Raw genomic sequence first — 56368 nt, 5'->3', positions numbered from 1 at the left:
ATCCTGGAGATCCGCCAGCTCCGTCGGGCAGACAAACGTGAAGTCCGCCGGATAGAAGAAGAACACGCTCCACTTGCCCTTGAGATCCGCCTTTGTGTACTGAACGAACTCGCCCTGACCGCCTTCCTTCTTCTGGAATGCGTCTACCTTAAAATCGCTGATTTCCTTGTTGATGAGTGACATTGAATATCCTCCTTTTGATAAAACCAATCGCTTTCGTTTCAAGCGATTGCGTATGTCCTTATGATGGGTTAATCATAGCACAGGGGATTTTACTTGTCAACAGAAATTTATACTTTTTAATAACTATTTTTGTTTAATAGTTTGATATGTCAAAAAATCCCGTATGCGTATCCAACGAAACACAAAAGAGGAACCACCATCACAGCAGTTCCTCTCATCTCAAAGCCTCATCTTGAAATCATCGTAACCGAATGCGCGTACAATCTCCCAATCTCCACTCGGAGGAACAGCGATAATGTTCGGTAGCGGCATGCCGTTGAACGTGTTGTTCTTGACCATCGTATAGATCGCCATATCACCAAAGATGACACGAGACCCAACAATAAGCGGCGCGTCAAACGAGTAAGTGCCGATCGTATCGCCCGCGAGGCAGGTCGGTCCCGTGAGCGTATACGTATGCGCCTTCTCCCCCGCTTCGCCCGCACCGATGACGGGCGGACGGTAGGGCATCTCGATCACATCGGGCATGTGGCAGGTAGCCGACGTATTGAGGATTACATTCCCGCCCGCCTGTACTTCGAGCACCTCGGCAACGAGGAAGCCTGCATTCAGCGCAACCGCCTCGCCCGGTTCGAGATAGACCGCCACGTCATATTTCTCCTGCACATGGCGAATCAATTTTTTGAGCAGTGCGATGTCATAGCCCTCGCGTGTGATGTGGTGCCCTCCGCCGAAGTTCAGCCACTTCATGCCGTGGAGGTATTTGCCAAATTTCTCCTCCACGGCTTCGAGCGTCAGAGCAAGCGCGTCTGCGCCCTGCTCGCAGAGTGTATGAAAGTGCAGGCCATCCAGCCCATCAAGCAAATCCTCGCGAAAATCCGCAATCTTCACACCGAGACGCGACCCCGGCGCGCAGGGATCGTAGATCGCATGCTCCTGCGTCGAGCGCTCGGGGTTGATGCGGATGCCGCAGGACACACCTGCCGCCCGTGCCTGCGCGCCGAAACGCTCCCACTGGGCGAACGAGTTGAAGATGATGTGATCGCAGATCGCGGCGAGGCGATGCAGCTCGTCTTCCTCATAGGCTGGCTTGAAGACGTGATTCTCCTTGCCCATTTCCTCCTGCGAGAGGCGTGCCTCATAGATGCCGCTCGCCGTCGTTCCCGCGAGATAGCGCCCGATCAGCGGATAGTAGTGATACATGGAAAAGCATTTCTGCGCAAGCAGCACCTTTGCGCCCGTGTCCTCCGCAACTTCGGCAAGAATACGCAGATTTTTCTCAAGCAGCTCCTCATAGACGAGATAGGAGGGCGTCGGTACCGCGTTCCACTCCGCGCGCCACTGCACAAACGTCCCCATCAGTCCACCAGCACCGGGTTATGACTCTCCTGCCACGGCAGCCCCCAGACGTTCAGCGCGTCCATGAACGGATCGGGATCGAACTCCTCGACGTTGAACACACCGGGACGGCGCCACTTGCCCGTCATCACCATCATCGCGCCGATCATCGCGGGCACGCCCGTCGTGTAGGCGACCGCCTGCGAGCCGACCTCGGCGTAGCATTTCTCATGGTCGCAGACATTGTAGAGGTAGTAATTCTTCTCCTTGCCGTCCTTCTTCCCGCGGAAGATGCAGCCGATGTTCGTCTTGCCCTTCGTCCGCGGACCGAGGCTCGCGGGATCGGGCAGCACTGCCTTGAGGAACTGCAGGGGGATGATCTTGTGCCCCTCGAAGTCGATCGGCTCGATCGAGGTCATGCCGACGTTCTCAAGACAGCGCAGATGCGTCAGATAGCTCTCGCCAAACGTCATAAAGAAGCGGATGCGTTTGATGCCCTTGATATTTTTTGCAAGGGATTCGAGTTCCTCGTGGTGCAGGAGGTACATATCCTTCTGCCCGACCTCGGCAAAGTCATAGACGCGTTTGATCTCCATCGGCTCCGTCTCGACCCACGCACCATTCTCCCAATAGCTGCCCTTCGCCGAAACTTCACGGATGTTGATCTCGGGGTTGAAGTTTGTCGCAAAGGGATAGCCGTGGTCGCCGCCGTTGCAGTCGAGGATGTCGATGTAGTTGATCTCGTCAAACTCGTGCTTCATCGCGTACGCGCTGAACACACCCGTTACGCCGGGATCGAAGCCCGAGCCGAGGAGTGCCGTCAGCCCTGCCTCACGGAAGCGATCGGCATACGCCCACTGCCAGCTGTACTCGAACTTCGCCGTGTCCTCCGGCTCATAGTTCGCCGTATCGACATAGTGCACGCCCGCCGCAAGGCACGCATCCATGATGTGCAGATCCTGATACGGGAGGGCGAGGTTGAGCACGACCTCCGGCCGAAACTCACGGATGAGTGCCGTGAGTGCGGGCACATCGTCCGCATCCACCGCAGCGGTCTGAATCTTCGTCTTTCCGCCGTCCAGCTTCGCCTTGAGCGCATCGCATTTTGACTTTGTGCGCGAGGCAATGAGGATCTCCTCGAACACCTCCGGATTCTGACAGCATTTATGCACGGCAACGCTCGCAACGCCGCCCGCACCAATAATCATCGCTTTTCCCATAACAACGCCTCCTTATAGATACTCCTATCATACAACAGGACGGGGGGCACTGCAAGAAATATCACCTCTGAAATAATCCTTCCGCATATATCGTCTTTTCTTTTGTTACATTCTATGACAGAGCGATCGAATTGTGCTATAATAATTCCTGTGTATACAATAATTTAGGAAGCTCTGCAATATAACGAAAGGAACCATCAACCATGGCTGTTCACGTCATCAACGAGTCGCGCCGCTGCCTCCAGTGCAAGAAGCCGCTCTGCCGTATCAAGGGCTGCCCCGTGCAGACCAATGTGCCGGAGATGATCCGCCTCTTCCTCGACGGCAAGATCAACGAGGCGGGCGCAATGCTCTACGACAACAACCCGATGAGCGTTTTCTGTTCGCTCGTCTGCGATCATGACGCACAGTGCGAGGGCAACTGCATTCAAGGGCGGCGCGGTGCACCGATCCAGATTTCGAGCATTGAGCACTACATATCGGACACCTATCTCGACAAACTCGTCCTCTCACGCAAGTCATACAACGGACACAATGTCGCCGTGATTGGCGCGGGACCCGCAGGTATTGTCGTTGCAGTCAAACTCGCACAGGAGGGCTACGGCGTCACGATCTTCGAGCGGATGCAGCGCATTGGCGGAATGCTGCGCTACGGCATTCCGGATTTCCGTCTGCCGCCCTCGACGCTCGACCGCTATGAGGAGAAGCTCTACACCCTCGGCATCCACATCCGCCCAAACACGACGATCGGCGGCGCACTCACGGTGGACGATCTCTTCCGCGACGGCTACGAGACGATCTTCATGGGCACGGGCGCATGGCGTGCGAAGAGCCTCGGCATCCACGGCGAGACACTTGGCAACTGCCACTATGCCGTCAACTACCTCCAGAACCCGGATGTCTACCGTCTCGGTGACCGCGTCGCCGTCATCGGCTCGGGCAACTCCGCAATGGACGTAGCACGTACAGCAATTCGCAAGGGCAGCCGCTACGTCACGATCTACGCACGGCGCAACGGCATCTCAGCGAGCGAGCGCGAGCTTGAGTATGCACTGATGGATGGCTGCGAGATCCAGTATGGCAAGGGCATCCACTCCGTCACGCCCGAGGGGCCAATGCTTTATGACCGCGTTTTTGATGAGGATCAAAATCTGATCAGCGAGGGTGCCCCCTATCTTGTTCCCGCCGACAGCACTGTCATCGCGGCGAGCCAGGCGGCAAAGGACAAGATCGTCCGCTCCACAACGGGCATCACACTGAACAAAAAGGGGCTTGTCATCGTCGATGAGAACGGCATGACGGGACGCGACGGCGTATTCTCGGCGGGTGACGTCGTGCAGGGACCGTGGACTGTCGTCCATGCCGTCAGGGATGCAAAACACGTCGCCGAGGCAATGATTCGCTATATGGAGGAACACAGCGCAAAGTCCTGACATCGTCGGGCTTTGCCGACACAAGATAAGGAGACAGTTATGACCATGAGTGATCGCGAGATCACCGATCTCGTACGACAGATGGCGGCACCGCCGAAGCCCCCCACCTACGGGGAGGCAGAGGTGGAAGAGCTCGTGCGCATGCACGCGGGCGGTCGACACAGGATGCGCAGTGAGGCAGAGATCCTCGCGCGCTACAACCTCGGGCGCCAGCAGTACAAGCAGCTGAAATTCAGCCGTGAGAACAACCGTGAACAGCAGCAGATGCTCTACGCAGAACTCAAGGCGCTCGGCTGGGTGCTCGGCCGCAAGGAACGCGATGTCGTCATGGAGATCAATAAATGAAGCTGACTCTGAACAAAGACGAATTTATTGCGGCTGCAAAAAGTGCGAACCTGATCACAATCTCTACGGAGTTGACGATGGATCTTGACACGCCCGTCTCCATCTACTACAAACTTGTCGGAGACAAAAAAGGCTACATCATGGAGTCCGTCGACACGACTCAGCAACAGTTCGGACGCTACTCCTTCATCGGCGGCGAGCCGTTCGTGCGCGTGCAGGTATTCGCGGATAAGCTGCTCGTGAGCGAAAACGGCCTGATGAAGAGCATTGCGGGTGCCCCACATGAGACGATGAAGGCGTACGCCGCACGATTCACTCCTTCCGCTGCGGATGGAGAGGTGCTCCCCCTTGTCCACGGCGGACTTGCGGGCTACTTCACCTATGAGACAGCGGCGACCTTTGATCGCGTACGCGGCGTAGAACTCGATGATGAGCAGCTGCTTGGGCAGTTCATGATGTGCCGCTATCTCGTCGTCTACGATGCCCTCAAAAACAGCGCTCAGCTCCACTACCTTGCCGATATCCGCACAGGTGAGGATACAGGCGAACTCTATGATGCCATTGTGGAGCGTCTTGCCATGATACGTGCACGCCTTGCCGCACCGTTCACACCACCGGCAGCAGAGCCCGCAAAACGCAAAACACCAGTCGACTTTATGGCGCGTTACAAAACGGCACCGAAAGATTTCCTGAACGTGATCGACACGATCAAGGAGCATATCTATGCGGGCGACATTTTTCAGGCGGTGCCGTCCTTCCGCTTTTGTGAGAAGATCACGCGCCCTGCATTTCTCTTCTATCGCCGTCTGCGGCAAGTCAATCCCTCGCCCTATATGTTCTACTACAACTTTGGCGAGGTAAAGCTCGTCGGGGCCTCCCCCGAAATGCTCATTAAGGTCTCCGGCAAGACCGTCTACACCTACCCCATCGCGGGCACGCGCAAACGCGGCAAAAACGATGAGGAAGATGCACGCCTCGCCGCTGACCTGCGCTCCGACGAAAAGGAGTGTGCCGAGCATGCCATGCTTGTCGACCTCGCGCGCAACGATCTCGGTCGGATCAGTGTTCCCGGCACGGTTCGCGTGCCGAAACTCATGGAGGTCGAACGCTTCTCCCATGTCTCACATATGGTGAGCAGCGTAGTCGGTGAGATTGCCCCCACCTACACGCCGATGGATGTTCTGCGCGCCACCTTCCCTGCCGGAACGGTCAGCGGCGCCCCGAAGCTGCGTGCGATGGAGATCATTCACGAGCAGGAGAAAGAAAACCGCGGCTTTTACGCCGGAACCGTCGGCTATATGGACTTTCGCGGCAATATGGACATGTGCATCACCCTGCGTACCATGTGCATCGAAAATGACGACACGGCAGTCATCCAGTCGGGCGCGGGCATTGTCAAGGACTCCGTGCCTGAGAAAGAGTACCTCGAAATCCTGCAAAAGGCAAAGGCGCTCTTCGAGGTCGTAGAAGAGGTGGAGAACAATGCTGCTTTTGCTTGACAACTACGATTCCTTTACCTACAACGTCTATCAACTTCTCACAAATATTGGCGCAGAGGTCGAAGTCGTTCGCAACGATGCAATGACCGTTGATGAAATTCGTGCGAAAGGGTATAAGGGGATCGTGATCTCCCCCGGACCGGGACTCCCAAAGGACGCGGGCATTACAGAGGATGTCATCCGCGAACTTGGTACAGAAACACCGATTCTCGGCATCTGCCTCGGTCATCAGGCGATCGGCGAGGTATTCGGCGGCAAGATTGTCCGCGCACATGAGATCGTTCACGGCAAAGCCGCCCCGATCCGTCACCATGGAACAGGAATCTATCGAAACATTCATGCGGGTACGCAGGTTGCGCGCTATCACTCCCTCATCATCGAGCGCGAGAGCCTGCCCGATGTGCTCGAAATCACGAGTGACCTCGGCGACGGCACGATCATGGGCGTACGACACAAGGAACTGCCAATCGAGGGCATCCAGTTTCACCCCGAGTCCATACTGACCCGCGAGGGGCGCACCATGATGGAGAACTATCTGACAGACATCGAGGCAATATGAGCGAAAAACGATATGACGACATCTTGTTGATCAGCGATCTGGATGGGACACTGATTCCGCGCTATGAGATGATCTCCGAGGAAAACGTGCGCGCCATCAATGCATTTACCGCCGCAGGCGGTGCCTTTGCTGCCGCAACGGGACGCACACCGGGCTCCGCCCTCCCCTACCTCGACGGCATCACGGTCAATGCACCGAGCATCTTCTTCAACGGTGCAATGCTCAAGGATCTGTCGAAGAATCATGTGCTCGAGACACGCACGCTTGTCGGTGACCTCTGGCGCACCTTTGCTGCGCGTGTGCTCTACCAGTTCCCGCGCGCCTGCGTCGAAGTCTATACGGAAGAGCACTGCCATATCCTCAGCCCCGAGGCGAATGACGACCCGCGCCTCACGGATGAGTTCTACAATGTCAATCACACGAATCTGCAAACAGTCGAGCGTGAGACATGGCTGAAGTTTTTTATCTGTGATGCACCCATCAATCTTTCCTTTGTGGAGCGTCTGGCGCAGGAACTTGGCATCGATCAATGCTCCACCTCGTTCTACTCCGAGGAAAACTACCTCGAGTTCGTCCCGCCCGGCACAAGCAAGGGAGCGATGGCAGATGTATTGAAAGCGATGCCTGCCTACGCGGGACGGCGCATCATCGCCTGCGGTGACTATGAGAACGACGTCGAACTTCTGCGCATGGCAGATATCGGCATTGCCCCCGAGGACGCCTCAGAGGACGCAAAGGCGGCAGCAGATCGGATTGCTCCACCCTGCCGGGAACCGCTGATTCCGTGGATATTGAGAGAGATATTATAGACATACAAAAAGAGCGCTGCGATTGCAGCGCTCTTTTCTATGCAGTAAGCTGTCTTGAATCTCATTAATTAGAATGCGAACTCAACGCGGCCGAAGAGCTTGCTTGCGTCCTTGTCCACAGTGATATCCTTGCCCTTGAAGTACTCCGCCTTCGTCGTCACATTCTTGAAGGGCGTGTAGGTTGCACCAACAGCCCACCCCTTCTGGTCAGAGCCAAGGACGTTGTAGGTCGGTGCGAATGCGACGTTCTTGCCAAGGTGACGATAGGCAACGTATGCGCCCCACGAGCCCATATCAGACTTCTTTGCACCCTTGTAGTCGAGCTCAACGCTGCCTGCCTTGCGGTAGTAGTCAGCCTCCGCGTTCTGCGCATAGGACCCCTTGAGCGCAATGTTCTTGTCGAACTTGTAGCTGCCGCCGATCATCCAGACATTTGCATTATCCTTTTTAGCAGCCTTGGTATACCCATCCAAGCTCTTGAAATGCTCACTGTTGAAGTGATGATAGCCAACACCACCCGTCAGCTTGCCAAGCGTCGTGGAGAGCTCGATGCCCTGATAGTTCGCAGCAACATCACTGTCCGAGAACTTGGACATACGGCCTGCAGCGATCTTCGCCTTAACGACATTGCCGAACTTGACCATGCCGCCGGACAGGTAGTTATCGAAGACCATCGCATCATCCACGTCGGTGGTGTATGCAATACGACCAAGCGTAACGTTGAGCTTGCCATAGTTGCCCTCGGCATTCGCATAGTCCAGCTTCAGCTCACCCGAGCTGCCGGAGTCCGTCTTCATGTTGCTGTCTGCCGTGAAACGAGCCTTAACCTGCCAATGATCGTTGACCTCAGCCGTCGGGAAGAGGCGGAGACGGAGACGCTCCGTATTGGAGTTCTTCTGGTTCTCATGACGATCGCTGATGTAGTCATAGCGGAGATAGCCTGTCCACTTCACCATATCCGCATTCTTCTCGAGGTTCGAGACACGGACGCCAAGGTTGTTCAGCTCATCCGCAAACTCAGCAGCGAGGCGGTCGACGAGTGCGCGGTCCGATGCAGACATATCGCCCTTTGCCATCGCCTTGCCGACCATCTGTGCCATCTCGTAACGCGTGATGTTGCGGTCGCCACGATACGTGCCGTCGCCATAGCCCTCGACAACACCATCCGCAGCGAGCTGCGTTACAGCGTCGTACGCCCAATGATCACGAGGCACATCCGAGAACGGATTTGCCGCCGCGAACGTCGTGGACGCAGCACCGATCGTCAGCGCTGCTGCAAGAGCAGCTACCATTGTCTTCTTCATACTGTTTCCTCCTTTGCGGGAATCTCCCGCAATCAATGAAATACTGATCTGCATATAGGAGGACGGAGTATCCATGTTCCCTCACGAGCATCCTGCACGCAGATTCAACGTTTGTCATTATAGCATAATATCCTTCGTTTGAAAAGTAGAGTTATGTCGTATTCCAGGGTCGTTTCACGGAGTTAAAGTAGAATGAGAAAGTAGGTTGATGAGATGTTCTGGATGAAACATGCAGTTTATCATGTTTCCCTTGTTTCTAATTTTATAAAACGACCCTAATTTTTTCGTTTTTGCTATTGACAAATGTCACTACATAACAGGGGCGCTTGTAACGATTCATCTAATCAAAAGACAGGGGCAGTTGTACGAAGTTTTCTAGCTTCGTACAACTGCCCTTTTTTCAGTCTTTCCAATAGAACTCACACTCGTATCCGTCCGCCTTGAGCGACAATCCTGTCGCCCACGGTGGATCTTCTTCCATTATGGAAGATATATCTTCAAGCGTCCATAAAGGAGCCCCGACTTCATGCGTGCCCACATAAGCCCCGCTTACCAGACAAACAATCCGCAGATGGCGGCAGACAGCAGGGAGACCAGCAGTCCGGACAGTATCATGTAGGACACGTTGCGCGCGACGATCGTGTTGCGCTCGCTGTCAACGAGCCCCTTAAAGCAGCCGAGGATGATGCCGATCGTCCCGAGGTTGGCGAATGACGTAATGAACACGGTCATCACAGCCTGCATATGCGCGGGCCACGTCCGGACGACATCCTGGATCTGCAGCATGACGACAAACTCGTTCGTGATGAACTTCGTCCCCATGTACTGGGCAATCTGGAATGCCTCTGTCGGCGCAAGCCCAAGCAGCCACGCGAATGGAAACAGCACGACACCGAAGATGAGCTCGAGCGAGAGCGATGGGTGCAGAATGCCGAGGAGGAGGTCGACGCACTTGAGCAGTGCAACGATGGCGATGACGTTCGCGCAGATGATGAGCACGAGACGCCCTGCGCCGATGATCGACTCCGCAAGGTAGGAGAAGAACGGCTCGCGTCCGCCTCCCTCGTGGATTGTTGCAATCGTGTCCTCCTCCGGTGCAACCTTCACGGGATGGAGGAGCGAGGAGACGAGCAGCGCGTTGATGACATTCAGCGGGATTGCCGTGACGACATACTCCGCCGGCATCATCTTGACATAGACGGCGATGAGTGCCGCCGTCACGCAGCTCATCGACATGAGGCCGATGGTCAGCACGCGTTCCTTGCTCATCTTCATGAGCTGGAGTTTCGACACGGCGAGTGCCTCCGTGTTGCCGAGAAACATCATCTCGATGGCGAAGAACGACTCGAACTTCGGCGCGCGCGTGAGAAATGTGAGCAGTTTGCCAATCCAACGAATGACGAACGGCAAAATGCCGAAATACGTAAGGATGTCAAAAAGCGGCACAACGAAGAGGATCGGCAGCAGTGCCGCAGCGAAGAAGTTCATCTGCGGCACGTTGACCCAGTCGGGGAACACGAACGCGATGCCGACGTACGAGATGTTGATCAGCTCCGTGAATCCGGCCGCAGCGGCTGTAATCATCTCGCGCCCGATCTCGAACGAGGTCAGGAACCACGCGAGCATGAGGTTCAGCGTGAGCAGAGAGGCGACCGAACGCCACTGGATCTCCTTGCGGTTCCGCGAGGCGAGCACGCCGATTCCGAGGAACACGACAAGGCCGAGCAAGTTGACGAAGAAAAACATACGAACCCCCCATCGGAATTTATGCTTAGTACCGAACGACCTTGTCTTTCTCCACACGGGCATAGACGAGCGGACGGACGGGCGGCTCCTCTGTGCCGATGGTAATTGCCTCATGGTAGAGCTGTGCCGCGCTGTCGCCGCGCTGTGTGCTGTCCGTGTAGAGCGTCGCGATGACATCGTCTGCCTTCACTGCGTCGCCATATTTCTTGTGCAGGATGAGACCGGCGGCGAAATCAATCGGACTGTCCTTCGTCTCGCGCCCCGCACCGAGCACGACGCTCGCCTCGCCGATTTTCTCCGCGTCCATGGCCGTGATGTAGCCGTCTGCGTTCGCGCGGATCTCCACCTGCACGGCTGCCTGCGGGAATTTCGATGCGTCGCGCAGGACGGCATCATCACCGCCCTGTCGCCGCACCATCATGCAGAATGTCTCGAACGCCGACCCGTCTGCAATCGACTGCTCCGCCATGCGGCGGCACTCCTCAATCGTGCCCTTGCCGACGAGGTAGAGCATATTCTCCGCGAGCCGGAGCGACACCTCCGTCAGGTCATGCGGTCCCTTGCCGCGCAGCACGTCCATCGACTCCGCGACCTCGATGCTGTTGCCGATGCCGAGCCCGAGCGGCGTGTCCATGTCGGTAATCAGCGCGACGGTGCGCCGCCCTGCGCCCTCGCCGATGGCGACCATCGTCTGCGCAAGCGCGATGGCATCGTCGAGCGTCTTCATGAATGCGCCCGAGCCCGTCTTGACATCGAGCAGAATGCAGTCCGAGCCGGCGGCGAGCTTCTTGCTCATGATGGAGGACGCGATCAGCGGGATCGCGTCGACCGTCGCCGTCACGTCGCGCAGCGCGTAGAGTTTCTTGTCCGCCGGCGCGAGGTTGCCCGACTGCCCGATGACGGACACGCCGCACTCGTTCACGATGGAGAAGAATTTTTCGCGCGAAATCGCCGTCTCATAGCCGGGGATGGCCTCCAGTTTGTCCACGGTGCCGCCCGTGTGCCCAAGACCGCGACCGCTCATCTTCGCGACGCACCCACCGCAGGCGGCGACAATCGGGGCGCAGATGAGCGTCGTCTTGTCGCCGACGCCACCGGTGGAGTGCTTGTCCACCTTTTTGCCGGCAATCGCCGAGAGGTCGACGCGGTCACCCGAGTCCGCCATTGCAATCGTCAGCTCCGTCGTCTCCTGCGCCGTCATGCCGCTGAACCAGATTGCCATGAGCATGGCGGACATCTGATAGTCGGGAATCTCGCCCGCTACATAGCCTTCGACCATCCAGCGCAGCTCCTCGGCAGTGAGTGTGCCGCCATGCTTTTTCTTCGTAATCAGGTCATACATGCGCATGGGTTGATCCTCCTCAGTGCGCAAGAATGCGCGGCAGCAGGCTCTCGCCCTTCGTCGTCAGCCCCGTACCGAACATATCTGCCACCGTCGCGCCGATCATGGCGAAGGTCGGGTACGTCCCAAGGTTGACACCCTGACGGATCTGTGCGCCGTAGACGAGGAACGGCACGTACTCACGCGTGTGATCTGTGCCGGGTGCGCCGGGGTCGCAGCCGTGGTCGGCCGTAATCATCAGCACATCGTCCTCGCGCATATGCTCCATAAATGTTCCGAGCTGCACGTCGAACTCCGTTGTCGCGCGCGCATAGCCTGCGATGTCGCGCCTGTGCCCATACGTCATGTCGAAATCGACGAGGTTGACGAAGCACAGCCCCGTGAAGTCCTCCTGCTGAATGCGAAGTGTCTTTTCCATACCGTCGGCGTTGTTCTCGTTGACACCCGTGCTGCGTGTGACGCCGCGCCCCGCGAAGATGTCGCTGATCTTGCCGACGGCGATGACCTCATGCCCCTGCCGCACGAGCGCGTCCATCATCGTATCGCCCGTCGGGTCGAGGGAGAAGTCGTGACGATGCGCTGTGCGCTCGTAGTTCGGATAGCTGCCGACGTACGGCCGTGCAATGATGCGTCCGACACCGTGTTCGCCCTGCATGATTTTGCGTGCCGCACGGCAGTAGTCATAGAGACGCTCGACGGGGACGTCAGCCTCGTTCGCCGCGATCTGCAGCACACTGTCTGCCGACGTGTAGACGATGAGCCCGCCCGTCTCCTCCTGCTCGCGCCCGTAGTCGTGGATGACCTGCGTGCCGGAGTAGGGCTTGTTGCAGAGGATTTTCTTCCCGTCGCATGCCGCCGAGAGCTGCTCGAGGATCTCCGTCGGGAATCCGTTCGGATACGTCGGCATGGGCTGCTCGGATACGATGCCTGCGATCTCCCAGTGTCCGATCGTTGTGTCCTTGCCGCGCGAGAGCTCCCGCAGCCGTGCAAAAGTACCGATGGGGCTGTCTGCGGGCGTGCCGCAGCCGACGCCGTCGATGTTAAAGAGGCCGAGCTTTGTGAGGTTCGGCGCGTGCAGTTCCGGCGATGTCGTCAGCGATGCGAGCGTGTTGCAGCGCCCGTCGCCGAAGTCCGCTGCGTCCGGAGCACACCCGATGCCGAAGCTGTCGAGGACAATCAGAAATACGCGTTTGATACCAGCCATTGCTATCTCCTCCTATGATTAGGCGATCGACGCCTCCAGTGCAATCTCGATCATCTCGCTGAACGATGTCTGACGTTCCTCTGCCGTGGAAGGCGGCTCGTCGCTGACGAGGTGGTCGCTGACGGTAAAGAGTGCGAGCGCGCGTACGCCGAATTTCGCCGCGATGAGGTAGAGTGCCGCCGCCTCCATCTCCAGACCGAGGACGCCGTAGCTTGCGAGCTTTTGAATGTCGAGTTCGTCATCGTAGAAGCGATCCTGCGACATCACATTTCCGACGCGCACGGCGATGCCTTTGTCGACGGCAACCTGATATGCGGAGCGCAGCAGATCAAAGTTCGCAACCGGTGCAAAGTTGACCGCAGAACCGAAGATGTTGCGCGGCATGGAGGAGTCGGTCGTCGTTGCCTGCGCGATGAGAACATCGCGGATGTGGATGTCCTTGTGGCATGCGCCGCAGCTGCCGATGCGGATCAGCGTCTTGCAGCCGTACTCGCGGATGAGCTCGTTGACGTAGATGGAGATCGACGGCATCCCCATGCCCGTTCCCTGCACGGAGATGGGATGCCCCTTGTACGTGCCGGTGTAGCCGAGGATGTTGCGGATGTTCGTGTACTCTTTCGCACCCTCGAGGAAGTTCTCGGCGATGTACTTGGCGCGGAGCGGGTCACCCGGCAGGAGAATGCGCTCGGCGACTTCGCCCTTTGCAGCTGCAATGTGTGGGGTTGGCATAATGTGTACCTCTCTTTCATAAACTGTGAAGAACATTTATCGAAAACCGACATAGCGGTCTATGCCCTATACTCACTGCACCGCCTCAAAGATGAGCTGCAGGAGGAACAGCACGCCAAGGACGTAGGAGAGCGTGCCAAGCTCGCGCCGGCGGCCCGTAAACACCTTCATCATCGGGTGCGCGGCGAAGCCGAACGCCAATCCCGTCGAGATGCTGTTCGTCAGCGGGATGAGTACAATGATGAGGAACGCAGGGAACCACTCTGAGAAATCCTGAAAGTGGATGTTTTCGAGCTGCTGCATCATCAGGGCACCTGTGATGATGATGACCGGCGCAACAGCCGCCTGCGGAACGTAGGCGAGCAGCGGGATGAATACGAGCGTGAGCAGGAACAGTGCTCCGCCGACGAGCGCCGTCAGTCCGCTCCGCCCACCCTCTACAATGCCCGCCGCACTCTCTGCGGCAGCAACCGTCGGGCTCGTCCCGAGCACCGAGGACAGCACCGCTGTCAGCGACGAGGCGCGGAACGCGTTGCGGAACTTCTCCGTATCGGGCAGCAGTCCTTCGAGCAATCCAATGGACTCAAAGACGAGAATCATCGTCATCGAGAATACTGCAAGCCAGAACGAAATCGTCAGCACGGAGGAGAAATCCTCCGCAAAGAGCAGCGCACCGTACTCGCCGAGCCGCGTCATATCAATCTCAATCGTATTCGCGTGGACGAGGTCGAGCGCATTGGCGATGACCGTCACAATGAGGATGGCGATGAAAAAACCGCCCTTCACCCGCTGCTGGTAGAACAGCAGGCTCAACACGAGACCGAGGAGTGCGAGCTGCGCAGACGGATTTTGCAGATCACCGAGCGCGAGGATCGAGTTCTCGCCGGCACGGATCAGCTCCGCCTTCTCCAGTCCAATCTCCACGAGAAACAACCCGATGCCCGCCGTCACTGCGTATTTCAGCGATTTCGGCACAGCGTCCGCCAGAACCCTGCCCGCGCGCGTCACCGCCAACGCGAAGAAGATGAGCGCCGAGACGAGCGAGATGGCAAGCGCCTCCTGCCAACGGAACCCCATGTTCGTCACGACGGTATATGTGAAGAACGCATTGATCCCCATGCCGGGCGTCAAGATGATCGGCGCATCCGCCCAGAGTGCCATCAGCAGACAGCCGACCGCCGAGGCGAATATCGTCGCGAACACGCTCAGCTCCGCCGGGATCCCGCCATCCGCGAGAATCAGCGGGTTGACGATGATGATGTACGAGATGGCAAAGAATGATGTCAGCCCTGCCATCACTTCCACGCGTTTGCTCTGCACGCTGTCCGAACTCATACCGCATTCCCCTTTCTTTTTTGATTATAACAAACGCGCCAGACGAAAAAAAAGGACATATGACTTTTCAGCGCGCGTTTTTTTCGCTAAAATAGAAAAAAACTGTACTGAGAGGAGAGTCACCATGCGTTTGCCGTCGTTCCCAGAGATACCGCCACATCTGCTGCGCGTTGCGCGGCCGCTCACATTCCAGCCCGACGAGATCATCCGATGCAAGGGGACGCATGCCGACACGGTCTACATTCTCCTCGCGGGGCGCGTGCGCATCATCAATGAGTTCTCAAGCGGCGATCGGTATGTATTTGCCATCGCCGACCCGCCCACATTCCTCGGCGAGTACGAGGCACTTGCAGGTACGCCGTACTATGCCGCAACGTGTGAGGCGGAGACGGTGTGCGATCTGCTTGCTGTCAGCATCGATGCGTTCGCCGCGTGGCTCCAGCGCGACGCGGGAGCAGCGTTTGCCGTCGCCTGTATGATTGCGCGAAAATCTTGGCCTGTTTCGGACGAATACGGTCAGATCAAATACATGACGGTTCAATCGCGCCTCCTCGCCTACCTGCAAAAAAATCTGCCCGCATGCGATGTCGCCGTGCGATTTCCCATGCGTCGACAGGACATCGCCGATGCCATCGGCACGAGCCTAAAGACGGTCAACCGCAGCGTTGATCGCCTCCGTGCAGAGGGGCTTCTCTCCCTCGACCGCGGCAAGATTGCCCTCACCCCTGAGCAATGCGCCAAGGTGCGGGCGATGGATGAGCGCAAAAAAACGTGAGAGAACCACGATAAACCGAGCCATGGGACAAGAAGCAGAAACCGAAGAAAGCAAATCTTTCTCGCCCAAACAAAGAGAGATTCCAAACGTCGAATAAGACGAATGGAATCTCTTTTACATTTCGAATCGCTGCTCAGCTCCACGGGATCGTACTGACGATTGCCTGTACTGCCTCAACGGAGACGGGTTCTTCAAACGAGAGGGAAAAGGTATAGCCGCCGCGCGACCAGAGGGCGAGGCTGACATGCTTCTCCGTGCCCTTGACGCGAATGTACTGGCGTCCGACCTGTACCACCTGATTGACCTCGTAAACGGTATTATCGCCGCTGATGTCCGCGTCGCCCCTCGCCATGCGGAAGAGAATTTCCTTGCCCGCATCATTGCGATAGAAGATCTCTGCGAGGCTCTTGTCGATAACGATGATGTCCTTCTGCGCATAGCCGACGGGCAAAAGCGTCGGTGTGTAGACGGGCAGTCCCGCGACCGCCCACGCATCGCGCACGCTCGTGTACTCAACGAGAGGCGACGGCATCGCCTGCGCATTGCCGCCGATGAGGAGCACGACCGCCGTAAGCCCCGCAACTAGGATATGTTTCATTCCAGATGTTTTCACCGGAAACCTCCTATTTTTTCGTCTTTGTGTTCTTCTGAAATGTCGCCTTTTTCTGCTGTGCGACCGCGAGCATTTCCCGCGCGTTTGCAAGCGCCACCTCGGTGACATCGTCACCGGACGCCATGCGCGCGATCTCGCGCACGCGTTCGTCGGCAGAAAGCGCCTCCACCTGCGTCACGGTCGCATCCCCCTTGACGCTCTTCGCGATGTAGAGATGCTCGTCCGCCATGCACGCGATCTGCGGCAAGTGCGTGATGCAGAGCACCTGCTTGTAGTGCGCGACGAAGGCGATGCGCTCGGCGACCATCTGCGCGGTACGCCCACCGATGCCGGTATCGATCTCGTCGAACACCATGCTCGTCCCGCCCGTGTCCCGTGCGGCGACGATGGATTTGATCGCGAGTGCAATGCGCGAGAGCTCACCGCCCGAGGCGATCTTCTCGAGCGGTTTTTCCTCCTCCCCCACATTTGCCGAAAAGAGCATGGCGAGGCTGTCCGCACCACAGCTCGTATACTTCTCCTCGGGGGTAACGACGATGCGAAAGCGCGCCTTCTCCATGCCGAGCCCCTGCAGCTCGCGCACGATATCCTCAGAGAGCGCCATACCGACCTTCTGCCGGCGCTGCGTCAGAGCCCGCGCCATCGCTTTCATCTGTTTATACAGCGCGGCAATGTCTTTGTCCAACTGCGCCATATCCATATCGAAGCTATCGACGCTTTCCAGTTCTCGCCTGACAGAGGAAAGACGATCCAGTACGGCGGAAATCGTCCCACCGTACTTCTTTTTGAGGTGGTCGAGGACGTCCATGCGCGTCTGTATTCGATCCAGACGCGCAGGATCCGCGTCGATGCCGTCGAGGTAATCGCGCACCTCATAGGACGCCTCTTGCAGGGAAATATACGCCTCCTCGATCATTGTCTGCGCGTTCGCGAGTCCGTCGTCATAGCGTGCAATCTCATCAAGTGCATGCGTGACGCGTGCGAGTGCGGACAGGACGGCCAGCCCCTCCTCTGTATCCTCACTCAGCAGATCGCTTGCCTCGGCAGCGTTCTCAACCAGACGCTCCGCATGGGAAAGACGACGAATTTCTGCCTCAAGCTCCTCGTCCTCCCCCTCACACAGCTCTGCCTCGGCAATCTCCTTCTCCTGCCAGCGCAGCATATCCAGCCGCTCGCCGATATCTTCGATCTCCTCGGCGCGCTCTTCACGCAGACGCATCTTTTCCTTCCAGTCTGCATAAACCTCAGCATATGCCGTAAGACGTACGCGCAGATCACTGTCCCCGCCCTCGAGCAGGCTTCGCTGGGCATCCTCGCGCAGGAGGGCAAGGTTCTCGTTCTGCCCGTGAATATCCACGAGATGCGGGGCAAGCTTTTTGAGAAAGGTCAGCGTGACATGGCTGCCGTTGACGAGAATCGAGCCCTTGCCCGTGCGCGCGACCTTGCGCAGGATGATCAGCTCGTCCTCGCATTCGATCTCCTGCTCCGCGAGCAGGGAGCGCAGTCCCTCATCGCTTTCATCGAGTGAGAATACCGCCTCGACACGCAGGGCATCTGCACCACTGCGGATGGCATCGCTCGAGATGCGCTGTCCGAGGATTGCCCCAAGTGCATCGATCAGGATGGATTTGCCCGCGCCGGTCTCACCCGTGAGGATGTTGAGTCCGCCACCAAACTCGACAGTGACCTCCTCAAGCAATGCAAAATTCCATACACGCAGACTTTGCAGCATCACGTCCCCTCCCCTCAGCGAATGAATTCCTGAATACGCGTGACAAGTTCCTCTGCTGCATCCTTCGGTTTGACAAGCACGAAAATACTGTCATCACCCGCGACCGTCCCGATGACCTCCTGCCAGTCCGAGGCATCGAGCGCGGCAGCAACCGTCGCAGCAGCGCCTGGAATTGTCTTGACGTGGACGATATTCTCACTGAAGTCACAGCCGGTCACATTATCCTTAAAAAGGCGCTTCATCCGTCCCTCAGAGAAGCGCACACTCTCGTGCGGGGAGACGGCATAGCGATAGCGTCCACCGCCCGCAGGCACCTTGATGAGAAAGAGCTCCTTGATATCCCGCGAGATGGTCGCCTGTGTGACGCGCATATGACGTGAGCGCAGTGCCTCGGCGAGTGCCTCCTGCGTTTCGATGATCTCCTCACCGATGATCTTCTTGATGAGTTCGTGGCGCCGACTTTTCATGCCGCTCTCTCCTAGCAGTTTCTCCAAAGTTTGGTACGCAGTGTCTGATAGTAGTCCTTGTCCTCGAATTTGATAATGCCCGCGCGCACATCCGAGCATTTGACGGTGACGATATCATCCGGATGAACAGGCGTCGTTTCCTGCCCGTCCAGCGTAACGATAATACTCTGCCGCGTATCGACGAGATGGATGTGTACAACATCCTCCACGCGGATGATCAGTGGACGAATGTTGAGCGTGTGTGCGCAGATCGGGGTGAGCACGAGTCCCTTCACCATGGGGTTCATGATAGGGCCGCCCGCCGAAAGCGAGTATGCCGTGGAGCCGGTCGGCGTGGCGACGATGAAGCCGTCCGCCTTGCACTCGACGAGCGGCGTTTCATTCACCGTCAGCCCGAGCGAAATGATGCGCGCCGGATCGCCCTTCATCACGACAATGTCATTGATGGCATAGCCGAGGAAATGCTCTGTACCATCCGGTTTCGTCACATACCCCGCGAGAAAGCGCCGCCATTCGATACAATAGTCTCCTGCGCAGAGCTGCTGGAGCCGCGCCTCGAGCTCATTCTGCTCGATATCCGCCATAAAGCCGAGCGTTCCCATGTTGATGCCGCAGACGGGCACGGGATTCTCCGCATAGCGGCGGCAGATCCCGAGCAGTGTCCCGTCCCCTCCGAGACTGAGCGCAAAGTCTGCGGGCTGCCGCTCAATATCATCGACGCCGCAGTCCTCCATGCCGAACTCATCCGCTCGCATACGCGGCAGAAGGATGCGAGCCTCACACGCGGCAAAGAACGCGCGAATGCGCAATAGAATATCGCGCGTTTCCGGCTTGATCAGATTTGGAAAAACCGCAACCGTCATCAACTGTCAGCACCTCATCCATCCAGCGTACGATGCGCCTCTGTCACGATGACGTGCACAGATTTCTCATCCATCTGCCGCTGTCCATCCCCCCGTACTCTTAGATACAGGAGATATTCGATATTCCCCTTTGGTCCCTTGACCGGTGAAAACGTCAGCCCTGCGGGGGAAAAGTCCTGCTCCTCCGCCACACGAAGAACCTTGTGAATAACATCCTCATGCACCAGAGGATCGCGAACGACACCGTTCTTCCCGACACGTTCCTTGCCCGCCTCGAACTGCGGCTTGATCAGCGCAATCACCTCTCCGCGCTCGGAAAGCAATGTACGAACGACGGGAAGCACCTTGTCCAGCGAGATAAACGCCACATCAATCGACGCAAAGTCCAGCGGCACGCCGAACATCTCCGGCGTCACATTGCGGATATTCGTGCGCTCCATATTGACGACGCGTGCATCTGTCCGCAGCTTCCAGTCGAGCTGTCCATAGCCGACGTCGATTGCATAGACCTTTGCCGCACCGTTTTGGAGCATACAGTCCGTGAAGCCGCCCGTCGAGGCGCCGATGTCCGCTGCCGTCTTGCCCGCAAGCACGGCGCCAAAGACCGCCATCCCCTTCGCGAGCTTCAGACCACCGCGGCTGACATAGGGAAGATCCTCGCCCACGACGCGCAGCTTTGCACTCACCGGCACCATCGTGCCCGCCTTGTCGATGCGCTGCTCGTCCACCAGCACCTGTCCCGCCATGATGAGCCGCTTCGCACGCTCCCGACTGGGCGCAAATCCCTGCTCCATGAGCAGGACATCCAACCGCTCTTTCTTCAAGATATCCCCTACTGCTTCCGATTCACAAGATATGTCACAAGCGCACGCAGGAAGTCTGCCTCCGTGCCGAATCCGTCAAGGGCAGCGACTGCCTCCTCAACCGTATTGCGCGCCAGTTCCTGTGCCTCCGCGAGCGAGGTCAGCGACACATAGGTCGACTTGTGATTCTTCTCGTCACTGCCGACGGGCTTGCCAAGCTCCTCGGCGCTGCCGATGACATCGAGGATATCGTCCGTGATCTGGAACGCAAGTCCAAAGTGATCGGCATATGCCGTGAGCACCGCGAGCTGCTCCTCCGATGCCCCCGCGAGGATTGCTCCGCTGCGCAACGCCGCATGAAAGAGCGCACCCGTCTTGCCCATATGGACACGGCGCAGCTCCTCCATCGTAATCTGACAGTTCTCCGCCGCGAGGTCGAGCACCTGCCCGCCGACCATGCCCTCGGCGCCTGCCGCACGGCTGATCTCGTCCACCACGCGCAGAAGCGCCTCGGCAGGCACATCCTTCTGCCGCAGGATCACCGTGAACGCAAGCGTGAGAAGAGCGTCCCCCGCAAGAATCGCAATCCCCTCGCTAAACTTTACATGGTTCGTCGGCTTGCCACGCCGCAGATTGTCATTGTCCATCGCGGGCAGATCATCGTGGATGAGTGAGTAGGTATGAATCATCTCGAGCGCACATGCCACGGGCAGGAACTTCGTCCCGTCCGCACCGACGGCATCTGCTGCCGCCATCAGGAGGACGGGGCGCAGACGCTTCCCGCCCGCCATCAGACTGTACTCCATCGATGCGCGCAGCGTATCGTCCAGCACAGGTGTCTTCGCCATCTCCTCCGTTAGAGCGCGCTCGACGAGTGCCTGCCGTTTCTTCCAGAGTTCCTTCATCTCAGCCTCCGATCTGCAGCTTTTCTTCCGAAACACCGTTTGCCGTCTCCTTCACCAAGAGATCCATCGTCTCCTCGGCACGTTTAAGAGAGGTCATACAAACATCGGACAGCTTGATACCCTCCGAATACTTTGCCATGAGATCCGCGAGCGAGAGTTCGCCCGTCTCGATCTCCGCGACGATCTGCTCCAATGCACCAAGTGCCTCCTCGAACGCCATCTCTTTCTTACGCGCCATGCTGCTTCTCCTTTGCCTCAACCACGGCAGATATTTTTCCGTCCGCAAATGTAATATTCAGATGATCGCCGACCGCAAGCGCCTTTGATCGCGTTATCGTTTTTCCGTCCTTCTCCACTACGCTGAATCCACGATAGAGCATCTGCACAGGATTCAGGAGTTCCAACCGCTTCAGCACGAGTTCAAGACGATGCCGTGCGTTCGTGCGTTCCGTCTGCGCTGCACGATGCAGGCGCTCCACAGTGCGATCGGTACGCTGCATGGCGGATGCGAGCAGGAGTTTCGGATTCCGGCGCCACGGACGATCGATAAGTGCTTTGAGCTGCTCCCTGCGCTGTTCCATCCGGCGTCTGCGCCCCGCATGAAGGCGCACAAGAAGACCCGCCGCATACTGACGCAGTTCCGCCGCATCGGGTACGGCAAACTCTGCCGCCTGTGACGGCGTTGCCGCACGGCGATCGCTGACAAAGTCCGCAAGTGTCGTATCCGTCTCATGTCCGACAGCCGAGATCACAGGAATCTTCGAGTCGTAAATCGCGCGCACAACCGGCTCCTCGTTAAACGCCCAGAGATCCTCAGCCGAGCCGCCGCCGCGTCCCACGATGAGCACATCCACGGGATATTTCTCATTGAAGAACCGAATCGCCGCCGCGATCTGTCCCGCCGCCTCCGCCCCCTGCACGAGGACAGGATGGAGGATCAGCTGGACGCTCGGCCAGCGCCGCTTCGCTACATTGTGGATATCGCGCAGCACAGCGCCGGCAGACGAGGTGACGATCCCGAGTCGGCGCGGGAAGCGAGGAAGAGGCTGCTTATGTACTTCGTCAAAAAGCCCCTCGGCATACAGCTTCTCCTTGATCTGCTCGAAGGCAAGAGCAAGTGCCCCCGCCCCCTCCGGCGTCATCGAATTCACGTAGAGCTGATAGGCACCATCGCGCTCATATACGGACACGCTGCCGCCTGTGATAACCTGCATCCCATTCTCCGGGGTAAAGCGAAGATTGCGTGCGTAGCCGTTGAACATGACGCATTTCATGCTCGCGCCCGCGTCCTTAAGCGTAAAATAGCAGTGCCCCGAAGGGTAGCGTTTGAAATTGGAAACTTCGCCGCGTATGAGAATATCCGAGAGGATCGCCTCGCCCTCGAACAGTCCCTTGATATAGCGTGTCACATCGCTGACAGAGTGAACGGTCATAAAATGCCTTTCCACATTGATAAAAAAAGAACCATTGCACGAAACTCTCGCGCAACGGATTCTTTCTTTATCATTGATTGCTCAAACAGACTTTTGCATTGCAGCAAGGATCCCGTTTACATAGCGGCTCGCTTCATCCGAGCCGTATTTTTTTGCAAGCTCGACCGCCTCATTGATGGCAATAGGCGGATCAATGCGCTCCTCCTGATATCGCATCTCGTAGTACGCCATGCGAATGAGATTTCGATCCACGGCAGCCATGCGATGGAGTTTCCACTCCTTCGCGAGACGCGCAATCTCCTCATCAATCTCCGCGAGATGTGCACACGTCCCATGAACAAGCGCATGTGCATAGGACAGATCATTCTCCTTGATCCCCTCGACCTCATCGATCGCAAGATCACTCGCGCGCTCCGCCGAAGCCCCACCTTCACCGAACTCCAACTGAAACAGAGTCAGAAGCGCGGCTTCCCGCGCATGCCTTCGACTCATGGCATCCTCCGAAAGAATCGGCTCAAGGCTGATGTATCAATCAGTTCCGACCAACTGCCAACGCGCTCCACGCGCAAACCGATATACATACCGATGCCTGCACAGAGGATGATAAACACCATGCTCCAAAAGCCAAAGAGCAGGACGAATATGCCGAACAACGCCCCGAGCAGCAGACCTGCCGTCCGCCCGCGATGATTCTCCCACTGCTCTTGGAGGACGCGCAGAAGATTTTCTTTCATACCGCTCCCCCACTAAGATATTGAGCGCTTGGCGCCGCCGGCGGCATTCGCTATCTCCGTTACGCGGAGCATTACGGGGACATCCACAAGACCGAGCACATCGTGGAGATTTTGGCGCACACGCTGCGTCAACTCCTCCGAGATCGCAGTCAGACTTATATGATCCGCGAGCGTGATCTTGAGCTCCACCTGCATGGGCGTTTCCACGGAGTCCTTCGGTGCGTCCTGCACAGAGATCACGGCAGACGCCGTCCGAACCCCCTGCATGGAAAGGACCTCACGCTCGACGATGCCGCGTACGGCAGACAGCGCTACCTGCACGGCACCTGCCGGGGTGTTGACGACCATGAACTCGCCATGCGTCCGCGCAGAGCTCGATGTTCTGGAAAATACCGCAAAGAACAGCTTGAGGCTGACCAAAAAGAATACGCCGCACACCGCCAGCAGTTCCTGACGGGAAAGGGCATAGCGCAGTTCATTCAGCCAGATGTTCTCGGGTATAATCCGCAGAGCCACGGCGGCCACAACAATGGCAAGTGCCATCGTGCACAACGCATAGGGCAGGAGCAGCAGACGATTTAAGATTCCCATCGCTTAGCCCCTCGCTCCTCTTTAGCGTACACGCGCTTCCTCACCCTTCGGTTCCTCCTCGGGGAAGCCGACGCCCTGCACGTGCACATTCACCTCAACCACTGTGAGACCGGTCATCGTTTCAATCGCACGCTTGACATTCTCCTGCGCGGCAAGCGCCACTTCCGGAATGCGGATACCGTACTTCACGATAATATAGAGATCGACGGCAGCCTCCTTCTCGCCCACCTCGACCTTGACACCCTTCGAGAAATTCTTGCGGCCAAGGATCTCAGCGATGCCGCCGGCAATGCCGCCACTCATCCCCGCAATTCCCTCGACCTCCGTCGTCGCAAGACCCGCGATGATGCTGACGACCTCATCCGCGACGCGGATCGTGCCCAGCCCGTTTTCCTTTTTTACTGCGTTCTTCTCGTTGTCCATTTCCATATCCTCCATTCACAGGAAAAATCCTAAATTGTGCTTAACCGCGCTCGATGTAGTTGCCCGTGCGCGTATCAATGCGGAGCACATCGCCCTCATTGATGAAGAGCGGCACGCGAACCTCGTAGCCGGTCTCAACCTTTGCCATCTTCGTCGCGCCCGTCGCCGTATTGCCCTTGACACTCGGCTCACACTCGACGACCTTGAGGCTGACGGAGTTCGGGAGCTGAATGCCGATGATCCGCCCCTTGAACTGCTGCATCGCCACCTCCATGTTCTCCATAAGGTAGTTCAGCGCATCGCCGAGCTGATCTCGTGTCAGCTCGGACTGCTCGTATGTCTCCGTGTTCATGAACGTATAGACGCCGTCCGCCTCATAGAGATACTGCATCGTGTGCGTCTCAAGATGCGCTGCGGGCATCTTCTCGTTTGGGTTGAACGTACGCTCGATTACGGCGCCGGTCTCGACGTTCTTGATCTTTGTACGGACGAACGCAGCACCCTTCCCCGGCTTCACGTGCTGGAAATCGACAATCTGCCAGACGCCCCCATCGTATTCAATGGTAAGGCCGGTGCGGAAATCGGTGCTGTTAATCATATCATTCGTTCCTCCATACAATACATTATCTTTGCATATTATAACGGTTTTATATGCAGATTTCAATAAATTCTTTTGGTGCGTGCGTCAGCGGCTCCGCGCCGTCTGTGGTAATGAGCACCGTATCCTCGATGCGGATGCCGCCCCACCCGGGAATATATACGCCCGGCTCATCCGTAATCAGCATATTCGGCTGCAAAAGCGTCTCTCCTGCCTTTGAAAGGCGCGGCTCCTCATGAATCTCGAGACCGAGACTGTGCCCGAGTCCGTGCCCGAAATACTGATTGAGATTGTGCTCCGCGAGAGAATCCCGCGCCACACGGTCGACCTCGACACCTGTCACATTCGGACGAATCGCAGCAAGTGCACACTGCTGTGCCGTAAGCACGGCGTCATAGACTTCACGTTGACGTGCGTCCGCACGTCCCACACAGATCGTCCGCGTGATATCCGAGTGATAGCCCGCACAGACCGCACCGAAATCCATCGTTACAAGCTCGCCGCGCACAATCATCTTATCGCTTGCCACACCATGCGGCAGACTGCCGCGCACGCCCGAGGCGATGATCGTCTGGAATGCGGGACGCTCCGAGCCGAGCGTCCGCATATGATGCTCGAGCTCTGCCGCGACTTCCATCTCCGTCATGCCGGGCTGAATGTATGAAAGGATATGGGCAAAGCCCTCATCCGCAATTTTGCACGCACGGCGAATGAGTGCGATCTCGTCAGCATCCTTCACCTGCCGCAGAGGATCGAGATTCAGCGAGGTGTCAAAGGAAATCTCACCGAGCAGCCCCTGCATTTTCGTGTAGGAATCGTAACTCAGTACGCCTCCCTCAAAAGCAAGCGCAATGATGCCGCAGTCCATTGCAACCTCTGCGATCTTCTTATAAAGCCCGTCCCTCTGCTCCACAATCTCATAGGCGGGTGCCTCCGCTGCCGCCTGCTCCGTATAGCGGCTGTCTGTTACGAGAATGAGCTGCTCGGGCGTCACGAGAAGCGCGGTCGAATCTCCCCGAAAACCGCTGAAGTAGTGAACATTCTCTTCCTTCGTAACGAGAACGGCGTCCACAACTTTTTCTGCGAGCAGTGCCCGCAGACGCGCAATACGCGCTTCCATGTTCATCGCATGTCTCCCATCCGCAAGATAATGATCTCGAGTGCCGCCAGATAGCTTTCCGCACCGAATCCTGCGATCTGTCCGAGCACAACGGGTGCGATCACAGATTTGTGACGGAATTCCTCTCTCTTATGGATATTCGAGAGATGCACCTCGATGACGGGCACATCAACCGCCGCAATCGCGTCGCGGATCGCAATGCTGTAGTGGGTAAATGCGGCTGCGTTCAGGATGATGTAGTCCGTCGTCCCACGCGCCGCTTGTATTGCATCCACAAGCACGCCCTCGTGATTTGACTGCATAAACGTGATCTCCAGTCCCACTTCCGAAGCGCGGTGACGCATACGCCTGTTGATATCCGCAAGTGTTAATGAGCCGTAAATCTCAGGCTCCCGCATGCCAAGCAGATTGAGATTCGGCCCGTTCAGTACCAATATCTTTCCCATGATAGCTCCTAATAGCGAATCGAGAAATCACGCTCGCCGTCCACAGGCTTGCGTTCCTCAATATCGAGGCGTTCCACACGGATAAAGTAATTGCCCGCGCGCATTGCCGCAAACGCCGCCTCGACCGCAGATGCTGCCCCCTGCAGTTCCATCGTCACCGTGCCGTCGGACATATTCATCACCCAGCCCGTGATGTCGTTCATCACCGCCTGCTGACGAACGAACATACGGAAACCCACGCCCTGCACGCGCCCGGCGGCACATGCGTATCGACGAATCACATCAGACATCATTGTTCCTCCTTCTTGATCGGCACATCGCGGCGCAGAATACTGTTCACCTCAACTGGCTGTGCCATCCGCATGCGGATGATCTGCTGCGGATGTGGAGCTGCTGCAATCTCCTGCCCCTCTGTGTCCCACATCTCCGCGAGTTTCTGACGAAACGACGCACCCACGGGCTGAAAGATCTCGATCTCCTGCCCCAACTTCATGTTATTGCGCTGTTCCACCGCTGCGATCTTCGTTTTCTCATCATAGGCGCGCACAAGCCCGACAAAATCCGAGGTCTGTTCATAGGAGGACGAACCGTAGATCTGATCCGCCTCCGTCGTCTTTCCAAAGAAAAAGCCCGTTGTATAGGAACGGTGCGAGACCTTTTCGAGCTCCGTCAGCCACTCCTCGCGCACCTTATAAGAGGTGTCCGTAAGACAGGCATCGAGTGCCATACGATACGCCTTGACCACGCTTGCGACATAGTGAACACTCTTCATGCGTCCCTCGATCTTGAGACTGTCAATGCCGGAGTCCACGACCTCGTCCAGATATGGCAGCAAACAGAGATCCTTCGAGTTCATGATGTAGGTGCCGCGCGCATCCTCCTCGATCGAATAGCACTCACCGGGGCGCGACTCCTCCACGAGCGCGTATTTCCATCGACAGGACTGGGCACAGCCGCCGCGGTTCGCATCGCGGCCCGTGAAATAGCTGCTGAGCAGGCATCGTCCCGAGTAGGAGATGCACATCGCCCCGTGCACGAAGAGTTCCAGCTCCACATCCGTATGACGGCGTATCTCGCGGATCTCCTCACGTGAGAGCTCGCGTGCAAGCACGACGCGCTCCGCACCGAGCTCCTGCCACGCGCGCACCGTGCGCCAGTTCACATTGTTCGCCTGCGTACTGATATGCACGGGCAGCTGCGGGGCGACCTCACGCGCCAGCATAAAGACACCGAGATCGGCGACAAGTACGGCATCCACTTCCACGTCCGCAAGAAAGCGCAGGTAGTCCGGCAGAGATACGAGATCATCGTTGTGCGGGAATACATTGACCGTCACATAGATCTTCTTCCCAACACCATGCGCGAGGTTCACCGCCGCGCGTATCTCCTCATTCGTAAAGTTGCCGCCGAACGCACGCAGCCCAAACTGCGCACCGCCGAGATATGCCGCATCCGCACCGTAGGCGAGTGCCATTTGCAGTTTCTCCATCGTCCCCGCAGGCGCCAGCAGTTCAGGTTTCTTTCTCATTCATCACCTCCGCAGGACTCAGCGCACCTGATCGACCAGTGCGAGATGATCCGCATAATTCGTCGCATAGTAGTTATTCCCGTTTCGATCGGCAACGAAGTACAGATAGTTCGTATCTGCCGGATGCAGCACCGCCATCAGCGACGCCGTCCCGGGGCTTGCGATCGGTCCCGGCGGCAGCCCGACATTTTGATAGGTATTGTATGGCGACTCGATCTCCGTATCACGGTAGAGCAGATCCTCCTTCGGCGCATCGAGCAGATACTGCACCGTGGGATCTGCCTGCAGCGGCATACCAAGGCGCAGGCGCTTCAGGAAAATCTGCGCAATGATCGGACGATCCTCCTCGTGATATGCCTCCTTCTCCACAAGCGAGGCAAGCGTCACGAGTTCATAGATCGAGAGGTCCATCTCCCTCGCACGATCACGCATTTCCTTTGTCAGACGGCGGTCGAAGTTCTCTGCCATCATCTGCATGATGCGCGCAGCGTCAAATTCCCCGTTGATCTCATAGGTATCCGGAAAGAGAAACCCCTCTACCGCATAGCGCACATTCTCGTGCTCCTCGACATAGGGATAGGGGCGGTATGTCTTGGCAAGCGATATGAACGCATCCGCCTTGACCAGTCCCTCATCATCAAGTCGCTGCGCGATATCACGCACGCTGAAGCCCTCAGGTATCGTAAAGCGGATCGTGACCGTATTTCCATAGACCAATATCTCAAGCGCATCGCGCGGCGTCATCCCTGTCTGCATGGCAAACGTGCCGCTCTTTACCTTGTTCTCGAAACCGTTCAGCTTCGCCGTCCACCAGAAATTCATCTCACTGTCGATAATACCGCGTTCATACAGTTCTTTCCCGATCTCACTCACGCTCATACCCGGACGAACGGTAAAGTAAACTGGAACCCCACGCTCCCCCGTATAGGAAGAAGATCCGGCCAATGGAATGATGACGAACGCGACCACCATGACAAATAAAATTGCCAGCGCCGGAATTCCAAATACAATTTTTTTCTGGAGCGGTGTCCCCTTCCCGCGATAGACAGCGTTAAATGCCTGCCGCAATCCGTCGTTATTCAAGAAGTCCGCTATTCCCTTCAATGACTCCTTCAAAACGAATCCTCCCTCTCTTCGTACAACTCCCTACGAAAAAGCTGTCATCTCCCTCGGATGACAGCCTCCTTTTCTTTCCTCACACTTCCTCGTCCTCCAGCAGTTCATAGGCACGGCGCACCGCATCGAACTCCTCATCCGTCGGATCGGTGTAGATATCCTCACCGTCCTCGTCGGTGACTATCTTCGCGATCGTCGCCTCATCACCTTCCTCGGCGTTCTCAAGATCCTCCTCCGAGGAAACATTGAGTGCGACCAGAACGGCAAAGCGATCCTCCCCGATGGGGATAATCATCTCCTCACGATAGTAAAGTTCGTCGCCGTCCTCATTCGTCATGACGACAATGACGTCTTCATCGTGCAGTTCCTCATGTTCTGCCATTTTCGTACTCCTTTGCTGCATATCGGCACACATTTATTTCAAATGCTGCTGCCGATCCAAAAAGCCCTGCAGTATGTAGACTGCCGCCATCTTGTCGATGACCTTGCGGCGCTTCCTGCGCGAAACATCCCCCTCGAGAAGCGCACGTGAGGCGGCGACTGTCGAGAGGCGCTCATCCCAGTAGTGTATCTCAATCGCGGGAAAGCGCTCCGCAACATTCGCCATAAAAGCACGGACAATCTCACAACGCGACCCCTCATCCCCATTCATATGCTTCGGCAGCCCCGCAACGAACGCCGCCGGCTCATACTCCTGCACGAGCACCGCGAGGCGGTCGAGATCGGCAGAGAGCGCCGTACGGCGGATCGTCTCAACGCCCTGCGCCGTGAGTCCAAGCAGATCACTGACAGCAATGCCGATCGTCGCATCCCCGATGTCGAGCGACAAATAGCGCCTCACTTCTCATGCTCCAAATAGAAGCGCACAAGCTCGTCGAGGAGTTCGTCGCGCTCGAGACTACGAATCTTGCTCCGCGCGTCTTGGTGGCTCGTCACATATGCCGGATCGCCGGAGAGCAGGTAGCCGACCAACTGATTGATCGGGTTATAGCCCTTCTCTCGCATCGCCGCAGCGACCTCCCGTATGACAACATCCGCCTTTGGCTTATCTTCACCGAAGGAGAACATCATTGTCTTCTGTTCATCCATTTGATTCACCTCACTGAGGAAATTCTAGGAATCGCTGATAAAATAGACCTTCAGTTATCAGTGCTTCCTCTATAGTGCGCCCTGCTGAATGGCATCCATCGCAGCCATGAGAGACGGATAAATACCGACACAGAGATCGCGCATCTCATCTGTCGGCAGCATGGTATCCGGAATCATCACAGGTGCACAGCCCGCTGTAGCAGCGCCGCGCAGACCGTTATAACCGTCCTCGAACACATAGCAGTCCGTCGGCGACATTTCGATCCGCTCTGCCGCAAGCAAAAAGATGTCCGGTGCCGGCTTCCCGTTCTTCACAAGATCACCGCCGACAATGGCATCGAAATACTTCCGCAGCCCACTTTTCCTGAGATTCGTTTCAATCTGCATCACCGTCGAACTGCTTGCCGTCGCCATACGAACACCATGTTCATGAAAATATTGAAGGATTTCATGCACGCCTTCCATTACGGGCAGATTTTTTTCTGCCTCATCGTGGACATATTCAACAACACGACGAATATAAGCTTTTGCATCCACCGTTGGATGGAACTTGTGAACAAGCTGCTCGGACAGTTCACCGCATGTTCCGCAACACGCCTTTCCCAGTTCCGGTTTTCGTTCGACACCAAACTCATCAGCGATGATCGTCCATCCTCGCTGATAAATGACTTCCGTATCAAAGAGCAGTCCGTCCATATCAAAGATCGCGCCCTGTTTCATGAACCCCTCCACAGATGCAGATTATCACATGCAAAATTACATGCCTGATATTACCACAAAATGGGAAAAAAGAAAAGACGCTTCATTAAGAAGCGCCTTTTGTACTTGGTGAAATGCTCTTGTTTAGAACGCCCAGTTCACATGTGCGCCGCCGGAGTAGCCCTGACGCTTGCCCTGCCAGCCCGTGTATAGAGCGAGCCGCTGTAGTCGCTGCGTGTCGCTGTAGGAGCCGGATTTGACGGTCATGCCGCTCTGCTCCATCGCTGCCCAGAGATGATACCCCCGTGCGTCCTTGTCCTTCGCCTCTGCCAGATGTTCTGCGCTGTCTTCGGTGATTTCACGCAGGAGATTCAGTTTTTCAAGGATGCTCGGCATACTGCATAGTGCTTCACTTCACCACTCCGCATGTTTTTTTCGTCTAGGGGCTTGACTTTTTATTTGCAGGCTTAAAGAGCAGGATCGGCGAGATGGCGTGTCGTCCCGTATCCCAGCTGTAGTTCTTTTTGAGTTCTTCGTAGATGGTCAACCCCATGTTGACGTTGAGTTTGTTGTGATTCGTCGTATTTCCGTAGGTCAAGATGCCGGCATGCACATCTGCTGCCCACGTTGTCGGGGTGTTCGTGGCATTCTGGAAACGGTTACCGTCAAGAGTGAGAGCAGTGGCACCCACGTTTGTTTCGTGCAACAGCCCCGTCATATTTTCCGCAAAACAATATTTCGTTCTTAGGATTCAAGCTCCGCAAGCGTCTTTCCGCCATAAAGGCTCGCCCAGTCATCAGAGAATGCCTGCACCGCATCCTTTACGATTTTTTTGCCGAATACTTCACGCAGCACATCCGGAGCAACAGTGACAGAGTGTGCACCTGCGAGGATGGCGCGGTCGATCTGGGTCGGCTGCTTGAAGCTCGCCGCGAGGATCTCCGTTTCGTAGCCGTAGTGGTTGATGATGCCCGCGATGTTGCCGACAACGGATGCAGCATCTACGCCGAGCGCCTCCATGCGGTTGAAATACGGTGCAATGCAGTCCGCGCCCGCCTCGAGTGCAATAAATGCCTGATCCATGCCGTAGACCGCCGTCGCCGTCACGTTCGCCCCCTGCCGCTTGAGCGCCTTGATGACCTTGACGCCTGCAAAGTCGACCGGCACCTTGATGTAGACCTTTTCGTCCACATGGCGGAACACGGCGTCTGCATCACGCATCATGCCGTCATAGTCCGTTGCCGTTACCTGAATATGCAGGGGGCGCACATTGCCGATGATGCTGCGAATCTCACGCATATGAGCGAAGAACGGAACTGCGCCTTCCTTCTTCACTATGCTTGGATTGCTGGTCACGCCTGCAACCGGCAGATATTCGCAGAGTTCGCGAATCTCATCGAGATTTGCTGTATCGAGCAGGTATTTCATAATGCTATCCTTTCCGTTTATACCACGGTCACGCGAATTCCCGCACGTGGCATTCTCTCCCGTGCTTGCTCGTCAATGCCGACAAAGATTTTATCCACGCGAAACGGTCGAACACATTCTTTCGTCATCGGTCTTACCGTAGCTCGTGAATGTTTTTGAAAGGTTCCGCCAAGAAGAATGACATTCTCATCCGAATTTTCCTGAATGTAAACCCCGTCCCACATCCCTGTGAAACGGGGTCTTCTATCATTAGTTACGCATCCAACGCTTTACGCATATCGGCAATCAGCTGAATGCTGCCGTCAATGTCACCGTCAATGATACGCTTCACAACGGCGCTGCCGACGATGACGCCGTCTGCCTGCTTGCCCGCGCGTGCCGCCGCCTCAGGTGTGCCAATGCCGAAGCCGATGGCGAGCGGTACATCCGTATAGCGGCGCGCCGCCTTGCAGACACCGCCGATAATGGAGTAGTCGATCTCCTTGACGCCCGTGACGCCGTAGTTCGAGATGCAGTAAATAAAGCCGCGCGCGTCTTTGCACGTCTTCTCCATACGCTCCTCGGTCGTGCCGGGCGTGATGAACTCCGTGAGGGTGAAGTCATGCGCAGCGCAGATGCGGCGCATATCGGCAGACTCCTCGTGCGGCACGTCGGGGAAGATCACGCCGTCCATGCCTGCCGCCTTGAAATCCTCAACGAATTTCTCAAAGCCGTAGTGATGCACCATATTGATGTAGCCCATGCCGATGAGCGGAATCTCCGAGTGCCTACGAATCTCCTTGACGACTTCGAGCGCTTTCCTCATCGTCATGCCGTTCTTGAGGGCGATAATGCTCGCCTCCTGAATGACAGGGCCATCCGCCATTGGGTCGGAGAACGGCAGTCCGAGTTCGATCACATCTGCCCCCGCCTCCTCGGCACGGCGCACGATGTCCACGGTCGCCTCTGCACTCGGGCAGCCCGCCGTGACGTAGATATAAAGCCCCGTGCGCTCCTCGGCGCGCAGTTTTGCGAGTTTTTCATCCAGACGCTTACTCATGCGATCTCCTCCCCCAGTTCCTTTGCGACCATCTGCACGTCCTTATCGCCGCGTCCCGAGAGGCAGACGACGACATTCTCGCCCGCCTTCGTCTCGGGCATGAGTTTTTCGAGATAGGCAAGCGCGTGCGAGCTCTCGAGCGCGGGGATGATGCCCTCGATGCGCGAGAGACGCTGAAATGCCGCGAGTGCTTCCTGATCGGTCACGGAAACGTAGGTAACGATGCCCTTGTCCTTGAAATAGGAATGCTCGGGACCGACACCGGGGTAGTCCAGACCTGCTGAGATGCTGTACGCCTCGACAACCTGTCCGTCCGCATCCTGTAGGAGATAGCTGTATGCGCCGTGGAGGATGCCGGACGTACCTGCGCCGCTGAGGGTCTTGGCGTTGTCCCCGTCTGCGTCGCCGCGTCCGCCGCCCTCGACGCAGAACTTCTTGACATCTGCATCGTCACGGAAATCATAGACTGTCCCGATTGCGTTGCTGCCGCCGCCAATGCACGCGACGAGGTAGTCGGGCTTTCCGTCAAACGCCTTTGCCGACTGCATGCGGATCTCCTCACCGATGACCTTCTGGAAGTCGCGCACCATCTCCGGATACGGATGCGGACCGACCACAGATCCGATCACGTAGTAGGTATCCGTGATGTTCGTCGCCCAGTAGCGGATCGCCTCACTCGTCGCATCCTTGAGCGTCCCCGTACCGCTTGATACGGGGATGACTGTCGCCCCGAGCAAACGCATGCGGAACACGTTGAGCCGCTGACGCTCGACGTCAACCGTCCCCATGAACACATGACACTCCATGCCGAAGAGGGCCGCGACCGTCGCCGTCGCGACACCGTGCTGACCTGCGCCCGTCTCCGCAACAATGCGCTTCTTGCCCATGCGCTTCGCGAGGAGCGCCTGCCCGAGCGCGTTGTTGATTTTGTGCGCACCCGTATGCAGAAGGTCTTCGCGTTTCAAATAGATATTCGCTTTGCCGTAGTGCTTCGTCAGCCGCTCGGCAAAGTAGAGATTCGTTGGACGCCCTGCATAGTCGCGGAGATAGCCGCGAAACTCCGTGAGGAAATCCTCATCCTCGCGGTACTTCAGATATGCCTCTTCCAGCTCGTTCAGTGCGGGCATCGCGATCTCGGGCACATACTGCCCGCCGTAGTCGCCGAATCTTCCCTTCTTGCTCATATATCATTGCTCCTTTATTCCAACTTCGGATAGTTCCTTTGCAAATGCGCCCACATCGGCAGCACGCACAAGCCCCTCGCCCACGAGCACGCCCTTACAGCCCGCCTTATGGACACACATCGCATCATCACAAGTGAAAATGCCGCTCTCGCTGATAATCGTACGACTCATATCTGCATACGGCAGGAGGTCAAGCGTCGTCTGGACGCTCGTCTCAAAGGTCACGAGATTGCGGTTGTTGATGCCGATGAACTCCGCCGGCGTCTGCTGTGCGATCTCAAGATCTGCGCGGTCATGCACCTCTACGAGCGCGTCCATACCGAGACTCCATATAAGATAGAGCAGTTCCTTCAGCTGCTCGGGCGTCAGGATGCGCACGATCAGCAACACGGCATCCGCACCGAGGGCGCGCGCCTCATACACCTGATAGGGGTCGATGATGAAGTCCTTGCGTAGCAGGGGCGTATCGACGCGCGCACGTACCGCCGCAAAATCCTCATTGCTCCCGAGGAAATGCGGGTCCGTGTGTACGGAGAGCACCGCCGCACCCGCCGCCGTGTAAATGTCGGCAAGCTCCAAAACGCTATGCGATGTCGTCAGCCGTCCCTTCGCCGGCGACTGCAGTTTGCACTCTGCGATCAGTTCCCAGCCCCGCCATCGAAAGTGCTCCGCCATGCGAAACGTACCGCACGGGAGATTTTCTTTCAGTTCATCGATCGGGCGGTTTTTCTTCGCCTCCGCCACAATGGCGCGCTTTTTTTCAACAATTTCGGCTAATATATCGCGCACACTGCACCTCCTTCGGCTTCTCTTCATGGATGCGTCAAGCGACGTATTTCTTCATTCTAGTGGAGGATGGCGCATTTGTCAAATTGTACCGCTTCCATAAACGCTCTGATTTTCTCCTCGGACTTCTCACCATTCTCCTCAAGCCCCCCCGAAACATCGACACCGAAGGGATGGAAAATCTCCGCCGCCTCGCCCACATTCTCTGCCGTAATGCCGCCCGCGATGAGGACAGGCTTCGTGACGCGCGTGATCTCCCGCGCCGCCTCCTGCCAACGAAATGTCATTCCCGTGCCGCCCGCCGCGCCCTGCACATAGCTGTCGATCAGGATGAGCTCGGCGGGATAGGCGTTCGCTGCATCCACGCTGAAATCATCGCCGTAGCGATACGCCTTGATGACGGGATACGCCGATGCTTTCGCCATCTCCGCGCTCTCATGCCCATGCAGCTGCACATAATCCAGACCGACGCGCGCGGCAATGGCATTCACCTCATCCGGCGGGGCATCGACAAAGACGCCGACCTTTTTCACGCGATGGATCTGCCGCGCAATCTCGCGCGCCATCTCGGGTGCGACATAGCGCCGACTCTTTTCTGCAAAGATAAAGCCGACGTAGTCCGCACCTGCCGCCTCTGCCGCACGAGCCATTGTAGTTGTTTTCATCCCGCACATCTTTACACGCATCGTATCCCTCCATTCATACTTTATGATAGTAAAGGAAGAAACTTTCTTTGTCAAATGAAAAACCGCCGTATATCGAGCGATGCGGCGGTTTTGGGGTCAAAAAAACTAGGGAATCGCTGATAAATTCAGTGCGCATCCTTTACGAGACGTAGTACACACGATTCGCGCGGCGTGCAGGCGGCTTTGGCAAATCGCCGTCGCGGTAGCCGAGCGCGCAGTGCCCGACGCCGATGTATTCGCCCTCAATACCGATCTTTTTCAACAGGTCTTTGTAGTAAGGCTCTTCGAACGCCTCCTTCGCGCGGTTGATCCAGATCGTGCCAAGCCCAAGTGCATGCCCCGCGAGCATGAGGTTGCCGAGGACGAGGCTGCCGTCCTCAACCGCCGTAGGAACGACCTTCGGTGCAAGTACCATAAGGATGACAGGCGCTCCATAGAATGGGTCATGTCCCTCCTGCCAGCCGCCGATGCGGCAGTTGTCGCGCGAGATCTGTGTGCGCAGATCGGGATTCGTCACGGCGACGATGATCGGTGACTGCTTGCCCTTCCCGCTCGCGGCATAGAGCCCCGCCTCGATCACCTCGTCGATGAGTGCCTGCGGCACTTCGTCGGCTCTAAATTTCCGAATGCTACGGCGTTCGATCATATCTTTGATGGTGCTGTTCATTGTCCTGACCTCCTTGCCTTGATACCTGCGACGATGCGCGCGACGAGTGCGGTCCGCGCAAACGGCGTGATGATATAGTAACCGTCGATGTACGGCTCGATGTCCTTCGCGATCTCGAGCGAGAGCTTCACGGCAAGCTCCTCCGCCTCCGCACGATCCAACCCGTGATAGGCATTGATGATGCGCTCCTCGACGTGAATGCCCGAGATCTCACTCTCCATAAAGCGCGCGTTGCGCTCGCTGACAACGGGCATGATGCCGCCGAGGATCAGTGCTCCGGGCAGAGTGTCGCGTGCCGTGCGCATGTTCTCCTTCGCCCGCGCGCTCAGAACGGGCTGTGTGAAGAAGCCCGTCATGCCCGCCTCCATCTTCTTTTTCGCGAGACCGAGCTGCGATGGAAAATGCTGCGAGTTCACATTAAGCGCCCCGAATATGTGGAACGGCACTACATCACCGCGCTCGCCGAGGTTCGTGATGAATGCGGAGAGTTTGCGCGAGTTGAACTGATAGACGCTCTTCACCTCGTCGCGCTCTGCCGTCGGAATCGGATCGCCCGTGATCGCAATCATATTGTGCACGCCCTCGGCACTCAGACCGAGGAGGATGGACTTGATCGCGTTGAGGTTGCGGTCGCGGCAGGTCATATGCGGAATCGGTTCGAGTCCAAGGCTGCGGTGCACGCGCCCTGCGAGCATTGCCGCGTCCATGCGTGCGCGCGCGATGGGATTATCTGCGATCGTGATGGCAGAAACCCCCGCCGCCTGCAGTTCCCGTGCCCCCGCCATAAATTTATCCGCATTTCCGGTATCGGGCGGATCGAGTTCGACGGCAATGGGCATCTCCCCCGCCTTCAGAGCATCGAAGAAGGGGCTGCGCGAGGGGACGAGCTCCGTGCGCGTCTGCCATGCTCCTGCATCCTCCGAAGCATGCCCGCGATCTGCAAGTGCGGCACAGAGTGCGCGGATATGCTCCGGCGTCGTGCCGCAGCAGCCGCCGACAATGGAAACGCCGTCGCGCACAAGGGCGGCAAGTCCTTCTCCAAAGTACTTCGGCGCACTCTCATAGAAGGTGCGCCCGTCGATGACGATCGGATGTCCCGCATTCGGCATGAGGGAGAGCGGCAGGGAGCATGCACCGAGGAGGTGCACGAGCTCCTTCATCGACTGGACACCGCTGACACAGTTGAAGCCGACTGCGTCGATGTAGCCGCTCTCCGTAACCACGCGCACAAGCTCCTCGATGAAGAAGCCGTCGCGCGTATACCCGCCGGGGAAGGCGGAAAACGAGGTCAGGACGAACGCCTCGGGGCAGATCTGCTTGATATGTGCGGCGGTCTCAACCAGCCCCTCCGCAGAGGAATTCGTCTCAAAGATGAAGTGCCGTGCGCCCGCAGCGAGGAAGATATCGCTCAGGAAGCGGTATTCCTCGACAATATCCGCAGGCGGCAGCCCCGTGACGGGGCCGATGTCAGCAAAGACATATGCCCCGAACGGCTCTGCGGCGCGTGCGGCAAGCGTCCATCCCGTGCGGAGGATGCCCTCGACGAGCGGCGTGTCCCCCTGATAGACGATGCGGTTCGCTGCAAACGTATTCGTCTTGATTGCGTGCGCGCCTGCACGCAGATACTCCGTATGGATCTCCTCAACGACAAGAGGTGTTTCGATGTTCGCGAGTTCCACGCCCTTGCCGCGCGTATGCGTCCTCTGCGCGTAATACGTACCCATGCCACCATCAAAGACGAGCGGCTCTTTTCGTATGTGTTCCCGTATATCGATGCGCTCCTGCGTCATATGTATGAGCCTCCTTGCCTATCTTTTGCTATCCCAGAACGCGGCGTGCGATCTCGACAATGCTGCGTGCATCGCCCGCATAATAATCTGCGCCGATCTCCTTCGCGTAGTCTTCCGTAAGTACGGCGCCGCCGACCACGGTCTCGCAGGGATGCCCCGCCTCGTGGAGGGCGTCAATCGTGCGCTTCATCGCCGTGACCGTCGTCGTCATCAGCGCGGACAGCCCGATCAGCCCGACCTTCTTTTCAATCGCAACCTCCACCACGCGTGTGACAGGCACGTCACGCCCGAGGTCGATGATCTGATATCCGTAGTTCTCAAGGACGACCTTGACGATGTTCTTGCCGATGTCATGGATGTCGCCTTCGACCGTCGCGAGGATGATCTTTCCCTTCGAGACCCCCTGCCCCTCCTCGGCGAGCCGCACCTTGATGAGTTCGAGGCCTGCCGTCGCCGCGTTTGCCGCATTGATGAGCTGCGGGAGGAAAATGATCTCCTTCTCGTAGCGATCACCCACGATGTCGAGCGCGGGGATGACCTTCTCCTGAATGATCTCCATCGGCGCCATCTCCGTGAGGAGCTTGCGCGTAATGCGCTCGGCATCGTCGCTCAGCCCTCGGATAATGGCGTCCATCAGCGGATCAACCGCGTCTGCACTCTCTGCCGCCACCGTCTGCACAGCGCCCGCCGACTCATCGCCCGTGATGCCGAGCTCCTTGCGGCGGCGCATCTCCGCCTGCTCTGGCGCAAAGCGCTCGATGTACGCAGCGCAGTCCACGTCCTCGCCCGAAACGGCACGGAAGGAGACGACGGCATCCATCACGCCCTTCGTATTCGGATTGATGATCGGGAAATCCAGTCCGACGTGCATCGCCTGGATGAGGAAGTTCTCCGTCATGTGTCCGCGTGCGGGCAGTCCGAACGAGATGTTGCTGACACCGAGCGCACAGTGGAGTCCAAGACGCTCATGCACCTCGCGCACGGCACGCAGTGTCTCCATCGCCTGCTCCTGCTGCGCCGAGACCGTGAGTGTCAGACAGTCGATGATGATATCCTCGCGATCAAGTCCGTACTTCTCCGCCTCGGCAACGATGCGCTCGGCGATGGCGACACGCTCCGCTGCCGTTTCGGGCAGCCCCTTCTCGTCCATCGCAAGACCGAGCACCGCCGCGCCGTAGTGCTTTGCGAGCGGGAAAATGGCATCCATGCGCTCGCGCTCACCGCTCACCGAGTTGATGATGACGCGCCCGTTCGTCACGCGCAGCGCCGCCTCGATCACCCGCGGATTTGCCGAGTCGATCTGCAGCGGCAGGTCAACGACGCTCTGCACCGCCTTGACAACGTACGGAATGATCTTTTCTTCGTCCACACCCTGCGCACCGACGTTGATGTCGAGCACTTGCGCACCCGCCTCCTGCTGGGAGATCGCGAGCTTCTTAATGTAGCCGTAGTCCTCCTCGAGAAGCGCCTGTTGGAGGCGCTTCTTCCCCGTCGGATTGATGCGCTCGCCGATGACGTTGAGCTTGCCGTATTCGGCAACGCGTGCGGGCGACGCGATCCCCTTGCGCTTTTTCCGCACGGGACGCTCTGCCGCGCCGGCTGCCACGGATGCCGAGAGTGCGCGGATAAAGTCGGGCGTCGTGCCGCAGCAGCCGCCCATGATGACGGCACCGCGCCGTGCAAATTCCGCCATCTCGCGCCCAAAATCCTCCGCCGTCATCTCATAGGCTCCCGTGCGCGGATCGGGGAGCCCTGCGTTCGGCTTGACGATGATCGGCAGATCGGTCCACTCCATCAACGCGTCGACGATCGGCAGGAGCTCCACGGGTCCGAGCGAGCAGTTGACACCGAGCGCCGCGACGCCGAGCGCATCGAGCGTAACCGCGACGGACGGAACGGCTGCGCCAAGAAAGGTGCGCCCGTTCTGCTCGAAGGTCATCGTCACCCAGATCGGCAGCTGCGTATGCTCCTTCGCCGCGAGCACCGCTGCCTTGACCTCATAGAGATCGGTCAGCGTCTCGAAGATCACGAGATCGGCACCCGCCTCCGCGCCCGCGACCACCATCTCACGGAAGAGCTCATAGGCGTCCTCGAACGAGAGCGTGCCGAGCGGCTCAACGAGCTCGCCGATCGGACCGATGTCGAGCGCAACGCGCACGCCCGAAACACCGGAGTTCTCCCCCGCACGGCGTGCCGTGCGCACATTCTCTTCGATGACCTCGGCGACGGACTTGCCCGTCCCCTCGAGCTTGTGTCCGTTCGCACCGAAGGTATTGCTGTAGATGACGCGGCTGCCCGCCGCAATATAGTTCCGATGGATCTCCTCGATCACCTCGGGATGATCCAAGCCGAAGAGCTCGGGGCGCTCGCCCGGCGCGAGTCCGCGCGCCTGCAGCTGTGTGCCCATGCCTCCGTCTAATATAATAATATCGCTCATTTCATATCTCCTATTTAATGTCTTTAGGTTCTTGCCCCTTCCCGGCATCTGCGCCCCGCCTTGCGGAACGGACAGGTGCGGAACATCAGACAGTGCTCGCAGTCCGGCGGTCGGTGCGGCTGCGGCGTGCGTGCGATACCCATGATCGCCGTCACGGATTTGCGCGGAACCATGATCGTCGTCGGTGTCAGCGACACGCCGATGCGGCGCGTCATATCGAGCAGCGCAAAGAACTTCGGCTGCTCCGAGATCGGCAGATCGCCGTAGCCGGGGCTGAAGCGATCCGTCAGATAGCGCCCCTCCGCCTCGACGGTGCGGCGCATGTCGCTCTCAAAGTTATTGCAGATATTCTCGATCGCCGTACTCGCGCAGGCGTCCATGATGACGGAGTCCGCCGCATTCACGACCTCATAACGCATCATCAATCGCTCGACACCGGGGCCGAGCGTCGCACCGAAGAGCACGACCTCCTCACAGGGCTCGAGCATCCGCGGAATGTCATTCCCTGCAAATGTGACGCCGAGCACGGCGCCATCCTCAAGCGGAGCATGACGATACGTCAGGCGCGGCGTCGCTGCCGCGAGCACCTCATCCGTGCAGCGCCGAATCTGCGCCGCGATCTCCTCCGTCAGCTCCTGCCCGCGAAACCCGAGATACTTTAGGATTTCGTTCATATTCAGCGTTGTAAAACGCGGTTCAAACATAGCCTCTCCCATTTCCGTAATGACGTTACAATATAGTACACAAGATAAGAGATTATATCACATTCGGACACTCCTCACAAATATACTTTTGTCATGTCATGATATGTGTGCTATAATACTGCACTATCTTTTATATTGTATATTGCAAAATTTTTTCAAGGGGGAATCGGAATGATCAAAGAGGCGATCAAAAAAGTCGTAGGCAAGGAGGATCTTACCTACGACGAAGCATATGCCGTTATGAACGAGATCATGTCGGGCGAGACCTCGGCGGTCGAGAACGCAGCCTACCTTGCCGCACTCTCCACAAAGAGCAGTGGTATGGAGACGATCGACGAGATCTCGGGATCTGCAGCAGCGATGCGCGAACACGCGGAGCGCGTTGAGCACGATATGGATGTCATTGATATCGTCGGCACGGGCGGCGACCACTCGGGCAGCATCAACGTTTCGACGACTGCCTCGTTCCTTGCGGCGGCGGCGGGACTCAAGGTCTGCAAGCACGGCAACCGCGCGGCATCCTCGTGGAGCGGCACGGCGGACTGCCTCGAGGCGCTCGGTGTCAACATCGACCAGCCGCCTGCAAAGGTGCGCGAGGAACTCGATGCCATCGGCATGGCATTCCTCTTCGCCCAGCGCTATCATCAGTCGATGAAGCATGTCGGCGCGATCCGCCGCGAACTCGGCATCCGTACGGTGTTCAACATCCTCGGCCCCTTAACGAATCCCTCCCGTCCCTCCTGCATGCTGCTCGGCGTCTACGGCGGGCATCTCATGCGCCCGCTCGCAAAAGTACTGCCGGGGCTCGGCGTGAAGCGTGCGCTCATCGTCCACGGAACAGATGGCATGGACGAGATCTCCATTGGCGCACCGACCCTCATTCGCGAGATTACAGACGGCACGGAAAGTGCATATGAGATCCGTCCCGAAGACTTCGGCATCACGCCCGCATCGAAGGAATCCATTCGCGGCGGCAAGCCGGATGAGAACGCTGCCGTCACGCGCGGCATTCTCAGCGGCGAGATCACAGATGCGCGCGCGGATGTCTGCCTCCTGAACGCGGGCGCTGCCATCTACATCGGCGGTGCTGCGTCCTCCATTGCCGACGGCATTGCAAAGGCACGTCAGACCATCGCGGACGGCTCGGCGCTCAAGAAACTCGAGGACTTCATCAAGATCTCCCAGTAAACGAAAGGAGTTTGCATATATGCAGGCACTCGAACAACTCAGTAACTTCGTCTCACGTTATATGGCATTATTCGTCATTCTGATCGCAGGCGTCTCCCTCTTTCAGCCTTGGACTTTTATTTGGACCGTTCCATGGATTACGATTCTGCTCGGCATCGTCATGTTCGGCATGGGGATGACACTGCGCTTTGAGGACTTCAAGCTCGTCCTGCAACGCCCGCGCGATGTCTTCATCGGTACGGTCGCGCAGTTCGGCATCATGCCGCTGCTCGCATGGGGACTTGCCCATCTTTTCTCCCTCCCGCCCGAGCTTGCGGCGGGCGTCATCCTCGTCGGCACCTGCCCCGGCGGCACCTCGTCGAACGTCATGACCTACCTCGCGCGCGGCGATGTGGCGCTCTCCGTCTCCATGACGATGGCATCCACCATCCTTGCGCCGATCATGACACCGCTCCTCACGCTCTGGCTGGCGGGCCAGTGGATTGACATCCCGGCAGAGAAAATGATGATCTCGATCGCGCAGGTCGTGATTGCACCGATCCTCCTCGGCATCCTCATCAATCACTTCTTTGAACGTCCCGTACAAAAGGTCGTCAAAGTGCTCCCTCTGATCTCCGTTGTCGCCATCGTCCTCATCGTCGGCGGCGTCGTTTCGGCGAATGCAGGCCGCATCATCGAGACGGGCGCACTCATCATGGTCGTCGTCATGTGTCACAACCTCCTCGGCTATGCGCTCGGTTTTCTCGTCGCCAAGGTGCTCGGCATGAACATGGCAAAGGTCAAAGCCGTCTCCATCGAGGTCGGCATGCAGAACTCGGGACTTGCGACCTCCCTCGCCCTCCTGCACTTCGGTGCAGCGGCAGCGATCCCCGGTGCGCTCTTCAGCGTTTGGCACAACATCTCGGGCTCGCTTGCGGCAAACTATCTATCTAGTCGGATGAAAAAGATTTCATAACAAAATATCTCATAAAATAAACTCCTTCAAAAATTCTAGAGAAATTTTGAAGGAGTTTATTTTTTTCTTCATTATCTTCATTAAAGGGAAATATATTTCCATATAGAATATACATTGTAAGATTACTTTAGGAGTTGATGATGCTATGAAATTGCAGTCAAGGATGCTTCTGTGGATCGGAGGTCCGTTCATCGCCATATTCATTGTGATGGCGGCATTCTCCTACCGGGAAGCAAGCACGATGATCGAGTCGGCGACGCAACGCGAGATGCGTGCGCTTGCTGAGTACCACGCAGAGCAGATCAACGCTGTCGTGGAAAGGCAGCGTGGGATATTGGAGGGGCTGGGGCAGGTGTGGTCAACGGAGCTGCCATCCACAGCATCTTTCATCTCTGCGGCAGCCGACTTTAGCGCGCGCAGCGATATCGATGGCATCTACCTCGGTATCCCAGGTCGTGATTTTCTCTACGGTCACGAGCGCATTGTGCCAAAGGAGGAGTTCGACCCGACCACACGTCCGTGGTACAAGATCGCAACCCAGCATGATGGCGTGCAGATCTCAAAGGTTTTCGTCAACGCATTCCACAACAAAAAGGTCGTTGCACTGAGTCGTGCACTCAAGCCCAGAGATGGAACGGAAGCCGTTCTCGGAATGGATGTCCCCTTCTCCATCATTGAGGAGAAGATTTCCGCCTTTAAGATTCGGGAAAACGGCGCCGCCTTCTTGCTCGATTCCGAGGGACGGTTCATCTACCACTCCGCGCTGACAATGGACAATAATGTGCACGAACAGGGCGAGGAGGCTGCAAAGCGCTTCCTCTCGAAGGAACCGCTCTTCTTTGAATCCAGTTATCAGGGCGTCGACTACTACTATGCCGTCCATCCGGTCGGCAATACGGGCTGGTTCCTCGTCCTCTTCGTGCCGAAGGAAGAAGTGCTTTCCGACGTGGCAACGCTGAAATGGGCGATGATCGCGGGACTCCTCCTCTCACTTTCCCTGCTCTCCCTGCTGCTCTATCGCATTGCGCGCTCCATTGCAGGACCGCTTGAGAACATGGCGGCAGCAGCAAGCGAGGTTGCAAAGGGAAATCTCGGCATTGTCCCGCCTGATCTCGATCGTACGGACGAAATCGGACAGCTGCACAATGCCTTCCTCGCCATGGTCAAGGGACTACGCGACCTCATTCAGAGCGCTGCACAGACGGCAGAGCAGCTTGCTGCCGCCTCCGAGCAGCTGACCGCCTCGGCGGATCAGTCGGCACAGGGCGCACAGCACGCAGCTGAGGCAATCGTCAAGATCACGGACAGCACAATGGAGCAGCGCGATACCGTTGACGAATCTTTCAAGACCGTCGACCGTATCACCCATGCCATCAACGACATTACGAACGGCATCACCGCTGTTTCTGCTGCAACGCATCGCGCCGAGAAAGCAACAGTGGAAGGGCAGCAGGGGCTCAGTGTTGCCGTCAAGGGCATGGATGTCCTCAATCAGAGCGCACAGAATGTCGCCGAGGCGGTTACGGCACTCTACGAGAGCTCCAAGCGCATCTCCGAGATCGTCGAGATGATTACCGAGATTGCGGGGCAGACCGACCTCCTCGCACTCAATGCAGCCATTGAGGCGGCACGCGCGGGCGAACAGGGACGCGGCTTCGCCGTCGTCGCCGAAGAAGTTCGAAAGCTCGCTGAGCAGTCCGAGAACGCCGCACAGGAGATTACGGGGCTCATCACCGAGAACGCAAACCGCATCGAGGACACGTTCAAGGTCATGCAGAAACAGAAGGAACACGTCGGCGAGGGCGTCAATCAGGTCAATCAGGCAGGCGAACAGTTCGATCGCATCGCCGGAGTCGTCAGCGAACTCACCGAAAAGGTCGATGTCATCCTGAAGAGCGCCGAGGGCATAAAGGAAGGCAGCGCACGCATGTTCACCTCCGTCGAGGCGGTGCAGAAGGTCTCGAACGCCGTGAGTTCCGAGGCGGAGAACGTTTCCGCCGTATCCGAGGAGCAGGCAGCATCCATGCAGGAGATCGCAGCCGCGAGCCAGACACTGGCGCAGCTCGCTCAGGATCTGCAGAGGCTTGTCGGGCGCTTCTGCTTGTAATACCGACGCTGGAAACACACAAAAGGGCTGTTGTACGAAGCGAGAAAACTTCGTACAACAGCCTTTGTCATTATGTCAGATATATCGCGGCAAGCGCCACTTCCACCGTGCCGCATGGAGGAGGCTTGGGTGTACGGTATCTTAGCTTCCCCCGTTGCTGACCTGTCCAAGAAGCAAGTCCGTAGGACGCAGCTGATTGGGAAACAGGTCGTATGCGAAAACGTCCCAAGAACACGAACACAAGTGAAGTGTGATTGGTTGACATTGACCGCCACGGGGGAAGTGCCGAGCAACGCGAGGCGAAAGGGGCGCCTGTTCCTTATACGTATCTCCTGCTCAGAACTGATACGTCACTTGCAGACGCGCATAGTCACCGAGGTGGAAATGCTCCGGTCCATAGAGCGTATCACGCGTATTGATACCCTTCGCACCAAACGTGTAGAACGCCTCGACCATGAGGTTCTGCACGGGGACATAGCCCGCACCGATGGTAAAGCTCTTGATGCCGTCGAGGTAGCGGTCGGGCAGAGATTCCGTCCCATTGCCGCCAAAGAACGAGCCGTGCTCGAACCGCTTGTAGTCAATGAACGCGTTCCAACTGCCCGCGACATCCATATCCGCCTGACCGACATCGAGGCGCATGACCCAGAACGTCGGCGTATTGCCGCGCTCACGTCCCTTGATGTCAAACGTCGATGTGCCCGACGTATGCTCATAGCGCGTGTGACCGTTCATATAGCGTCCGAAGTCCGTGAAGTTCGCGCCGTAGTCGAACGAAAGTGCGGCGTTCTTCGTGAGGCGGTAGCGCGCACCGACACCGACGACATTCGCGAGCGTGTCGAACGTATCGACATCATTCCCCGTGCCGTTCGCCGCGTGGAACGTATGCGAGTTGCCGCCGAGCGAGCGCAGATAGAACGCCGCAACGCCAAGATTCGGCATAACCTCGTGGCGCACCTGCATATATGCCGCCTGCTTGATCGCGGGAATGCGATCCTGTTCGAGCACAGTGCCGAGCTGGCGGACGATATAGCCCTCCTTTCCGAGCAGGTGCAGTGGCAGCGTACTCCCTTCCTCCGGGCTCCATATATCATTACCGGTCAGACTTCCAATAAAGCTCTGGGCGAGCTCGGACACTCCCTTATCGCCTGCCGCAACAAGTCCATCATCGATTGTGTAAAAGCCCTCGCCAAGCGGCAGCACACCATATACGCTTCGATAGTGACTCTTGCCCCATACGGATTGAATGGTGTGCTCTTTTGCCTCCTCCTTTGTCATGGTGGTAAAATCGCCGGGCTTCAGGCTGTTCAGCGGTACGCCATACCCGCGCCCCCACATACTGGATCGATCTGACTCCACCATGGTTTCTTTGCCGTTATAAACGCCATAGCCATAAAAATCAACCGTAAAGGTATATTCTCCCTCTTCATGAAGTCCCCAACTACGAACATATTGTGTCTCTGTCTTCGTCGTTTCCATCTGGGGCTCGGCATCATCCCATGCAGCACGGGCAAGACTCTCCATCTTTTCCTGATTGAAGCGATCCTCATACGGAATTGCTGTTTGCGGATGCAGGGCTTCATAAACATCCCCTGTGGGCTGTGTGAGATATTCCCCCACGATATTTCCGTCCTCATCTCGAACCGTCGTACGGTACCAGACAAAATCGTCATGCGAAAGCTCCCAATCGGTAGAGAAAAGATGCTGATTGAGTTTCTCGTAGGCGTCAGGATCATTCCGACGAATCACATCCATATATTCGTCGATGATTTGCTTCTCCTCCGCGAGGCTTCCCACCTTTACGAGGCGCTGATACAAGCCTTCAAAACCGGGGGTATCTTTGATCATAGAGATATAGTTCGGCACATCAGGGATATCACCAGATCTCATTCCGCCGGGATAGAGATCCCTGTACCCAAGCCACTCCTCCCGCGTTGCGGAGCGCAGAAAGATCTGCGTCGTCGCGTGTGTATATGCCGAGTCCGCGACGCCCGTCGAGCGGCGGAAATCGCCGTATCCGAGGCGTACCTGCGTCCTCTTGCCCGTCCAGACGGCACGCCCGCCGTCATACTCCTTGCCGAAGTAGTAACCTGTGACACCCATCGGTTCGGTCAGCCGCCCGAGGGAGAAGTCCCATGCCTTTGCATGGCGCGTCACATCCGCCGTGTCGAGGCGTGCATGATTCAGCCCCTTCGACTGTGCCACATCTGTCCCCGTATCGACGCCCGCCGTACTCGCGAGACTGCCGAGGACGGTAATGTTCGTATTCGCGTCGAGGCGCGCATCCACGCCTGCGCGCAGGCGCTGCTCGAAGCCGTGCTCCGCCTTTTCGAGGTAGTTCTTATATGCGCTGCCAACGCTCGCCGTCGTCGTCACGCGCATCTCGGACGGCTTCACCTTCCCCGTAAAGCTGTTCCAACGCCAACGGTAGTCGCCGATCACGCGCAGACCAAGTTCCTTCTCCACATCGAACGGTGGAATAATAAAGCGTGCGTTTTTTTCCAAGATGGCGTTATTTGTCTCCGTGCGCGCCGCGCGCTCCTCCGGCGTCAGATCCCGTGTCTCGCTGTCCGCGCCGAACTTCAGATTGACTCCGATGCGATACATCCGCTCTTGGAAGGCGCGGTCGTCGTCACGGTGGTTCAGGATGTTGTCCACGCCAATATAGGCGCTCGAATCCTTGCCGAGATCCTTTTGCAGGATAAAGTTCCAGATGCCGAACGACTTCTTCTCGTAGGTCTGCGTGCCGCCCTCGTGGAAGTTATAGTGCCACTTCTCACCGTCCCAGTCATAGTAGTTGCCGTTGTTCGCAATGCTGTTGCTGTCGAGCATATTGAGATAGTAATTGCCCCAGAGCGTTGCACGCCAACCCGCATTTTCGTATGTAACGCCGAGGTCGATCTTGTGCTGCGGGCGATCGAGCAGACGGCGCGGCATTGTCGGATCGCTCTTATTGATTGCATGGAGGAAGGTATAGCCGACCTTCGTCGACCAATGACGGTCAAAGCGATGGTTGTACTCCGCCTCAAGCCCCGTGATCTCCGCCCGCCCAATGTTCTTAAAGCTATAGATCATATCAGTAGGCGCCCACCATTTTCCATCACTTGAAAGTTCGGGATGAAAGTCCATCAGGTAGCCCGTGAAATAGGTCGTCATATAGTCCTTGATACGATTGTGGAAGGCATTGATGCGGAAGCTGTCCCTACCGTTCCTGCTCTCTCCCTCAAGACCAATGTCGAAATTCACGGACTTCTCCGGCTTCAGATCGGGGTTGCCAACCCAGTAGTAGCCGAGACGTGCGCGATCGATTCCCATCGGCGCACCGGCGTACATCTCCCAATTATAGTACAGCTCGCCCATGCCCGGCTCGGTATAGCCCGTGCCGAGATTCGCCTTGAAGCGATAATTCGATTTCCCGCCGATGTTGTGCGTCATGCCGATGTTGAATGTCGCGTGCGTGCCGAAAAGATTGCTGTTATCCACGCGCAGGATCGGAGAGAGAATCGTATCCTTGTTGACCTGCCATGTATCCTGCACAAAGACATACTGCTTCTTGATCTCTGCCGTGCCGATGGTCTGCTGATTCTGCCGATTTGCAAATTCCTCCATGAATGTTTTCCGTGCCAGCGTAAGTGGCGCCCCAACCACTCTTCATAATAGAATCTCATAATTGAGCGCGCGCTTGCATCCGGATCTACGAGATATTCTAGGTTTCGTGGGTCTGCCTTAAGCTGTTCGGCAAACGCCTCGCGTTTCGCCTCAATCTCCGGGGGAACAACAATATCCGGGTATTTTTGAAAATCCTCATAGGTAAACGGGGGCAGAACTACTTTGCCGTTTTCATTCTTATATCCATATCGTTCATAATCACTGTCATACTTCGGAATGCCTGCTGAATTGCGTGTCATCGCATAGTCATGGACAAGAGACATGGGCGCTTTTTCACCGGGTTTTGTCCAAAGATTCTTGTCGTAGTCCCACGGATTGATGGTACGCGTGTAGGTGTTGGGCGAATTTTTGAGGCGGCTGCCCTCCCCCTTTTCCTGCGTGAAACCAACACCGTAGGAGAGCAGATGATTGTCACTCACCTGCGTATTTGCCGACGCCTTGATGCTCCACTGCCTATGCATAACGTCGTCAACATAGTTGAGCCAGTTCTTCCCCTGATAAGTTGGGTTGTTATAGTACGAAGTGAGCGTAATGTCATCCTCATTCATCTTTGTGTAGTCGAGATCGACCTTCCAATCCGAAGCGCCGCTGCGCCCCGCATAGGAGAGGCGATAATTGTCACGGTCAATCTCCCGCTTGAAATTTTGAACCGGTTCCATAAACGAGTTGGAACGCTTGACATATCGCTTCATATCCTCGTTCACATGATCGAGACTGAATGAGAGGCTGTGATCCTTCGAGATGTCATAGGCGGCTGTCATGCCGATGTTCTTGATGTCGCCGTAGTATCGCAGGGAATTTCGAACCGTTTCGTTCTCGCCAACCTCAAAGGTCCTCTCACCATAGATCGGCATAATGTCGCGCTTACCGCCGTACGCCGCGACACGAAACTTTCCGACCTGCCCCGAGTCCGCACGCAGGAAGAAGTTCGTATAGGGGAATACGTCGCTGTCGCCCTTCGTGCGCCGTCCCTCAAGGTTCAGCTGCAGTCCCGCCTTCTTCGCCGCCTCCTTCGTAATGACGTTGACGACGCCGCCAATCGCGTCCGCGCCGTACTTTGCACTCGCCGCTCCGCGAATGATCTCGATGCGTGCGACGTTCTCCGTCCCAAGTCGCTGCAGCTCATCGCCCGCACCAGAGTATTTTGAGAGGTCACCCATGACGGGCTGACCGTCGATCAGGATGAGTGTATGACGCGGTTCTGCGCCGCGAATAGAGACCGTTACACGCCCCATCGCGTCGATATTTCGCGTCATACCCGTCTCGTCAAAGATGATGTCCTCGACAGACTTCGCCTGTTTCTTCGCAATGTCCTCCGCCGTAATGATCGTCGTCGACTGCGACTCGTACTTCGCCTCTTCCTTCGCCGCGTCTGCCTCTACCTGAACATCTGCGGTGGAGTAGTCACCCCCTCGTTCCGAACTTTCGTTCGCAAACACAAGAGAGGAAGAAGCCGCGATGTGAAGGAGTATCACGCATGTGAGTGCTGTCCTTGCTCTCGTTTTCATAGAAAACACCTTTCTATCCTTTGAAATACGGTTAATAAAGCACAATTTGATAGAATGATTCCATCTATCAATTTAATATTGATATTATATCATAGATTTTTCATATTTCTAGAGGTGTTTGATAAAAAAAATAATTATCAAATAAATCGAAAAAAAAGAGCTGACCCAATGGGTCAGCCCCTGTTATGTTCCGATTCCCATGCGGGAAACAGATTAGTGGTTGAACATATTGCGCAGTGCCTGCTTGTTGACCTCGCGGTTCAGCTGTGCGAGATGCTGCGTGAGCTTGATGCTCTTCGGGCAGACGCGTTCACAGTTCTGGCTGTTGCCGCAGCTCGTGATGCCGCCCTTCTCCATCAGCGCATTGAGACGCTTCGGCGCATCGAACTTTCCGAGCGGATGGAGGTTAAAGAGCAGTGTCTGTGCCGTCGGCGCAGGACCGATGAAGTCGGACTGCGGGCCGACGTTCGGGCACGCCTCGAGGCAGCAACCGCACGTCATGCAGTGCGACAGCTCATAGCACGTCTCCGCCGTATACGGATTCTGAATGGGGGCATCCTTGTTGTCCCATGTGCCGTCCACCTCGACCCAGCCATGAATGCGCTTGAGGCTCTCAAACATGACGGAGCGATCGATGAGGAGGTCGCGGATGACCGGGAACGTACGCGCCGGTTGGACACGGATCGGCTGCGTAAGATTGTCGATCAGCGCACAGCACGCCTGCTGTGCACGACCGTTGATGACCATCATGCACGCGCCGCAGACCTTCTCAAGGCAGTTGCACTCCCAGACCGGAGGCGGAACGCGCTTGCCGTCCACCGTCACGGGGTTCTTCTGAATCTCCATGAGGGATGCGACGACGTTGAGACCGGGACGATAGTCAACCTCGAACTCCTGCGTATAGGGGTTCTCGTTCGGTCCATCCTGACGCTCGATGATAAAACGAACTTTTTTCTGTTCTGCCATGACTTCTATCCTCCCTTACTCCTTCTTGGCGACGGCGTAGTTACGCGCACGCGCCTTGATGAGTGAATGCTCGAAATCCATGTAGCTGACCTGAGGCTCCTCGGTCTGCGGATCGTAGTCCACGATGGAGGTCTTCATGAAGCGCTCGTCATCACGGCCGTAGAACATGAGCTCACCATCGGCATCCGTCATGCGCTCACCCTTGTCGTCAAGCAGAATCTTCGCGTGTGCACCGCGGCTCTCATCGCGGCAGCGCGCAGCCTTCGTGACCGCCATCGCGTAGAGAATCATGTTGCGCAGCTGACGGACGAACATGGCTTCCTGATTTGCCCATGTGCCATGATCGGTCACGCCGATGTCATCCCAACGCTTGAGGATGCCCTTGAGCTTTTCGAGGCAGATATCGAGGCCCTTGTTGTCACGCTCAATGGAGACGTAATCGTACATGATCTCGCCCATCTCCTGATGGAGTTTGTGCGCGTTCTCGGAACCCGTCATATTGCGGATCTTATCAAACTCCGCGACACACTCCTTGCGTGCCATCTCGAGTTCTTCCTCCGTGAGTGCCGTGCCGAGCTCGCCGCTGCGTGCCCAGCGCAGAGCCTCAGGACCCGCAACGTAGCCGGAGTAGCTCGCCGAGAGAAGCGAGTTCGCACCGAGACGGTTCGCGCCGTGGTACTGGTGATCGCACTCCCCTGCCGCCATGAGACCGGGGATGTTCGTGTGGTGCATGCGGTCAACCCAGATGCCGCCCATCGAGTAGTGGACGGACGGGAAGATCTCCATCGGCACCTTGCGCGGATCCTGACCGACGAACTCAGAGTACATCTCAAGAATGCCGCCGAGCTTGTGCTCAAGATAGTCCGCAGGGATGTGCGAGAGATCCAAGTAGACGCGGCGGTCGTTGTTGACACCGAGCCCCATGTGCACGCAGACCTTGAAGATCGCACGCGAAGCAACGTCACGCGGAACGAGGTTGCCATATGCGGGGTACATCTCTTCGAGGAAGTACCACGGCTTGCCGTCCTTGTACGTCCAGACGCGGCCGCCCTCACCGCGGCACGCCTCGGACATGAGGCGATTCTTGTCCGAGCCCGGGATCGCGGTCGGGTGGATCTGAATGAACTCGGGGTTGCCGATGTGCGCCCCCTGCTGGTACGCGGAGGAAACCGCCGAGCCGTTGCAGATCGTGGATGCTGTGCAGCGTCCAAACACCTGGCCGGGACCGCCCGTTGCGAGAATGACGACATCCGCGGGGAATGCCTTGATCTCGTTCGAGTTCATGTTCTGTGCGACCAGGCCGCGAACGATGCCGTCCTTGTTCTTAATCGCGCGGATGTATTCCCAGAACTCGTACTTGGTGACCTTGCCCTTGACCTCCCAGCGGCGCACCTGCTCATCAAGTGCATAGAGCAGCTGCTGCCCGGTCGTGGAGCCGGCAAAGACGGTACGCTTGTTCTTCTGTCCGCCGAAGTTGCGCAGATCCAGCACACCCTCGGGCGTACGGTTGAACGGAACGCCCATGCGGTCGAACATCTTGACGAGCTTCGGTGCTGCCTCAACCATGCCCTTGACGGCAAGCTGGTCGGCGAGGAAGTCGCCGCCGTAAACGGTGTCGTCGAAATGCTCGTAGACACTGTCGTGCTCGCCCTTCGTATCCATGCAGGCATTCATGCCGCCCTGTGCGCAGAGCGAGTGCGAACGCTTCACCGGGCAATAGGAAAAGAGGTCGACCTTACCGCCGCCCTCGCAGATCTTCAGCGCTGCGAGAAGTCCCGCAAGACCGCCGCCGATGATCGCAATGTTATTTTCTGGTAGCTTAGCCATTCTGACTCTCCTTTGCTGCGGTTCTTACATGAAATAGCTTGCCATGAAGGCGAGTGTAATGAGGCTCATCAGTGTGCAGAGGCCCATCGACAGTGCGTTGATGACGGACTGTGCACGTGGCCCCTTGGCAATGCCCCACGTCATGCAGAACGTCGAGATGCCGTTGCAGAAATGGAAAATTGCTGCGAGCATACCGATCGTATACAGCACCGTATGAAGGATCGCATAGTCTCCCGTCACAAAGTAGGTGTAGAGCAGGTCATAGTTGATATGCGTTCCCATGACGCCCTTTTCCCATACGCGCATATAGCCGACGTGCCAGATGAGAAACGGGATGAGCAGCCATGCCGTATAACGCTGCACGGCGAACTGCCAGTTGCGGACGTAGCCATAATTGCTCGGGTTGTTCTTCGCCTGCGCCGCGATATAGATGCCGTAGATCGCGTGGAAAAGAATCGGTACGGCGATGGCAAAGACCTCAAGCCCGTAGAACACGGGACGCGGAATGAGATCCATCATGGCAAGCGAGTCATTGAACGCCTTCGCCCCGCCCAGCACGGTTGAGTTCGTGAAGACGTGCTCGAAGAGGAACACTCCGATGATGACAAGTCCGACCAATGAATGCAGCCGCCGCATGTAAAAGGTTGTGTGGAACATTTCATACCTCCTGAAATATGTAGACCTTTGGAGCCGCTGCCTCGAAGCATATCCGAGGCAGCGCCCCCGAATGATTTGTCATGCGCCAAACCATCGGCATGAACACTCTAATGAGGATGTGCGAGGCGGAATGCGAGCCGCCTTAGATTTTCCGATAGGGTTTCTGCCCCATCTCGTAGAAGTTGTTGCCCTCGGAGTCAATCACGACGATGCACGGGAAGTCCTCGACCGTCAGCTTTGCAACCGCCTCAGGACCGAGTTCGGGATAGCCCACGACTTCGTACTTCTTCACAGACTTCGCGATGAGCGCTGCGGCACCGCCGACTGCGGCAAAATAGGTAACGCCGTTCTTCTTCATCGACTCCACAACGGCAGCCGAGCGCGACCCCTTGCCCACCATGCCCTTGATGCCCTGCTCAAGCATCGTCGGCGTGTAGGCATCCATACGACCGGAAGTCGTGGGACCTGCCGAGCCGATCGGGTCACCCGGCTTCGCCGGCGTGGGACCGAGGTAGTAGACAATCTGATCGTGCCAGTCAACGGGCAGCGACTCGCCCTTTGCAAGCGCCTCCGTCATTGCCTTGTGCGCCGCATCGCGTGCGCTGATGATCGTGCCCGTGATGAGAACACTGTCGCCCGCCTTGAGCTTGCGTGACATTTCCTCCGTGAACGGAGTCGTAATACGGATGCTTTCCGCCATGAGTATTCCTCCCTAACGATAATACACAGTAAAGGCAATTACAGGACGCGATGCGCATGCCTGAGGGCATGGCAGCAGATCGTCACCGCAACCGGGAGGCCCGCGATGTGCGTCGCACCCCACTCAATGTTGACGGCAAGTGCGGTCGTCGTTCCGCCCAGCTGCGGTCCGATGCCCGTCTTGTTGATCATCTCGAGGAGCTCACCCTCAAGCTTTGCGTACTCGGGCATCGGATGGCGCTGGTCGATGGGACGCGTGAGCGCCTTCTTCGAGAGGAGCGCCGCCTGATCCATCGTTCCACCGATGCCGACACCGACCACCTCGGGCGGGCACGGATTCGGACCTGCATGCTGAACGATCTCCATGACAGCCTTCTTCACGCCCTCGACACCGTCCGCAGGAACAAGCATCTTGACACCGGACTTGTTTTCCGAACCAAAGCCCTTCGGTGCAATCGTGATGCTGAGTGCATCGCCGGCAACGACCTTCGTATAGATGACGCCCGGCGTGTTGTTCTGCGTATTCTTACGGTTGAAGAGGGGTTCCGCAACGACCGACTTGCGCAGGTACCCTTCCGTGTAGCCCTTCGCAATGCCTTCGTTGATCGCGTCCTCAAGGAGTCCGTCTGTGATGTGGAGATCCTGCCCGACCTCTACGAACACAATCGTCATGCCCGTATCCTGGCAATACGGACGATCCTCTTCACGCGCGATCTCAGCATTGCGAATGATCTGATCCAATACGACTCTTCCTACGGGTGACTCCTCCGTCTCTCGCCCCTTTTTGAGTCCCTCGTAGACATCATTGGGGAGATAATACGCCGCTTCTTTGCACATCTCGGCGACGTTCTCCGTGATTTCTTTTGCGTTTAGCTCTCGCAAAATAATCCCTCCTATAAATATAACTTATACACAGGTTAATTAGACTATATCATATTTTTTTCTTGCTTTCAAGTCTTTCAAATTCGCCCCAAAGCCTTGAAAAAAGTGAATCTCATTCAATTTCAGGAACGCACTCGCAAATTAAAACAATATCGTTCTTTTATTATTTATCTTATTGTTTTATATTTCAATCGAATTGATTAAGTTA

General features: G+C 57.1%; 58 protein-coding genes and 1 pseudogene (1 of these 59 cut by a window edge). 9 read left to right on the top strand and 50 right to left on the bottom strand.

What is annotated here, in order from left to right; all coding sequences use genetic code 11:
- The 3 genes from ahpC to HMPREF9081_RS05585 form a co-directional block, all read right to left on the bottom strand.
- Positions 1–183, bottom strand: the 5' portion of a protein-coding gene (gene ahpC, locus HMPREF9081_RS05595) for an alkyl hydroperoxide reductase subunit C (protein WP_006306092.1). Its footprint begins 396 nt before the window's first position; the window shows 183 of its 579 coding nt (coding positions 1–183); it begins with the start codon at positions 181–183; its stop codon lies off the left edge, out of view.
- A gap of 219 nt (positions 184–402) precedes the next feature.
- Positions 403–1542 carry a carboxynorspermidine decarboxylase gene (gene nspC / locus HMPREF9081_RS05590; RefSeq protein ID WP_006306091.1) on the bottom strand — a complete coding sequence of 380 codons (1140 nt, stop codon included), beginning with the start codon at positions 1540–1542 and terminating at the stop codon, positions 403–405.
- Entirely contained in the window at positions 1542–2741 is a 1200-nt protein-coding gene (locus tag HMPREF9081_RS05585; RefSeq protein ID WP_006306090.1) for a saccharopine dehydrogenase family protein, read from the bottom strand. Before HMPREF9081_RS05585 ends, nspC begins: the two co-directional genes overlap by 1 nt.
- 203 nt (positions 2742–2944) lie before the next feature.
- On the opposite strand from HMPREF9081_RS05585, the gene HMPREF9081_RS05580 reads away from it, so the two are divergent.
- Genes HMPREF9081_RS05580 through HMPREF9081_RS05560 form a run of 5 tightly spaced genes read left to right on the top strand, consistent with a single transcriptional unit; the run spans position 2945 to position 7386 of the window.
- Positions 2945–4174: an FAD-dependent oxidoreductase gene (locus HMPREF9081_RS05580; RefSeq protein WP_006306089.1), complete on the top strand. Its 1230-nt coding sequence runs from the start codon at positions 2945–2947 to the stop codon at positions 4172–4174.
- 39 nt (positions 4175–4213) lie between these two features.
- Complete coding sequence (locus HMPREF9081_RS05575; RefSeq protein WP_006306088.1) at positions 4214–4519, top strand: hypothetical protein; 306 nt, start codon at positions 4214–4216, stop codon at positions 4517–4519.
- Positions 4516–6018 (top strand): anthranilate synthase component I, encoded by a 1503-nt coding sequence (locus tag HMPREF9081_RS05570; protein ID WP_006306087.1) that lies wholly within the window; start codon positions 4516–4518, stop codon positions 6016–6018. The genes HMPREF9081_RS05575 and HMPREF9081_RS05570 overlap by 4 nt, the downstream gene beginning before the upstream one ends.
- The gene (locus HMPREF9081_RS05565) at positions 6002–6577 is read left to right on the top strand and encodes an anthranilate synthase component II (RefSeq protein ID WP_006306086.1); all 576 of its coding nucleotides are present in this window, start codon (positions 6002–6004) and stop codon (positions 6575–6577) included. Before HMPREF9081_RS05570 ends, HMPREF9081_RS05565 begins: the two co-directional genes overlap by 17 nt.
- Positions 6574–7386 (top strand): HAD-IIB family hydrolase, encoded by an 813-nt coding sequence (locus HMPREF9081_RS05560; RefSeq protein WP_006306085.1) that lies wholly within the window; start codon positions 6574–6576, stop codon positions 7384–7386. The genes HMPREF9081_RS05565 and HMPREF9081_RS05560 overlap by 4 nt, the downstream gene beginning before the upstream one ends.
- A gap of 68 nt (positions 7387–7454) precedes the next feature.
- Here the strand turns inward: HMPREF9081_RS05560 and HMPREF9081_RS05555 are convergent, their stop codons facing one another.
- From HMPREF9081_RS05555 to HMPREF9081_RS05530, 6 genes are all read right to left on the bottom strand, one after another.
- The gene (locus tag HMPREF9081_RS05555; protein ID WP_040394595.1) at positions 7455–8690 is read right to left on the bottom strand and encodes an S-layer homology domain-containing protein; all 1236 of its coding nucleotides are present in this window, start codon (positions 8688–8690) and stop codon (positions 7455–7457) included.
- Between the two features lie 549 nt (positions 8691–9239).
- Entirely contained in the window at positions 9240–10436 is a 1197-nt protein-coding gene (locus HMPREF9081_RS05550) for a NupC/NupG family nucleoside CNT transporter (RefSeq protein WP_006306083.1), read from the bottom strand.
- 25 nt (positions 10437–10461) lie between these two features.
- Entirely contained in the window at positions 10462–11784 is a 1323-nt protein-coding gene (locus HMPREF9081_RS05545) for a pyrimidine-nucleoside phosphorylase (RefSeq protein ID WP_006306082.1), read from the bottom strand.
- A gap of 13 nt (positions 11785–11797) precedes the next feature.
- The gene (locus HMPREF9081_RS05540; protein ID WP_006306081.1) at positions 11798–12982 is read right to left on the bottom strand and encodes a phosphopentomutase; all 1185 of its coding nucleotides are present in this window, start codon (positions 12980–12982) and stop codon (positions 11798–11800) included.
- Positions 12983–13000: 18 nt separating this feature from the next.
- Complete coding sequence (gene deoD, locus HMPREF9081_RS05535) at positions 13001–13711, bottom strand: purine-nucleoside phosphorylase (RefSeq protein ID WP_040394592.1); 711 nt, start codon at positions 13709–13711, stop codon at positions 13001–13003.
- Between the two features lie 72 nt (positions 13712–13783).
- On the bottom strand, positions 13784–15046 hold the full coding sequence (locus HMPREF9081_RS05530) for an NCS2 family permease (RefSeq protein WP_006306079.1): 1263 nt from the start codon (positions 15044–15046) through the stop codon (positions 13784–13786).
- Between the two features lie 124 nt (positions 15047–15170).
- On the opposite strand from HMPREF9081_RS05530, the gene HMPREF9081_RS05525 reads away from it, so the two are divergent.
- Positions 15171–15821: a Crp/Fnr family transcriptional regulator gene (locus HMPREF9081_RS05525; protein WP_006306078.1), complete on the top strand. Its 651-nt coding sequence runs from the start codon at positions 15171–15173 to the stop codon at positions 15819–15821.
- A gap of 133 nt (positions 15822–15954) precedes the next feature.
- Here HMPREF9081_RS05525 and HMPREF9081_RS05520 read toward each other — a convergent pair whose 3' ends face one another.
- From HMPREF9081_RS05520 to HMPREF9081_RS05360, 34 genes are all read right to left on the bottom strand, one after another.
- Positions 15955–16419, bottom strand: coding sequence for a DUF4367 domain-containing protein (locus HMPREF9081_RS05520; RefSeq protein ID WP_006306077.1), 465 nt, complete (start codon positions 16417–16419; stop codon positions 15955–15957).
- Positions 16420–16444: 25 nt separating this feature from the next.
- Complete coding sequence (gene recN / locus HMPREF9081_RS05515) at positions 16445–18166, bottom strand: DNA repair protein RecN (RefSeq protein WP_006306076.1); 1722 nt, start codon at positions 18164–18166, stop codon at positions 16445–16447.
- A 14-nt stretch (positions 18167–18180) separates the two neighbouring features.
- Positions 18181–18633, bottom strand: a complete 453-nt coding sequence (gene argR, locus HMPREF9081_RS05510) for an arginine repressor (protein WP_006306075.1) — start codon at positions 18631–18633, stop codon at positions 18181–18183.
- 11 nt (positions 18634–18644) lie between these two features.
- On the bottom strand, positions 18645–19499 hold the full coding sequence (locus tag HMPREF9081_RS05505) for an NAD(+)/NADH kinase (RefSeq protein WP_040394589.1): 855 nt from the start codon (positions 19497–19499) through the stop codon (positions 18645–18647).
- Between the two features lie 11 nt (positions 19500–19510).
- Positions 19511–20320 carry a TlyA family RNA methyltransferase gene (locus HMPREF9081_RS05500; protein WP_006306073.1) on the bottom strand — a complete coding sequence of 270 codons (810 nt, stop codon included), beginning with the start codon at positions 20318–20320 and terminating at the stop codon, positions 19511–19513.
- Between the two features lie 8 nt (positions 20321–20328).
- Positions 20329–21204: a polyprenyl synthetase family protein gene (locus tag HMPREF9081_RS05495; RefSeq protein WP_006306072.1), complete on the bottom strand. Its 876-nt coding sequence runs from the start codon at positions 21202–21204 to the stop codon at positions 20329–20331.
- Between the two features lies 1 nt (position 21205).
- Positions 21206–21442, bottom strand: coding sequence for an exodeoxyribonuclease VII small subunit (gene xseB, locus HMPREF9081_RS05490; RefSeq protein ID WP_006306071.1), 237 nt, complete (start codon positions 21440–21442; stop codon positions 21206–21208).
- Complete coding sequence (gene xseA, locus HMPREF9081_RS05485; protein WP_006306070.1) at positions 21432–22637, bottom strand: exodeoxyribonuclease VII large subunit; 1206 nt, start codon at positions 22635–22637, stop codon at positions 21432–21434. Before xseA ends, xseB begins: the two co-directional genes overlap by 11 nt.
- A gap of 81 nt (positions 22638–22718) precedes the next feature.
- Positions 22719–23129 carry a transcription antitermination factor NusB gene (gene nusB / locus HMPREF9081_RS05480; RefSeq protein ID WP_006306069.1) on the bottom strand — a complete coding sequence of 137 codons (411 nt, stop codon included), beginning with the start codon at positions 23127–23129 and terminating at the stop codon, positions 22719–22721.
- On the bottom strand, positions 23126–23371 hold the full coding sequence (locus HMPREF9081_RS05475; RefSeq protein WP_006306068.1) for a DUF2273 domain-containing protein: 246 nt from the start codon (positions 23369–23371) through the stop codon (positions 23126–23128). The genes nusB and HMPREF9081_RS05475 overlap by 4 nt, the downstream gene beginning before the upstream one ends.
- 12 nt (positions 23372–23383) lie before the next feature.
- The gene (gene amaP, locus HMPREF9081_RS05470; protein WP_006306067.1) at positions 23384–23962 is read right to left on the bottom strand and encodes an alkaline shock response membrane anchor protein AmaP; all 579 of its coding nucleotides are present in this window, start codon (positions 23960–23962) and stop codon (positions 23384–23386) included.
- Positions 23963–23983: 21 nt separating this feature from the next.
- Positions 23984–24400, bottom strand: a complete 417-nt coding sequence (locus HMPREF9081_RS05465) for an Asp23/Gls24 family envelope stress response protein (RefSeq protein WP_006306066.1) — start codon at positions 24398–24400, stop codon at positions 23984–23986.
- A 25-nt stretch (positions 24401–24425) separates the two neighbouring features.
- The gene (efp, locus tag HMPREF9081_RS05460) at positions 24426–24983 is read right to left on the bottom strand and encodes an elongation factor P (protein WP_006306065.1); all 558 of its coding nucleotides are present in this window, start codon (positions 24981–24983) and stop codon (positions 24426–24428) included.
- A gap of 49 nt (positions 24984–25032) precedes the next feature.
- A complete protein-coding gene (locus HMPREF9081_RS05455) occupies positions 25033–26109 on the bottom strand; it encodes a M24 family metallopeptidase (RefSeq protein WP_006306064.1) in 1077 nt (358 codons plus the stop codon).
- On the bottom strand, positions 26106–26549 hold the full coding sequence (aroQ, locus tag HMPREF9081_RS05450; RefSeq protein ID WP_006306063.1) for a type II 3-dehydroquinate dehydratase: 444 nt from the start codon (positions 26547–26549) through the stop codon (positions 26106–26108). The genes HMPREF9081_RS05455 and aroQ overlap by 4 nt, the downstream gene beginning before the upstream one ends.
- A gap of 8 nt (positions 26550–26557) precedes the next feature.
- Positions 26558–26839, bottom strand: a complete 282-nt coding sequence (locus tag HMPREF9081_RS05445; RefSeq protein WP_040394587.1) for an acylphosphatase — start codon at positions 26837–26839, stop codon at positions 26558–26560.
- Positions 26839–28077: a peptidase U32 family protein gene (locus tag HMPREF9081_RS05440; protein WP_006306061.1), complete on the bottom strand. Its 1239-nt coding sequence runs from the start codon at positions 28075–28077 to the stop codon at positions 26839–26841. Before HMPREF9081_RS05440 ends, HMPREF9081_RS05445 begins: the two co-directional genes overlap by 1 nt.
- 18 nt (positions 28078–28095) lie before the next feature.
- Positions 28096–29193 carry an endolytic transglycosylase MltG gene (mltG, locus tag HMPREF9081_RS05435; protein ID WP_006306060.1) on the bottom strand — a complete coding sequence of 366 codons (1098 nt, stop codon included), beginning with the start codon at positions 29191–29193 and terminating at the stop codon, positions 28096–28098.
- A 79-nt stretch (positions 29194–29272) separates the two neighbouring features.
- Positions 29273–29575 carry a DUF1292 domain-containing protein gene (locus tag HMPREF9081_RS05430; protein ID WP_040394585.1) on the bottom strand — a complete coding sequence of 101 codons (303 nt, stop codon included), beginning with the start codon at positions 29573–29575 and terminating at the stop codon, positions 29273–29275.
- A 33-nt stretch (positions 29576–29608) separates the two neighbouring features.
- The gene (gene ruvX, locus HMPREF9081_RS05425; protein ID WP_006306058.1) at positions 29609–30034 is read right to left on the bottom strand and encodes a Holliday junction resolvase RuvX; all 426 of its coding nucleotides are present in this window, start codon (positions 30032–30034) and stop codon (positions 29609–29611) included.
- A complete protein-coding gene (locus HMPREF9081_RS05420; RefSeq protein WP_006306057.1) occupies positions 30031–30282 on the bottom strand; it encodes an IreB family regulatory phosphoprotein in 252 nt (83 codons plus the stop codon). The genes ruvX and HMPREF9081_RS05420 overlap by 4 nt, the downstream gene beginning before the upstream one ends.
- 69 nt (positions 30283–30351) lie before the next feature.
- On the bottom strand, positions 30352–31002 hold the full coding sequence (locus tag HMPREF9081_RS05415; protein ID WP_006306056.1) for an HAD family hydrolase: 651 nt from the start codon (positions 31000–31002) through the stop codon (positions 30352–30354).
- A 123-nt stretch (positions 31003–31125) separates the two neighbouring features.
- Positions 31126–31377 (bottom strand): hypothetical protein, encoded by a 252-nt coding sequence (locus HMPREF9081_RS05410; protein ID WP_006306055.1) that lies wholly within the window; start codon positions 31375–31377, stop codon positions 31126–31128.
- A gap of 43 nt (positions 31378–31420) precedes the next feature.
- Positions 31421–31699 carry a hypothetical protein gene (locus HMPREF9081_RS05405; protein ID WP_006306054.1) on the bottom strand — a complete coding sequence of 93 codons (279 nt, stop codon included), beginning with the start codon at positions 31697–31699 and terminating at the stop codon, positions 31421–31423.
- Positions 31700–31725: 26 nt separating this feature from the next.
- Positions 31726–32409, bottom strand: coding sequence for a fructose-6-phosphate aldolase (locus tag HMPREF9081_RS05400; RefSeq protein ID WP_006306053.1), 684 nt, complete (start codon positions 32407–32409; stop codon positions 31726–31728).
- 17 nt (positions 32410–32426) lie between these two features.
- Positions 32427–32633 carry a sugar phosphate isomerase family gene (locus HMPREF9081_RS14795; RefSeq protein WP_006306052.1) on the bottom strand — a complete coding sequence of 69 codons (207 nt, stop codon included), beginning with the start codon at positions 32631–32633 and terminating at the stop codon, positions 32427–32429.
- A gap of 29 nt (positions 32634–32662) precedes the next feature.
- Entirely contained in the window at positions 32663–33448 is a 786-nt protein-coding gene (gene trpA, locus HMPREF9081_RS05395; RefSeq protein WP_006306051.1) for a tryptophan synthase subunit alpha, read from the bottom strand.
- Positions 33445–34632, bottom strand: a complete 1188-nt coding sequence (trpB, locus tag HMPREF9081_RS05390; protein ID WP_006306050.1) for a tryptophan synthase subunit beta — start codon at positions 34630–34632, stop codon at positions 33445–33447. The genes trpA and trpB overlap by 4 nt, the downstream gene beginning before the upstream one ends.
- A gap of 3 nt (positions 34633–34635) precedes the next feature.
- A complete protein-coding gene (trpC, locus tag HMPREF9081_RS05385) occupies positions 34636–35421 on the bottom strand; it encodes an indole-3-glycerol phosphate synthase TrpC (RefSeq protein ID WP_040394582.1) in 786 nt (261 codons plus the stop codon).
- A 56-nt stretch (positions 35422–35477) separates the two neighbouring features.
- Positions 35478–36104, bottom strand: coding sequence for a phosphoribosylanthranilate isomerase (locus tag HMPREF9081_RS05380; protein ID WP_006306048.1), 627 nt, complete (start codon positions 36102–36104; stop codon positions 35478–35480).
- Positions 36105–36243: 139 nt separating this feature from the next.
- Complete coding sequence (locus tag HMPREF9081_RS05375) at positions 36244–36771, bottom strand: nitroreductase (RefSeq protein WP_006306047.1); 528 nt, start codon at positions 36769–36771, stop codon at positions 36244–36246.
- Entirely contained in the window at positions 36768–38561 is a 1794-nt protein-coding gene (locus tag HMPREF9081_RS05370) for a bifunctional homocysteine S-methyltransferase/methylenetetrahydrofolate reductase (protein WP_006306046.1), read from the bottom strand. Before HMPREF9081_RS05370 ends, HMPREF9081_RS05375 begins: the two co-directional genes overlap by 4 nt.
- Positions 38562–38589: 28 nt before the next feature.
- Positions 38590–40998 carry a homocysteine S-methyltransferase family protein gene (locus HMPREF9081_RS05365; protein ID WP_040394580.1) on the bottom strand — a complete coding sequence of 803 codons (2409 nt, stop codon included), beginning with the start codon at positions 40996–40998 and terminating at the stop codon, positions 38590–38592.
- Between the two features lie 23 nt (positions 40999–41021).
- The gene (locus tag HMPREF9081_RS05360; protein WP_040394578.1) at positions 41022–41702 is read right to left on the bottom strand and encodes a vitamin B12 dependent-methionine synthase activation domain-containing protein; all 681 of its coding nucleotides are present in this window, start codon (positions 41700–41702) and stop codon (positions 41022–41024) included.
- A 171-nt stretch (positions 41703–41873) separates the two neighbouring features.
- On the opposite strand from HMPREF9081_RS05360, the gene trpD reads away from it, so the two are divergent.
- The 3 genes from trpD (at position 41874) to HMPREF9081_RS05345 (ending at position 45952) form a co-directional block, all read left to right on the top strand.
- A complete protein-coding gene (trpD, locus tag HMPREF9081_RS05355; RefSeq protein WP_006306042.1) occupies positions 41874–42890 on the top strand; it encodes an anthranilate phosphoribosyltransferase in 1017 nt (338 codons plus the stop codon).
- 19 nt (positions 42891–42909) lie between these two features.
- Positions 42910–43845, top strand: a complete 936-nt coding sequence (locus HMPREF9081_RS05350) for a bile acid:sodium symporter family protein (protein ID WP_006306041.1) — start codon at positions 42910–42912, stop codon at positions 43843–43845.
- 145 nt (positions 43846–43990) lie between these two features.
- Entirely contained in the window at positions 43991–45952 is a 1962-nt protein-coding gene (locus tag HMPREF9081_RS05345; RefSeq protein WP_006306039.1) for a methyl-accepting chemotaxis protein, read from the top strand.
- Between the two features lie 336 nt (positions 45953–46288).
- Here the strand turns inward: HMPREF9081_RS05345 and HMPREF9081_RS12775 are convergent, their stop codons facing one another.
- The 7 genes and pseudogenes from HMPREF9081_RS12775 to HMPREF9081_RS05310 form a co-directional block, all read right to left on the bottom strand.
- Positions 46289–49561: a TonB-dependent receptor plug domain-containing protein gene (locus tag HMPREF9081_RS12775; RefSeq protein ID WP_425358238.1), complete on the bottom strand. Its 3273-nt coding sequence runs from the start codon at positions 49559–49561 to the stop codon at positions 46289–46291.
- Positions 49562–50709: 1148 nt separating this feature from the next.
- Positions 50710–51129 (bottom strand): annotated as a pseudogene (locus HMPREF9081_RS14790) (TonB-dependent receptor plug domain-containing protein); the annotation flags it as partial.
- A 213-nt stretch (positions 51130–51342) separates the two neighbouring features.
- A complete protein-coding gene (gene sdhB / locus HMPREF9081_RS05330) occupies positions 51343–52095 on the bottom strand; it encodes a succinate dehydrogenase iron-sulfur subunit (RefSeq protein WP_006306036.1) in 753 nt (250 codons plus the stop codon).
- Between the two features lie 15 nt (positions 52096–52110).
- Positions 52111–53922 carry a succinate dehydrogenase flavoprotein subunit gene (sdhA, locus tag HMPREF9081_RS05325; RefSeq protein WP_006306035.1) on the bottom strand — a complete coding sequence of 604 codons (1812 nt, stop codon included), beginning with the start codon at positions 53920–53922 and terminating at the stop codon, positions 52111–52113.
- A 24-nt stretch (positions 53923–53946) separates the two neighbouring features.
- The gene (locus tag HMPREF9081_RS05320) at positions 53947–54579 is read right to left on the bottom strand and encodes a succinate dehydrogenase/fumarate reductase transmembrane subunit (RefSeq protein WP_006306034.1); all 633 of its coding nucleotides are present in this window, start codon (positions 54577–54579) and stop codon (positions 53947–53949) included.
- A gap of 142 nt (positions 54580–54721) precedes the next feature.
- Positions 54722–55279, bottom strand: coding sequence for a Fe-S-containing hydro-lyase (locus HMPREF9081_RS05315; protein ID WP_006306033.1), 558 nt, complete (start codon positions 55277–55279; stop codon positions 54722–54724).
- A 38-nt stretch (positions 55280–55317) separates the two neighbouring features.
- Positions 55318–56160, bottom strand: coding sequence for a fumarate hydratase (locus tag HMPREF9081_RS05310; RefSeq protein WP_006306032.1), 843 nt, complete (start codon positions 56158–56160; stop codon positions 55318–55320).
- Positions 56161–56368: the final 208 nt, after the last annotated feature.

Origin of the sequence: Centipeda periodontii DSM 2778 (assembly GCF_000213975.1) — a bacterium.
Taxonomy (GTDB): domain Bacteria; phylum Bacillota; class Negativicutes; order Selenomonadales; family Selenomonadaceae; genus Centipeda; species Centipeda periodontii.
The sequence above is the reverse complement of the archived record's forward strand: the minus strand, read 5'-3'. Positions and strand labels throughout refer to the sequence as shown.

What these genes read in the sequence shown, in the direction of transcription:
- nspC (WP_006306091.1), bottom strand. Translation starts at nt 1,542, where the DNA reads ATGGGGACGTTTGTGCAGTGGCGCGCGGAGTGGAACGCGGTACCGACG.
- HMPREF9081_RS05585 (WP_006306090.1), bottom strand. Translation starts at nt 2,741, where the DNA reads ATGGGAAAAGCGATGATTATTGGTGCGGGCGGCGTTGCGAGCGTTGCC.
- HMPREF9081_RS05580 (WP_006306089.1), top strand. Translation starts at nt 2,945, where the DNA reads ATGGCTGTTCACGTCATCAACGAGTCGCGCCGCTGCCTCCAGTGCAAG.
- HMPREF9081_RS05575 (WP_006306088.1), top strand. Translation starts at nt 4,214, where the DNA reads ATGACCATGAGTGATCGCGAGATCACCGATCTCGTACGACAGATGGCG.
- HMPREF9081_RS05570 (WP_006306087.1), top strand. Translation starts at nt 4,516, where the DNA reads ATGAAGCTGACTCTGAACAAAGACGAATTTATTGCGGCTGCAAAAAGT.
- HMPREF9081_RS05565 (WP_006306086.1), top strand. Translation starts at nt 6,002, where the DNA reads ATGCTGCTTTTGCTTGACAACTACGATTCCTTTACCTACAACGTCTAT.
- HMPREF9081_RS05560 (WP_006306085.1), top strand. Translation starts at nt 6,574, where the DNA reads ATGAGCGAAAAACGATATGACGACATCTTGTTGATCAGCGATCTGGAT.
- HMPREF9081_RS05555 (WP_040394595.1), bottom strand. Translation starts at nt 8,690, where the DNA reads ATGAAGAAGACAATGGTAGCTGCTCTTGCAGCAGCGCTGACGATCGGT.
- HMPREF9081_RS05550 (WP_006306083.1), bottom strand. Translation starts at nt 10,436, where the DNA reads ATGTTTTTCTTCGTCAACTTGCTCGGCCTTGTCGTGTTCCTCGGAATC.
- HMPREF9081_RS05545 (WP_006306082.1), bottom strand. Translation starts at nt 11,784, where the DNA reads ATGCGCATGTATGACCTGATTACGAAGAAAAAGCATGGCGGCACACTC.
- HMPREF9081_RS05540 (WP_006306081.1), bottom strand. Translation starts at nt 12,982, where the DNA reads ATGGCTGGTATCAAACGCGTATTTCTGATTGTCCTCGACAGCTTCGGC.
- deoD (WP_040394592.1), bottom strand. Translation starts at nt 13,711, where the DNA reads ATGCCAACCCCACACATTGCAGCTGCAAAGGGCGAAGTCGCCGAGCGC.
- HMPREF9081_RS05530 (WP_006306079.1), bottom strand. Translation starts at nt 15,046, where the DNA reads ATGAGTTCGGACAGCGTGCAGAGCAAACGCGTGGAAGTGATGGCAGGG.
- HMPREF9081_RS05525 (WP_006306078.1), top strand. Translation starts at nt 15,171, where the DNA reads ATGCGTTTGCCGTCGTTCCCAGAGATACCGCCACATCTGCTGCGCGTT.
- HMPREF9081_RS05520 (WP_006306077.1), bottom strand. Translation starts at nt 16,419, where the DNA reads ATGAAACATATCCTAGTTGCGGGGCTTACGGCGGTCGTGCTCCTCATC.
- recN (WP_006306076.1), bottom strand. Translation starts at nt 18,166, where the DNA reads ATGCTGCAAAGTCTGCGTGTATGGAATTTTGCATTGCTTGAGGAGGTC.
- argR (WP_006306075.1), bottom strand. Translation starts at nt 18,633, where the DNA reads ATGAAAAGTCGGCGCCACGAACTCATCAAGAAGATCATCGGTGAGGAG.
- HMPREF9081_RS05495 (WP_006306072.1), bottom strand. Translation starts at nt 21,204, where the DNA reads ATGAAGGAACTCTGGAAGAAACGGCAGGCACTCGTCGAGCGCGCTCTA.
- xseB (WP_006306071.1), bottom strand. Translation starts at nt 21,442, where the DNA reads ATGGCGCGTAAGAAAGAGATGGCGTTCGAGGAGGCACTTGGTGCATTG.
- xseA (WP_006306070.1), bottom strand. Translation starts at nt 22,637, where the DNA reads ATGACCGTTCACTCTGTCAGCGATGTGACACGCTATATCAAGGGACTG.
- nusB (WP_006306069.1), bottom strand. Translation starts at nt 23,129, where the DNA reads ATGAGTCGAAGGCATGCGCGGGAAGCCGCGCTTCTGACTCTGTTTCAG.
- HMPREF9081_RS05475 (WP_006306068.1), bottom strand. Translation starts at nt 23,371, where the DNA reads ATGAAAGAAAATCTTCTGCGCGTCCTCCAAGAGCAGTGGGAGAATCAT.
- amaP (WP_006306067.1), bottom strand. Translation starts at nt 23,962, where the DNA reads ATGGGAATCTTAAATCGTCTGCTGCTCCTGCCCTATGCGTTGTGCACG.
- HMPREF9081_RS05465 (WP_006306066.1), bottom strand. Translation starts at nt 24,400, where the DNA reads ATGGAGGATATGGAAATGGACAACGAGAAGAACGCAGTAAAAAAGGAA.
- efp (WP_006306065.1), bottom strand. Translation starts at nt 24,983, where the DNA reads ATGATTAACAGCACCGATTTCCGCACCGGCCTTACCATTGAATACGAT.
- HMPREF9081_RS05455 (WP_006306064.1), bottom strand. Translation starts at nt 26,109, where the DNA reads ATGAACATGGAAGCGCGTATTGCGCGTCTGCGGGCACTGCTCGCAGAA.
- aroQ (WP_006306063.1), bottom strand. Translation starts at nt 26,549, where the DNA reads ATGGGAAAGATATTGGTACTGAACGGGCCGAATCTCAATCTGCTTGGC.
- HMPREF9081_RS05445 (WP_040394587.1), bottom strand. Translation starts at nt 26,839, where the DNA reads ATGTCTGATGTGATTCGTCGATACGCATGTGCCGCCGGGCGCGTGCAG.
- HMPREF9081_RS05440 (WP_006306061.1), bottom strand. Translation starts at nt 28,077, where the DNA reads ATGAGAAAGAAACCTGAACTGCTGGCGCCTGCGGGGACGATGGAGAAA.
- HMPREF9081_RS05430 (WP_040394585.1), bottom strand. Translation starts at nt 29,575, where the DNA reads ATGGCAGAACATGAGGAACTGCACGATGAAGACGTCATTGTCGTCATG.
- HMPREF9081_RS05420 (WP_006306057.1), bottom strand. Translation starts at nt 30,282, where the DNA reads ATGGATGAACAGAAGACAATGATGTTCTCCTTCGGTGAAGATAAGCCA.
- HMPREF9081_RS05415 (WP_006306056.1), bottom strand. Translation starts at nt 31,002, where the DNA reads ATGAAACAGGGCGCGATCTTTGATATGGACGGACTGCTCTTTGATACG.
- HMPREF9081_RS05410 (WP_006306055.1), bottom strand. Translation starts at nt 31,377, where the DNA reads ATGCCGAGCATCCTTGAAAAACTGAATCTCCTGCGTGAAATCACCGAA.
- HMPREF9081_RS05405 (WP_006306054.1), bottom strand. Translation starts at nt 31,699, where the DNA reads ATGACGGGGCTGTTGCACGAAACAAACGTGGGTGCCACTGCTCTCACT.
- HMPREF9081_RS05400 (WP_006306053.1), bottom strand. Translation starts at nt 32,409, where the DNA reads ATGAAATACCTGCTCGATACAGCAAATCTCGATGAGATTCGCGAACTC.
- HMPREF9081_RS14795 (WP_006306052.1), bottom strand. Translation starts at nt 32,633, where the DNA reads ATGTGGGACGGGGTTTACATTCAGGAAAATTCGGATGAGAATGTCATT.
- trpA (WP_006306051.1), bottom strand. Translation starts at nt 33,448, where the DNA reads ATGAGTAAGCGTCTGGATGAAAAACTCGCAAAACTGCGCGCCGAGGAG.
- trpB (WP_006306050.1), bottom strand. Translation starts at nt 34,632, where the DNA reads ATGAGCAAGAAGGGAAGATTCGGCGACTACGGCGGGCAGTATGTGCCC.
- HMPREF9081_RS05380 (WP_006306048.1), bottom strand. Translation starts at nt 36,104, where the DNA reads ATGCGTGTAAAGATGTGCGGGATGAAAACAACTACAATGGCTCGTGCG.
- HMPREF9081_RS05375 (WP_006306047.1), bottom strand. Translation starts at nt 36,771, where the DNA reads ATGAACAGCACCATCAAAGATATGATCGAACGCCGTAGCATTCGGAAA.
- HMPREF9081_RS05370 (WP_006306046.1), bottom strand. Translation starts at nt 38,561, where the DNA reads ATGACGCAGGAGCGCATCGATATACGGGAACACATACGAAAAGAGCCG.
- HMPREF9081_RS05365 (WP_040394580.1), bottom strand. Translation starts at nt 40,998, where the DNA reads ATGAGCGATATTATTATATTAGACGGAGGCATGGGCACACAGCTGCAG.
- HMPREF9081_RS05360 (WP_040394578.1), bottom strand. Translation starts at nt 41,702, where the DNA reads ATGTTTGAACCGCGTTTTACAACGCTGAATATGAACGAAATCCTAAAG.
- trpD (WP_006306042.1), top strand. Translation starts at nt 41,874, where the DNA reads ATGATCAAAGAGGCGATCAAAAAAGTCGTAGGCAAGGAGGATCTTACC.
- HMPREF9081_RS05350 (WP_006306041.1), top strand. Translation starts at nt 42,910, where the DNA reads ATGCAGGCACTCGAACAACTCAGTAACTTCGTCTCACGTTATATGGCA.
- HMPREF9081_RS05345 (WP_006306039.1), top strand. Translation starts at nt 43,991, where the DNA reads ATGAAATTGCAGTCAAGGATGCTTCTGTGGATCGGAGGTCCGTTCATC.
- HMPREF9081_RS12775 (WP_425358238.1), bottom strand. Translation starts at nt 49,561, where the DNA reads ATGGAGGAATTTGCAAATCGGCAGAATCAGCAGACCATCGGCACGGCA.
- sdhB (WP_006306036.1), bottom strand. Translation starts at nt 52,095, where the DNA reads ATGGCAGAACAGAAAAAAGTTCGTTTTATCATCGAGCGTCAGGATGGA.
- sdhA (WP_006306035.1), bottom strand. Translation starts at nt 53,922, where the DNA reads ATGGCTAAGCTACCAGAAAATAACATTGCGATCATCGGCGGCGGTCTT.
- HMPREF9081_RS05320 (WP_006306034.1), bottom strand. Translation starts at nt 54,579, where the DNA reads ATGTTCCACACAACCTTTTACATGCGGCGGCTGCATTCATTGGTCGGA.
- HMPREF9081_RS05315 (WP_006306033.1), bottom strand. Translation starts at nt 55,279, where the DNA reads ATGGCGGAAAGCATCCGTATTACGACTCCGTTCACGGAGGAAATGTCA.